We start from the raw sequence: 45,050 nt of genomic DNA on the forward strand, positions 1-45,050 counted from the left end.
GGTGCTGGAAGGCCCTTACGGCGACAAGACCGCGACCAACATCGGATCGCCGCTCGGCAATATCGGCATGTTCGTGCTGACGGACAAAGCGAAAAATCCGGAAGCCGCCATACGCTGGATGGATCATTTCTACAGCGATGAAGGGGTCAAAATGTTCTTCATGGGCTTCGAAGGCGTGACGTACAAAGTGAATGACAAGGGCGAATACGAGTATCTGGATGCGATCACGAACCATCCGGACGGCTTGAACCTGGATCAGGCGGTCAGCCAGTATCTTACCTGGCCGGGCGGATATTATCCGGGCATGGTGATGCAGAAGTACTTCAAGGGGGCGGAAGGGCTGCCTTCATCGGTCAAGAACGCCGAGGAGGCGGAGCCGCGCTCGATTCCGATGAGCGAGGTCTGGCCGGCCTTCAACTTCACGCCGGAGGAGCAGGATGAGCTGACGACCATTCAGACGGATATTCATACGTATGTTGATGAGATGCGCGACAAGTTCGCTTCGGGCGCGGTCGGATTCGACCAATGGGACAATTATGTGCAGCAGTTGGAGAAGATGAATCTGAAGCGTTACCTGGAGATTTACCAAGCGGCCTATGAGCGTTATCTGAAATCGAAATAAACGCCAGCAGCCCCGCGCCGAGCAGTCGGCCGCGGGGCTTGCTGGTCTGGCCGCGACTACAGCACAGGCAGAATCTCGTCCCAGACCGCATCGAGGATGCTCTGCATATCCCCTTCGTTGCTGTTGATGGCGATCCCCGCATCGCGGCCGGGGATCACGATGCAGAACTGCCCGTGCGCGCCGTCGGCCCGATAAGCGTCATGCGTGCACATCCAGAACTGGCAGCCATAGCCCTGGCTCCAGTCGATGCTGCCCTCATTGTCGATATGCTTGCGCGTGGCGAACGCGATCCATTCCGCGGGGATGAGCTGCTCGCCTTCCCAAGCGCCCCGCTGCAGCAGCAGTTGTCCGAAGCGGCTCAGCTCCTCGTTGCTGATGCGCAGCCCCGCGCATCCGAGCGTGACGCCGAGCGGGGACGTGTCCCATTCGACGCGTTCCATCCCGAGCGGCTCGAACAAGCGCGGAGTGAGATATTGATGGACCGTCTCGCCGACGGCGGCTTGCACCATCGCCGAAATCATGAAGGTGTCTCCGCTGCTGTAGGTGAACCGCTCGCCGGGAGGACGGTCCAGCTGCAGCGACATATAATATTTGGCCCAGTCCTTCTCCTGCAGCGACTTTCTCTCGTCGGCCCACAGCGGCGGAGCGTCATGGCCGGAGGCCATCCGCAGCAGATCGTACAAGCGGATGCGGCCGGGCTCAAGGGCGGGATCATTCGCGATTCCTTCCCGCACATGCTGCGGAAACACATCCCCCAGCGTCGTCTCCAATGTCAGCTTCCCTTCCTCGATTGCCAGTCCGGCCGCCATGCAGGTGAATGATTTGCTGATCGAATGCTGCACGCGGCGGATATCTTCGCCCGCATCCCATTGCGCCGCCAGGCGGCCGCCTTGCCGAACCCGCGCGGAGAGGACGTTTAATTTTTTCTCGGTTACCCGCTGCACAAAACCGGTTAATACATGAGACATCATCCAGTCCTTCTTTCCTTATGGATTTTGAAATGATGCAGAGAGGAACGCTGGCAGGAAGAACGGTATCTCCCTATGTATATCGCAATAGAAACGTTTCTGCGATAGAGCGCTAAGCTGTTATTTATCATATTACAATCGCTCTCATACCATGTCAACGGACAAGAAGCAAGCGCTTTCTTTTGTCCTGTTCAATCAATTTAAGGATATATATAGATAAAATGGGACAGAAGTGATTATGCTTCAACATTTCTCGAGCTTATTTTTCGAAAAATCATTGACAGGCTCAGGGTGCGAGATCTATGCTTTAGTCGAAACGATTCGAAAAACCGCTTTCACAGGAAAAAGGCGCTCCAAGGCAGCCTGGATTCCCAGGTGCGAGCCCGTTACGAAAGTGGCGAATCGGCGAAGCTATGATTTCAAACTTTTGAAAATGAAAGGGATTACATATGGCGCATGTAACGATAGACACCGGCTCAACGACATTGCGAATGACAACGAACATCCACGTCGTCTTTCCCCTGGAATCTCCTCATCCGTCAGGTAGCACGCAGTATCTGCTGCACGGGGCGGGGGACAATGCGAGCACGTGGCAGCGGCTGACGACGATCGAGCTGTATGCGGCCAAGTACGGCTGCACGGTCATCATGCCGGAGGCGAACCGCAGCTACTACACGGATATGGAGTACGGGTTGGATTATTTTTATTACATTACCGAGGAGCTGCCAGAGCTGTGTAAGCGCATGCTTCGCATGAATACCGATCCGGAGAGGACATTCGTAGCCGGATTGTCCATGGGCGGCTATGGCGCGTTGAAATGTGCGTTGACCTATCCCGAGCGGTACGCCAAGGCCGTATCCTTGTCCGGAGTGACCGATATGCAGAGGCGTCTTCAAGACCCGGAGATGCCCCCGGGCATGGTCAAGGAGATGCGGGCGGTGTTCGGCCCCGAGCTGAAAATTCGGCCGGAACAGGATCTGTACGCCTTGGCGGCGAGGAGAGCGGAGGAGAAGGGAGCGCTTCCGTCCATCTTGTGCTGCTGCGGCTCCAGCGACCCGTTCCTCGCGATGAACCGCGACTTTGCCGGTTATATGCAGGGCACTCCATTTGACTTCCGGTACGTGGAAGGACCGGGAACGCATGACTGGCTCTTCTGGGAAGAGCATTTGAAGACGGCATTTGACTTCCTGTTTGAGGACAAGAACAAGGGAGAGAGAGGAGATGCAATTTGAAAGCCACCGCTTTAGATCCAGACGGACCTGTGAAAGGACATGTGAAGTTCGGAAGCCTGCTTACGCAAATATGGAAGAACAGAATGGTATATACGCTCCTTCTTCCCGGATTGATATGGCTGCTGCTGTTCGCCTACTTGCCGATGGGCGGCCTCTCGCTCGCCTTCAAGGATTATAAGGCCAATCTCGGAATCTGGGGCAGCCCGTGGGCCGGATTCGAAAATTTCAAGTACGTGTTTCGCGATCCGGCGTTCATCGATGCGTTATGGAGAACGCTGTACATCAATATTATTAAGCTGGTCATTCAGTTCCCGTTCCCGATTCTGCTTGCTCTGATGCTGAACGAGCTGCGGATGCGGCGTACGAAAAAAATCTTCCAGACGGTCTTTACGTTCCCTCATTTCCTGTCCTGGATTATCGTATCCGGCGTCGTCATCAATGTGCTGGCGTATGACGGGCTCGTGAACAGCGCCCTGGCGCTGCTCGGCTTGCCGACGATCAACTTCCTCGGCTCGGAGGAGATGTTCGTTCCGATGCTGCTGCTCACGGACATTTGGAAGTCGACCGGATGGGGCGCGATCATCTATTTGGCGGCGATATCCGGGATCGACCAGGATCAATACGAGTCGGCCCAGATCGACGGCGCCTCGCGCATGCAGCAGATGTTCCGGATTACGCTGCCGAACATTTTGCCTACCGTTACCATCATGTTCATTTTGTCGGTGGGCGGCCTGATGTCGTCGGGCTTCGATCAGATTTTCAACCTGGCGAACGCGGCGACGAAGAACGTGTCGGAAGTATTGGATGTGTATATTTACCGCATTACGTTCCAGTCTTCGACGGACTTCTCGTTTTCCACCGCAGTCAGCCTGTTCCGTTCTCTCATTAATATGATTCTGCTGCTTCTGGCGGACAGGGTGGCCAAAATGCTGGGCGGAGACGGTCTGTTCCGATAAGAGAGGGGTGCAAGGGATGAGCAAGATAGCTGCCAAGAAGCAGCATAAGTTCCGCATAGGAAACATGACGGCGCTCGATTACGTGATTTTCTTCCTGCTGCTGATATTCGCCTTATTGATTTTGATTCCGTTTTGGAATGTGATAATGATTTCCTTCTCGACGCCGAAGGAATATGCCGATAATCCGATGATGATGTTCCCAAGAAATCCGACCTTGGCTTCCTACAAGGCTTTGTTCGAGGACGGAAGCATTTTGACGGGGTACTGGAATACGCTCAAGCTGCTTATCGTAGGCTTGCCGCTCAGCCTGTTCCTGACGAGCAGCATGGCCTACGCGCTCAGCAGAAGCAAGTTCCCGGGCAAGAAGATTATCTTCTTCCTTGTGCTGTTCACGATGATCTTCAACGGCGGCATCGTGCCGCTCTACCTGATTATGAAATCGCTCCATCTGACAGGCACGCTGTGGTCCGTCATCCTGGCCGGCAGCTTCAGCGCCTTCAACATGATATTGATGATGAACTACTTCCAGAGCCTTCCTGAATCGCTGATGGAATCGGCAAGGCTGGACGGAGCGGGCGAATGGAGAATCCTGTTCTCCGTCGTCCTGCCGCTGGCGGCGCCGATTATGGCGACCATTACGCTTTTCTATGGCGTCGCCTACTGGAACAGCTGGTACGACGCGATGATTTTCCTGCGCAAGGCGGATCAGCTCCCGCTGCAGAACGTATTGCGGACGATCATTGTCGAATCGCAAACCAACGCCTCGAACGCTTCCAGCGTCGATGCGGTCGGCAAGCAAGCTTTTTCAACGGGGATGAAAATGGCTGCGGTCTTCGTGACGATGGTGCCGATTATGTGCTTCTTCCCGATGCTGCAAAAGCATTTCGCAAAAGGGGTGTTAACAGGGGCTATCAAGACCTGATTAATACGCATAGAGGTCGTTCAAAAAGTCCGCTTTTGATCACGAAGCCGAACTGTTTGAACACTCATTAGTTAGATTTTTGCAATAAAAATCTAAAATCACGGGGGAGACATCCAATGAAAACGAAGAAAAAGCTGTCGGTAAAATCTGTTCTGGCCATCGCCTTATGCGCGGTCATGCTGATGGTGACTGCTTGCTCGAAGCAGGAAGCGCAAGGCGGCAATGAGAAGGATGGCGACGGAATCTGGCATCGTACAGACAAGACGTGGATAAGGCGATGAAGAAAAATCTGGGCGTGGAGAGCGACGATGTCGTTCACACCGCGATCGTGCTTGGCGACGACGGCAAGTACCGCAACCTGGAGCAAGTCAATTTCTGGTCCGCGCTTATTTTCTCGCCGAACATTAGCGAGGAGAAATTCGAGCGCATCATGGACCTGCTCGACTATTCGACGTCCAAAGAAGGACAAATGTTGCTCAACATGGGCTTCGAAGGCAAGGATTGGAAGTATGGTGACAATCAAGAACTCGTCAGCCTGCTGCCGGAAGGCACGTCTCTGGAAGACAAATATCCAAGCCGCTTCGAAGGGCTGTACCTTTTGGGCGACGACTTCAGCATGATCAACCCGGCGATCAAGAAGGAGTACCGCGACAGAGCGATCCTTCACTATCAGAACAAAGCCAAGCTCGGCAAAGAAGGCGGCAAGCTGGCCGAGTACGATTGGACGGTTCAACTGTATGATTCCAAAGCGAAAAATCAGGCGACCTTCAATTATGAGTCGGAATGCACGAACCTGATTCTGCAAAACGGAGATCTGGAAGCAAACTGGAAGAAATGGGTGGACAGCAAAATGCCGCTTGTCCAACCGGTTCTGGATGAACTGAACAAACAATAAGAAATACGCATGTAGCTGCAAGTGAAGTTGGCCTGAGGGGTTCGTCAGCGGTCCGAGTCGATGGAACCCGGTATGCAGGATAGTCCCATGCAACCGGGTTCTTCGCTTCACCGTCCAGCTCTTCTGAATGAGGAATGTGCATAACTGCCGCAGCGGAGGGCTTCCCTCCCTGCATGACCTGGGGATGCTGGGCACCGATGATGTGCTTCTATCATTCCGGTTATGCATGTTCCTGAGAAAGGAGAAGGAATCTGGCAGTTATTCAATTTTGTAAACCGATTACTCCCTGGAAGAATCTATGATCACGCCCTTATAAATGAAGCAATGGAGGAACGACTATGGACAATCCGCAATTAACCGCCCTGCTGCGGCAAATGACGTTAGAAGAGAAAGTCGCGCAATTGCTGCAGCTTACGGCTCATTTTCATGAAGGCGCAGCGAGTGAAGGACAAGTGACCGGTCCAATGGAAGAGATGGGGATCACGGAATCGATGGTGAACGCCAGCGGATCCGTGCTCGGACTGTCGGGCGCGCAAGCGGTCATTGACGTGCAGAGATCCTATTTAAGCAAAAGCCGGCTCGGCATTCCGCTGCTGTTCATGGCGGATGTCGTGCACGGGTTCAAGACGATATTTCCGATTCCGCTCGCGATCGGCTGCTCCTGGGATGTGGACCTGGCGGAGAAGAGCGCGGCGGTGGCCGCCAAAGAATCGGCGGCGGCGGGCATCCATGTCACCTTCGCGCCGATGGTGGATCTGGTGCGCGATCCGCGTTGGGGAAGAGTGATGGAGACGACCGGGGAAGATCCGTATCTGAACAGCCTCTTCGCGCGCGCATTCGTTCGCGGCTACCAGGGCGGCAATCTGAAGGAGGACACCGACCGTCTCGCGGCCTGCGTCAAGCATTTTGCCGCTTACGGCGCGCCGGAGGGCGGACGCGACTACAATACGGTCGACATGTTGGAGCGCCAGCTGCGCGAAACCTATTTGCCGGCATACAAGGCGGCGCTGGATGAGGGTTGCGCAATGGTGATGACCTCCTTCAATACGGTCGACGGCATTCCGGCCACCGGCAATGAGAAGCTGACGCGCGGCATCCTGCGCGAGGAATGGGGCTTCGATGGCGTCGTCATCTCCGACTGGGCGTCGATTCGGGAAATGACCGCCCACGGCGCGGCGGAGGATGATCGCGAAGCGGCATACCGGGCGATTCGCGCGGGCGTCGACATCGAGATGATGACCCCGTGCTATGTCCGGCATCTGCCGGAGCTCGTTCAGAGCGGACTGGTCGACGAAGCGCTCATTGACGAAGCCGTGCTGCGGATTTTGCGGTTGAAGGAGAAGCTGGGGCTGTTCGACAATCCGCTGCGCGGGGCGGATCCGGAGCGGGAACGCCAGGTGCTCTTCTGCGAGGAGCATCGACAGGTGTCCTACGAGCTGGCGGCCAAATCATGCGTGCTGCTCAAAAACGACGGCGTGCTTCCGCTGCGGCCGGGGGCCAAGGTGGCGCTTATCGGGCCGTTCGCCAACAGCGAAGATATTCTGGGCTGGTGGTCCTGCGTCGGCGTGAAGGAAGACGCCGTCAAGGTGGGCGACCCCCTGGCCGAGCGGATGCAGGACGGGCTGCTGGAGATCGCGCCCGGCTGCGGCATCGGCCGCATGACGCCGGAGCAATGCGAGGCGGCGCTGGCCGCGGCCCGGGGCGCCGATATCATCGTGCTGGCTCTCGGCGAGGAATCGGCGATGAGCGGGGAAGGCGGCTCCCGGACGGACATCCGCCTGCCGGAAGGGCAGCTTGAGCTGGTGAAGCGCGTGAAATCATTGGGCAAGCCGATGGCTGCGGTCCTGTTCAACGGCCGGCCGCTCGATCTGCATGGCGTATACGATGAAGCCGATGCGGTGCTGGAGGCCTGGTTCCCGGGCAGCGAGGGAGGCGCCGCGATTGCCGATATTCTGCTCGGACGCATCAATCCGTCCGGGCGGCTGACGATGTCGTTCCCGCAATCGGCAGGCCAGGTGCCGGTCTATTACAACCATTTCAATACCGGACGGCCTCTCGATCCGGCCAAGACGGAAGAACGCTACGTGTCGAAGTATATCGACTGCCCGAACGAGCCGCTGCTTCCGTTCGGCTTCGGCTTGTCCTATACGACATTCGAATACGGCGAGGTATCGCTGTCCGGCAGCGAGATGACGCCGGAGCAGCCGTTGATCGTCAGCGTCCGGGTGACGAACACGGGCACAAGAACCGGGGTGGAGACGGTGCAGCTCTATATCCGCGATGTCGCCGGCGATGTCGTTCGTCCGGTTCGCGAGCTGAAGGGCTATGCGCAGGTGGAGCTGGCGCCGGGAGAGAGCGAGACCGTGACGTTTACCGTGACCGAGGAGCAGCTGCGGTACCATCATTCCGATCTTCGTTACGCCAGCGACCCGGGAACGTTCCGCGTCTATGTCGGACCAAACAGCCGGGATACGGCGGAGCAAACGTTCAAGCTGGTCCGGTCGAACTGACGGAAGCTGCCGTCCGCTTTCCTTATTAATGAAGAAATTAGATATTTTTTTCGCAATAGAAGAAACGCAATTGATGATGCAAGAGCTGGGAGGAATGACACACACATGACAACGATAGCGACATCCATGACATCCAAGCTTGACGTTCAAGCCGGCGATCTGCGCTTTACCTTTTGGGAGAGCGGGGATCTGTACCAGGCCGTAAGCGGCCGGACGATGATCAATCAACTGATGACAAGCCCGCTGGACGGGTCCTTGAACAATCTGTATCTCCGGATTCATGGGGATTCCGGCATCCGGTCCTACCCGCTGCTCGGCGTTCATTCCGGGAGCGCGGTTCGCGCCGGTGAAGGCCGGCTCGTCTGGGAGGGCGCGGCCGAAAGCGTGGCGTATCGGGTGACGTTTGCGCCGGTGAAGCGGGGCGTCTGGTTCTGGGACGTCGAGGCGCGCGGCGACGGGATGGAGATCGACGTCATCTACGGCCAGGATATCGGCGTCGCCGATCCCGGCGCCGTGCTTAATAATGAAGCGTATCTGTCGCAGTATATCGACCACGCCGTATTTAAGGACGAGGCGAAGGGGTATGTCGTCTGTTCGCGCCAGAACCAGCCGCAGGGCGGGGCGTTCCCGTACGTTCAGCAGGGCGCACTGACCGGAGCGGCCGGATTTTCGACCGACGGGTTCCAATTTTTCGGCCGCTCCTACAAGGAGACGAATGTCCCGGCAGCCTTAAGCGAAGCCAAGCTGGCCAATAAAATCTATCAGTACGAATTCGCTTATACGGCGCTTCAATCGCAGCCGGTGGCGCTCAGCGGCGAAGCCCGCTTCGTATTCTACGGTCTCTTCAAGCCGGATCATGCGGCCGCCGTGACGGAGCTGGAATACGCCGATGAGGTGCAGGCGGCCTGGGAGGCGTATCTCGCCGCCGCAGGCACGGCCGCGCCGCTGCGCGAGCTGCCTCCGGTTCGCCTGAAGCCCTCGATTGGCGAACCGCTTCGCGCCCTCTCCCTGAAGGAGGAGGAAGTGAAGGCGCGATTCCCCCGCATTCGCCAGGAGGAGCGCGACGGGCAAGGGCGGCTGCTGGCCTTCTTCACGGACACATACGAGCTTGTCGTGCTGAAGGAGAAGGAACTGCTTGTCGAGCGCCCGCACGGGCATATTCTGATGAGCGGCCGCAGCGTGAAGCTGGGCGGCGACGTCCTGACGACCACTTCCTATATGTACGGGCTTTTCAATTCCCATGTGGTGGTCGGGAACACGAATTTCAACAAACTGATGAGCAACGCCCGCAATCCGCTCAATGTGCCGAAGACGGCGGGGCAGCGCATATACGTGGGAAAGAGAAGGCAAGTACCGGCTGCTGACGATGCCGTCGCTGTTCGAGCTCGGATTCAACTATGCGCGGTGGTATTACAAGACGGAGGACGACATGCTGATCATTACGAACGTCACGGCGGCGGATTCGCCGGAGGTGCGCCTGCATGTGCGTGCGGAGAGCGGCAAGCCGTACCGCTATCTGGTGACGAATCAGGTCACGATGCATGTCAATGAGTATGAACTGCCGGTGCGGATGACCAATGACCAGGGCACGATGATCTTCACCGCGGATCCCGCTTCGCTTAGCGCGGGCGTCTACCCGAAGCTGCAGTACCGCATGCGGGTGGAAGGCGCGGACGCCGCTGCCGGCGACGAGACGGCGCTGGCCGACGGCATCCGTCCCGGCGACGCTTCCCTCGTGACGCTGGAGCTGGGCGCGAGCCCGGAATGGACGTTGACGATTCAGGGGCGGCTGGACGGAGAGGAGCCTGCCCGGTCTTCGCGCGGCATGGGGGAAGAGATTGCGGACTATCGCGAATTTTTCAGAGAGACGATGAACGGCTTCCGGCTGTCGCGCGGCGGCGAGAGTGCGGATGATCTTTTCAAGGTGAACGCCCTCGCTTGGTGGTACACGCATAACATGCTTGTCCACTATGCGGTTCCGCATGGGCTGGAGCAGTATGGCGGGGCAGCCTGGGGAACCCGGGACGTGTGCCAGGGACCGGTCGAATATTTCATGGCGACGCAGAAATACGAGCAGGTCCGGGATATTTTGAAGATGGTCTATTCCCATCAATATGAAGACGACGGCAACTGGCCGCAATGGTTTATGTTCGACAAGTATTTCGCCATCCAGCAGGAGGAGAGCCACGGCGACATTATTGTCTGGCCGCTGAAAGTTTTGGGAGATTATTTGACGGCTACCCGGGATTACAGTATTTTGGAGGAAAAGGTTCCCTATACCATCAAGCGCCGGTTCGATTTCACCGAGCGGACGGCGACCATACTGGAGCATGCGGCGAAGGAAATCGATTATATCCGCACTCATTTCTTGCATGATACGTACCTGTCCTCGTACGGAGACGGGGACTGGGACGACACGCTCCAGCCGGCAAATGCGCAGCTGAAGAAGTATATGGTCAGCAGTTGGACCGTCGCGCTGACTTATCAGGCGCTGAACCAGCTCTCCCGCGCGCTGCTTCCGGCGGATCAAGCGCTTGCGGCCGAGCTGCGGGAGATGGCGTCCGGCATCGCGCGGGACTACCAACGCTATATGCTGGACACGAAGATCATTCCGGGCTTCCTCTATATGGAGGATCCGGAGCATGTGAAGCGGATGCTGCATCCGACGGATACGGATACGGGCATTCAATTCCGGCTGCTGCCGGTGACGCGCTCCATTATCGCGGAATTGGTCGAGCCGGAGCAGGCCGAGGCCAATTACCGACTGATTAAGGATAAGTTGTTCTTCCCGGACGGCGTCCGCCTGATGAACCGTCCGGCCCAATACGCCGGCGGCGTCAGCACGCATTTCAAGCGGGCGGAACAGGCGGCCAACTTCGGCCGCGAGGTCGGGCTTCAATATGTGCATGCGCATATCCGCTATGTGGAAGCGATGGCGAAGCTGGGACATGCGGACGATGTATGGAACGGACTGGAGATCATTAATCCGGTCGGCATTCATGAGGTCGTGCCGAACGCGGAGCTCCGCCAGAGCAATGCCTACTTCAGCAGCTCCGACGGCAAATTCAATACGAGGTACGAGGCTCAGGCCCGTATCGACGCGCTGCGCGAAGGGGAGATTCCAGTGAAGGGAGGCTGGAGAATCTACTCCAGCGGTCCGGGAATCTACATGAATCAGCTCATCTCCAACGCGCTTGGCATCCGGCAGGACAACGGCGATCTCGTGATCGATCCGGTGCTTCCGGCCGGGTTGGACGGGATGCGGTTCGACTTCCGCTTCGCCGGGGCGAAGGTAACCTTCATCTACCGCATTGCGGATGGAGCGGTCAGCCGCGTCGTGATGAACGGGAAGCCGCTGCATGCCGATCGCATATCCAATCCGTATCGCCAGGGCGGTCTGCGCGTGGCGAAGGATGTCTTGGAACGCGAGATGAAGCCGGAGGATCGGAACATAATCGAGATCTTTATGTAGTGGCGCTGCCGGATGTTACAATAGGGTTAACATTACCATTCATTATTAATGCATTGAAGGATTGGCGAACCAACGGAGGAGCGAGGACAAGTGGTTAGTATCAAGGATATCGCTAAAAAAGCCGGAGTTTCGATTTCAACGGTATCTTATGCTCTTAACGGCAGCAGCAAAGTGACGGACGAGACAAGCGCTAAAATTTTGGCGATTGCCAGAGAACTGAACTATGTGCCCAATGCTGCCGCAAGAACATTGAAGAAGAGGGAGTCCAAGATTGTAGGCGTGTTCTTGACGGACTTCAAGGGGGATGTATACGGAGAGCTTCTCGACGGAATGAAGGAAGTCTGCAATGCGCAGGGCTATGATCTGATCGTGTGCAGCGGCAAGCAGTCCCATCGCATGCTTCCCGAGCGGATGATCGACGGCGCCATTATTTTGGACCAGACATTCTCAAGCGAAGAACTGATTCAATACGCGGACCGCAATCACCGCATCGTCGTGCTGGATCGGGAGATGGATCATCCGAATATCAATCAGGTGCTGCTGGACAACAAGGCGGGAGCGACGTTGGCGACGGAATATTTGGTTGAGCGGGGTCACAAGAAAATTTATGTCGTGACGGGCCCCGAGGGCTCGTACGACTCCAATCAGCGGATGAAGGCCGTGAAGCTGGTCGCGAACCGGGCCGAGGATGTGGAATGGATCGAGATTCCGGGCAATTTCAAGAAAAGCGGCGGGGAGCGTGCCGCAGAGCAGATTATCGAGGAGTATACGGGGCCGGCAGCCGTCTTCTGCCTCAATGACGACATGGCGATCGGACTGTGCGACCGGTTGGCCGATACCGGATACCGGATTGGCGAGCATATCCATGTGATCGGCTTCGATAACATCGAGCTGACCCGCTACATGCAGCCGCGTCTCGCCACGATCGATTATTCCAAGCATAAATGGGGCGCGCTGGCCGCGGAGCAGCTCATCAAAATTATTTCCGGGGAAAAGGTCGAGCATGAACGGATTTACGTGACGCTCGTGGAAGGGGAGTCCGTCGGCAGGGGATGATGGGGCTCTGTGAGTGTCAAGTTTTAAACCAATTCAAGTAGGGAGAAACGAGGAAGCCCCTCGTGATAAGCTCTTGGCTTATCATGGGGTGCTTCTTTTTTATGTAGTCACTTTGGATCTTTTTAGCATGGGAAAAGTAAAAAAAGTAATTGGATAACTTTGTATTCCCTTATATTCTTTGTGCTGGTATTATTGTAAATGTAATGTTTTTTTTAATAAAAAAGGAAGAGGGTGTTTGATTTGAAGATTTTCAAGAAAACGTTGGCAGTATTGTTGTCGATGGCAATTATGCTTGCTTTTTTACCAACACCAACATTTGCAGACAATGTTGAGGAGAACTACAATACGATCCGGACAAACGTAGTTGACGAATTTCAATATTGTTGGAACGAAAATTTCTGCATTCTCTACTGCAACGGTTGAAAATGACGGAGTTAAAACCATTAAAATTCGTGAATCCACCCGTTATCAATTTTTTACTCAACAAGAACGTTTTAAAAGATTATTCAGAGATGCTCATAAGGAAAGCGTTATAGAAATTACGGAGGACGGTTAATATTATATTGACGGAGATCAACTGTCTGATGAAGAGCTGAATGCAGAAGTTAATTACGGATCAAATCATTACAGTTTTAGGACGGCCAGCCGGGTTGAATCAGGGGGGCGAGAAGACTTTACATACTACACGAATATGGGGATATCCCCTTACAATTACTTTAAGTGTCTTGCCCGCGAAACATCAAACAATATTTTTATGGACAGTCCTCGGGGCGGTAAGATTACAAAATGGTTATATACGGGTAGCGATTTGTCTGATTTCAAAATGTATGCCAATAATGTTGCTGCAGCGAGAAGTGCGATAGATATAGCTGCTTCTACTTTAGTTGCAGAGGGAGTTGTAACAGTGTTGAGTGGTGCTGCTATCCTTGGGTTAATTGGTTCAGTTCCTTTAGCATTAACCATTTATGAGAATTCGAATAACGGTAATGAAGCAATGCGAAATGCCTACAATCTTTTAGAAAGAGCCGATGGATACCAGCCATCCAGTTAAATACAATGAATAGATTTAAAGTTTTCAAATATTTGGCCGCATTCGGGGTTTTTCTCTGTGGAGTGGCAATACTTTTAAGTAAAGAGAACAAAGCGAAAGCGATGTATATGGGCATTATGCTGCTCATCTCGTCTTTCGGTGTCTTCAATGAGGCCATCGCGTTGCGCGTTAAGAAAGAGAATAAAGCACAGGAAGTGACTGAATATATCATTGGCTCGTTGGTTTTTATTCTTGCATGGCTCATTTTGCTCGGCCTCTTTCACGGGTTTTGATGGTGTCCCAGAGGCAGGTTGCGATTCCGTTCGCGGCCTGCTTTTTTCTTTTCTCCACCCCGGAGACGCGTTCTTTCGTTGAAGCCGCCGCTGGAAGAAGTGCATAAGCTGGCGAACATGCTGGGCACCGATCGCGACAAGGAATTGCGCGACTTGCTATATGATCTATTAGATCAGGATAAGCTGATCGGGTACGGCATCGCCTATCTGGAAGAGCTGCGCAGCCTGATTAACGAGCGGGTCATCGACGACGTGTTCCGCGTGCACGGGGCTGCTCCGGCGGAATTGGTGGCCAGCTCGCGTGATGTCTGCGACATGTTCCGGTTCAGCGACGCGGAGCCTTACGTGAAGGCGCTGGAGTAATTCCTGCTCAATCTGAGCCGCAATGTGTCCAAAGTGCGTCAGGCCCATTCGGAGCGGGAAGAGATGAAGAAAGCGAATCCGCTATATTCGGGAACACTACGGCAAGCCGCTGACGATGGCGAGGGTGTCGAATCATGTCTCGCTCAGCTATACGTATTTGAGTGAGGCGTTCAAGCGGTACACCGGTGACAGCTTCGTGAACGATGTTAAAAAGGTGCGGCTGGAGGAAGCGAAGCGGCTGCTGGCTGGACAACAAAATTGCGGACATCCGCCGCCGGGCCGGATACGAGCATCTCAAGCAATTTACCCGCGTTTTTAAGGAGTTGGAAGGAGTTACTTCGCTCGAAATCGCGCGAAATCGCGCGAAACAAAAAAGTTAGCGCTTTCGCGGCGGCATTGCGGATTGACTCGGCTTTTGTCGGTTCGTTATAATTATGAGCAATATGGTTTGGGAGGCACGGCAATGACACAGCCACATGAAATGATCGTCGTCCTTGATTTCGGAGGACAGTACAACCAGCTTATCGCGCGCCGTATTCGGGACTTGGGGGTATACAGCGAGCTCATTCCTTACAACACCCCCGTGGAAAAGATCAAGGAGCTGAACCCGAAAGGGATCGTGTTCTCCGGCGGCCCGGCCAGCGTATACGAGGAGAACTCGCCGCTGGTGGATGAGGGCGTCTATGAATTGGGCGTTCCGATTCTCGGCATTTGCTATGGAATGCAGATGATGTCCCATCAATTGAAAGGCAAGGTCGAACGCGCAGGCAAGCGCGAATACGGCAAGGCCGAAGTCGTCTTCCAGCCGGGATGCGGGCTTGTCGGCAACCTCGATCCGAACCAGACGGTATGGATGAGCCATACGGACCTGGTCGTCGAGCTGCCGGAAGGCTTCCGCGTCGATGCCGGCACGGAGCATGCGCCGATTGCGGCCATGAGCCACCCGGAGAAGCGCTTCTATGCGGTGCAGTTCCATCCGGAAGTGCGCCACTCGGTACATGGCAACCAGATGATCAAAAACTTCCTCTATGAGGTGTGCGGCTGTCACGGCGACTGGACGATGGAATCGTTCATCGAGGATAAGGTTCGCGAGATTCGCGAGACGGTCGGCGACAAGAAGGTGCTGTGCGCCTTGAGCGGCGGAGTCGATTCCTCGGTCGTGGCGGCTCTGATTCATCGCGCCATCGGCGATCAGCTGACATGCATGTTCATCGATCACGGCCTGCTCCGCAAGGATGAAGCCGAAGGCGTCATGGAGACGTTCGTCGGCAAGTTCGACATGCATGTGGTCAAGATCGACGCGCGCGAGCGCTTCTTGGGCAAGCTGGCCGGCGTGTCCGATCCGGAGCGGAAGCGGAAGATTATCGGGAATGAGTTCATCTATTGCTTCGATGAAGAGTCGGCGAAACTGGGCGAGTTCGATTTCCTGGCGCAGGGCACGCTGTATACCGATATCGTAGAGAGCGGAACGGCAACCGCGCAGACGATCAAGTCTCACCACAACGTGGGCGGCTTGCCGGAGGACATGAAGTTCAAGCTGATCGAGCCGCTGAACGCGCTGTTCAAGGACGAAGTGCGCAAGGTCGGCGAAGAGCTGGGCCTGCCGCGCGCCATCGTATGGCGCCAGCCGTTCCCGGGACCGGGGCTCGCGATTCGCGTGCTTGGGGAAGTGACGGAGGAGAAGCTGAAGATCGTTCGCGAATCGGATGCGATTCTGCGTGACGAGATTGCCAAGGCGGGACTCGACAACGAGATTTGGCAATATTTCACCGCGCTGCCGGACATGAAGAGCGTCGGCGTCATGGGTGACGCCCGCACGTATTCGTACACGGTCGGCATCCGTGCGGTCACGTCCATTGACGGCATGACCGCCGATTGGGCGCGCATTCCGTGGGATATTCTCGAGAAAATCTCGGTCCGCATCGTGAACGAGGTCGACAACGTCAACCGGATCGTCTACGACATTACGTCGAAGCCGCCGGCGACGATTGAATGGGAGTAAGAGGCAAGCAAGGCAGTGCCATACGCCTTCGTTCCATGTGGAACGAAGGCTTTTTTGCCATATCCGGGCGGACATTGGGTGCTTCCTGGTTCGAGAAGAATGCTTCAGAGGTTGGATCCGGGAAAGGGGCTTACCGCCGATTGGAGCATTTTCCTAAGACCGTGGAACCAGATTATTAGCGAAGAATTGAAGGAACTTGAGCCCAACGATATACTGTCTAGGATACATATGGATAACGAAAAGGGAATGCGGATAACGAATTGTCAAAGGAGGCCTCATGTCATGAAAAAGAAAGCAGTAGTCACGATTACGGCGGCAGCGATGGCATTCGGCATTGTCGCGGGCGTCAACGCCGCTCCGGTCTTGGAGAAGATTAGCGCGCAGCTGAACTGGTCCATCAAGTTCCAGGTGAACGGGAAGGAATGGAAGGCGCAGGACAGCGCCGGCAACAAGCTGGCGCCGATTACGTACAGCGGAACCACCTACCTGCCGGTGCGGGCGGTAGCCGATGCGCTGGGCACGGCCGTCGAGTATGACGCCAAGAACCAGACGATTTATTTGGGGGAAAAATCAAGTACGACACCGATTACTTCTGAAAAAATAAAGCTCAGCTACTCCTCGATGTCGACAAAAGACAAGCAATATACGGTTCAAGGGGGCGTCGATTACGGCTCGGGCGTCGTGCTCGATGATCTGAACTCGGCGGCGAAGTCGTTCGAGCTCCAGCCGCAGAATAAATATCAGAAGCTGGACTTGAAAGTATTCGTGCTTGATGTCGAAGGCGAAATCGACGTCAAAATATACGACGACAGCGATACGGTGCTCAAACATGTCAAGTTGTCGGGACAGGACAAAGTTCAGGATATCTCCGTGGATATCGGCGGAAGCAAGAGCATCCGGATCGAAGGCAAGACCCCGGTATTCGACAAAGGCAAAATTTTTGTAACTGGAACTTATCGGTAAGCTAATGAACGGACAACGCCCCGGATTTTTTGGCCAGGGGCGTGCTTTTAGCGGAAGCGAACGTTCTTGTCGCGGGGCGGCAAGGGCGTTTTTATTTACAGCCGTTTACATAAAACACGAACGAATTATAACTTTGGTATATTAATGTTCGGATTTGCCGTTGACAAAATTCGAGTGCAAGCTTTACAATGAGTACGTAACCTCATACGTGCTCTTTTTCGTATAATCCCGGGAATTGGCCCGGGAGTTTCTACGAGATCACCGTAAATGATCTGGCTACGAAGGATTTTGGCACCGGACTGCGCATGCGTCTGTCCGAACGATCTGCCCTGCCTTGCTGCAGCGCGCTTTCCCATTGACAAGGGATGGGGCGCAGCGCTCAGGCGAATGACGGGTGCAGTGTGCCGACCTTATAGCCGGAACTCGGGAGAATCTCCTGAGTTCTTTTTTTGTCCCTTGCGAGGGAAGGTGCTATTAGGTTACTCGGAACAGAGAGATTAATCAGTTCATGGGGAGGATGTAAACGCATGGATCGCTTCTTCAAAATTAAGGAGCAAGGGTCGACGGTAAGAACGGAAATAATGGCAGGGATTACGACCTTCATGACGATGGCATATATTTTGGCCGTCAATCCGAACATTTTGACCGCTTTCGGCAAGACGGGCATGGAATGGTATCCAGTCTTTCTCGCGACTGCGATTGCCGCTGGGATTTTTACGATTGCGATGGGAATTTTCGTCAATTTCCCGGTCGCGCTGGCGCCGGGGATGGGACTTAACGCATATTTCGCTACGGTCATCGTATCGACGGCCGGCTCGGACCACCCGATTACATGGCAGATGGCCTTGACCGCCGTCTTCATTTCCGGGATTGTGTTCTTCCTGCTGACGGTCACGCATATTCGGCAGAAGCTGCTGGAAGCCGTGCCTGACGCGTTGAAGCATGCGATTACCGTTGGTATCGGATTGTTCATTACGATTGTCGGCTTGAAGAACAGCGGCCTGCTGTCGGTATCCGTCGAAACGGTGAACGACGTGCCGAAGGGCGTATTTACGCCGCTGCAAGGCTTCGAGACCGTCTTCGGACTCGGAAGCTTCACCGACCCGAACGTGCTGCTCACGATTATCGGGCTGGCGCTCATTTCGGTATTGATGATTTTGAACGTGCCGGGCGCGATTTTGTTCGGCATCATCGGAACGGCCCTGATTGCCATTCCGATGGGATTGATTGATTTCAGCTCGCTGCAGGGCGCTCAATGGGTGCCTGACTTAACGCAAATGACGGTGTTCGAATTCGACTTCGCCGGCATTATGGGCGTCGGCATTGTGTCGATTATTTTGACCTTCACCTTCGTTGAATTGTTCGATACCTTCGGAACGCTGGTCGGCACGGCGAACCGCGCCGGCTTCATGAAGAACCGCGAAGAAGGCAACAAGCGCGTCGGCAAGGCCATGTTCGTCGATTCCATCGCGGTCGGCGGCGGCGCCGTCCTCGGCACTAGCACCGTGACGGCCTTCGTCGAGAGCTCGGCCGGGGTAGCGGCCGGCGGACGCACCGGGTTGACCTCGGTCACGACGGGCATCTGCTTCTTGCTCTCGCTGTTCCTGGCGCCGGCCATCGCCCTGATTCCGGGACCGGCTACGGCAGCGGCGCTGATTGTCGTCGGCGTCCTGATGATGCAAGCCGTGCGCGAGATCAACTTCAATGACCTGGTCATCGGCATTCCGGCGTTCATGACGATTACGTTCATGCCGTTCACGTACAGCATCGCGAACGGAATCTCCTTCGGCATTCTCGGCTACGTGCTGCTGGCCTTCGTCGCGAACGTATTCGGCAAAGGCGAGCAGAAATATAAAATTCATTGGCTGATGTGGATTTTGTTCGTCCTCGTCATACTCCGCTACGTGTTCATGGGCGGACATTAATAAGGCTTCGGCGCGCCGGCGGCATGAATTCGGCAGCGTCCGTGCAGCAGAAGTTATACCAGCCGTTCATCGGCTTCATCCAAGACTCGCATCCAGGAGGAACTGACTTCATGAAAAAACTCGCAACGACTCTCGCTATGATACTTGCCCTGGGCACGCTGCTCGCAGCCTGCTCCGGCAGCGACAATGCCGAAGGAGGCAAGGACAAGCCGACGGAATTGGTCATCTCGACATGGGGATTTGCCGAAGATGCAATGAAAAAGAACCTGTATGAGCCGTTCGAGAAGAAATACAATGTCAAGATCGTTACCGAGATTGGCAATAACACCGACCGCCTCAACAAGATCCGCCAAGGCAGCTCGAAGGTCGACTTGATCTACTTGTCCGATTATTATGCGCTGCAGGGCATCGAGGAAGGGCTGTTCGAGAAGATCGACCGCAAGAACATCCCGAATATCGAGAACCTGTACGATATCGCCAAGGCCCCGCTCGGCCAGGACTATGGCCCGGCGCATACGGTCGCGCAGCTTGGCCTCGCCTACAACGCGGATGAGGTGAAGGAGCCGGTGGATTCCTGGGAGGATTTGTGGAAGCCGGCTTTCCAGAACAAGCTCGCGCTGCCGAATATTACGATTACGACCGGCCCGATGCTGATCGACATGGCCGCCAAGCATGGAGGCAGCATGGATATGGGCACGGACGCCGCCTTCAAGGCATTGAAAGAGATCAATCCGGGCGTCGTGAAATATTACTCCAAGTCGGCCGATCTCGTGAACATGTTCGCGCAGGGCGAGGTCGTGATCGCGCCGATGCAGGACACGTTCTACGGCAGCGTGTCGGAGGCGGTGCCGTCGGCCAAGTTCGTGACGCCGAAGGAAGGCGCGTATGCGCTGCTCAACACGGTCAACGTCGTCAAAGGATCGAAAAACAAGGAATTGGCTGAGAAATTTATCGACTGGCATCTGAGCCAGGAGGTGCAGCAAGCCAACGCGCTCGATCGGGTCGATTCCCCGACCAACAAGCTCGTTACCTTGACGGAGGAGCAAGCCGCAGGCCTGACCTACGGCGCAGACGTCGTCGAGAACCTGAAGACATTGGATTTGCGCAAGGTGAATCAAGAGATGGCCGAATGGATCGACCGCTGGAACCGGGAGATCGAGTAGGCCGGGATGTATAGAAGGTAGGGAGGGCTGCTGGAATACGCACCCTCTTTTTTATGCCCCCTAGCGGATTACAAGCCAAGACAACAGGAGAACACGACCTATGAAAAAACGATTTTTGTGGCTGCTGCTGCTGCCGGGACTTCTGTTCCTTACGATTTTTATGATTATTCCGATCTTTCTGACGATCGGGTCCACCTTTTTCAATGAAGGACAGTTCACGATTCAAGGCTATGTCAAGCTGCTCGGTGATCCGTATATTTTGAAAATTTTGCTGACGACCCTGGAAGTCAGCCTCGTGACGACCGCCGCCTGCATCCTTATCGGATTCCCGACGGCCTATTACATTTCCAAAAAGAAGGCCCGGGTCAAAGGCATCCTGCTGGCCCTGGCGCTGTTCCCGATGCTGACGAGCGCGATTGTCCGTTCGTTCAGCTGGATGGTCATTCTCGGCAAAAACGGGCTCGTCAACAACCTGCTTACCGGCATCGGCCTTGTTGACGAGCCCTTGAAAATATTGTACACCCCGACGGCCATGATGATTGGCCTCATCCATCTGTTCCTGCCGCTCATGATCATCTCGCTCGTCGGGGTGATGGAGAACATCGACGGCGATCTGCTGCGCGCCTCCGAGAGTCTGGGCGCCTCGCGCTTCAAAGGCTTCATGAGCATCATCGTGCCGCTGTGCGTGCCCGGGCTTATCGTCGGCAGCATTCTTGTCTTCGTCGGCAGCCTGACGGCCTATACGACGCCGCAGCTGCTCGGCGGGAAGCAGCGCGTCATCGCCACGTTCCTCTATCAGAACGCGATGACGCTCAATGATTGGACGATGGCATCCATTATCGCCACAGTGATGATTGTCGTCACGTTCATCATCATCGGATTGATGAACCAACTGGCGCGCAAATTGAATCCGAAGGGGTAACGAACATGAAGGACACACATCGCGGACTCGCCCTGTTTACGGCTCTCGTCTTTGTCTTTTTGCTGGGGCCGCTGCTTATCATTATGGCTACGTCGTTCGGAGACAGCTCCGTGCTCAAATTTCCGCCGGAAGGCTTCTCCTTCCGCTGGTACCGCAATATTTTCGACGTCGAGATGTTCATGACGACGTTCAAGGTGACGATTGTCGTCGCGCTGGCGGGGAACCTGATCGCGCTTCTCATCGGCGTTCCCGCCGCTTATGCCCTCAGCCGCTTCCATTTCCGGGGCAAAGGGCTGCTCAATTCGATTTTCATCTCGCCCATCCTGATACCGGGCGTCGTGCTCGGCTTCACGATGCTGAAATATTTGGTCGTTCAGTTCCAATTGCCGATTTACACCAGCCTGTTAATCGGTCATATCGTACTGATGCTGCCGTTCATCATTCGCGTCATCGCATCGAGCTTGTCGAACTTCGACTATGCGGTCGAGGAAGCGTCCATGAGTCTGGGCGCCAGCCGCCTGAAGACCTTCTTCACGGTCGTGCTGCCGAATATCCGCTCGGGACTGATCGCGGGCGTGCTGCTCGCGTTCCTCGAATCGTTCAATAACGTCGACATCTCGGTCTTCATGACCGGACCGGGGGTCAGCACGCTGCCGATCCAGATGCTGACCTATGTCGAGAACTATTTCGACCCGACCATTGCCGCCATCTCGGTGCTGCTGATGGTGGTGACGGCCCTGCTGATGTTCTTGATCGAGCGCCTGATGGGACTCTCCTACTTCACGAAAAATAACTAGCATAAACGGAGGCCTGACGACCATGGAATACCTTTCCTTGCAAAATATAGCGGTAGCTTATGAAAAAAATACGATTTTAAAAGATTTCTCGCTCAATATTCAGGAAGGGGAGCTGATCTCCCTGCTCGGCCCTTCGGGCTGCGGCAAGACGACGACGCTCCGCCTCATCGCCGGCTTCCTGGAGGCGAAGGACGGCAAGTTCATGTTCAAGGGCAAGGATTACACCAAAAAGCCCGTGAACAAGCGGAACTTCGGCTTCGTCTTCCAGAGCTATGCCCTGTTCCCGCATATGACCGTGTTCGACAATGTCGCTTATGGCCTGCGCCTGCGGAAGGTCGACAAGGCGGAGATCGGGAAGCGCGTCCTCGCCATGCTGGAGATCGTCAATCTGAAGGGCTTCGAGAAGCGCTTCCCGGGCGAGCTCTCCGGCGGTCAGCGCCAGCGCGTCGCGATTGCCCGCGCGCTCGTCATCGAGCCGGATCTGCTGCTGTTCGATGAGCCGCTCAGCAACCTGGACGCCAATCTGCGCGTCAACATGCGCGTCGAGATCCGGCGCATTCAGAAGCAGCTTGGCATAACGACCGTCTATGTCTCGCATGATCAGGAGGAATGCTTCTCGATTTCGGACAAGGTGGCGATTATGAACAAAGGCATCATCGAACAGTTAGACGCGCCGGCGAACATCTACAAATACCCGGCTACCGAATTCGTCGCCCGCTTCATCGGGTTCAACAACTTCATCGCATTCGGAGCCATGAAGCAGGACGGCAACGCCATCACCCTCGAAGGGGAAGGAGATGTGCGGCTGCAGGTCATCCACCGCTCCGGCCATCCGATTACCGATGCGATGAAAGGCGCCATCCGGCCCGATGATCTGATCGTGCTGGCCGAAGGCGAGCTGAACGGCTTCGCCGACAGCGGAGCTGGCGGGCTGAATGGCGCCGCCGGCAAGGAAGCCGGAGTGATAGGAGGACTGACCTCCGAGGAGCTGGCTGCAGGCTGGAATACGATTCCCGGCCGCATCAAAATCAGCACCTTCCTGGGTCGAAGCTATCAATATGTCGTGGAGACGGCTCTTGGCGACTTCACCGTCAACCGGGAAATGGAACAGCCATTCGAACGCGGCATCGCGGTCAAGCTGGTGCTCCCGAAAGAAAAGGTGGTCCTGGTTCGCGCCGAAGCGTAAGCGCGCGAGGGAACATATGCGAACATCGTATTTGGACCTAAGCCTTGGCGATTCAGTAACGTGTTAGTGGCGTACTTATGCCTTATGTATACCGTTACCATGCTGTAAACAAGGTGAAATAACCGGATCAATGCTGAAGTCTATGGTGATTCTGTATGTTTCATTGCTGAAGTCTATGGTGACTCGGTATGTTTCATTGCTGAAGTCTATGGTGACTGAGTATGATTCATTGCTGAAGTCTATGCTGATTTAGTACGTTTCAGGTCCCTGTCGACTTCGGTGCTATGTCACTGCTGAGATCCGTGCCACATTCAGTACCATCCAGCGCGGAATGACAAATAGCGAATTTCGTACTATCCACGCCTTACCGAAGCACTGCTCAATCTTTACGGAATCAAAGCTGAGAATGCCGTCTGACTGGAGAACGACGAATGACGATAGAACGAGGACAACGAGGAGAGTGCAGCCATGAAGATCGATTTGTTGATAAAAGAAGTGCAAGTATTCAACGTATACCTGAAGCGGTTCGTGCCGGGCAATGTCGCCGTGCTTGACGGGCGCTGCCTGTATGTTGGCCAGCGCGGGGAAGAGACATTCGAGGCGGCGCAAACGGTGGAAGGCCGCGGCCGCTATCTGATTCCGGGCCTGGTCGATATCCATCTGCATATCGAGAGCACGATGGTGACGCCGCATACGTTTTCGCACGGAATTATTCGCAACGGCGTGACGACTATCGTCTCCGAGCCGCATGAGATGGCCAATGTATTCGGTCTTGAGGGCGTGCAGGAAATGATCCGGGCCAGCGAAGGCTGCGCCGCCGATATTTTGTACGCTATTCCGAGCTCGGTTCCGTCCACCCCGCTGGAGACGGCGGGCGGCGAGATCGATATCGAGCATATCGATGCGCTGCTGCAGGAAGAGAGCGTCGTCTGCCTCGGGGAGATCATGAACTCGGTCGACGTGCTGCGCGATCCGGACTGCAAGACGAACCGCATCCTCAATCATGTCCGCTCGCACTATCCGAAGCTGGTCATCGAGGGGCATACGCCGAAGAAGCTGGTCGATCTGGAACTGGCCCGCTTCATGTTCGCGAGCGTCGATTCCGACCATACGGAACAGGCGCCGGCCAGCATGCGCGACCGGTTGGCGAACGGCATGTTCCTCGAGATTCAGGAGAAATCGATGACGCCGGACATCATGAAGATTTTAATCGAGGAAGACGTGGCGGAGCTGTTCTGTTTCGTAACGGATGATGTCATGGCCGATTCCTTCATTCAGGACGGGCACCTGAACCATATCGTGCGCAAGGCGATCGCGATGGGGATGGCGCCGGAGCGGGCGATCTACGCGGCGACCTACACGCCGGCCCGGCGCATGCAGCTGCATGACCGCGGCGCCATCGCTCCGAACAAGACGGCGGACTTCGTCCTGCTCAGCAACCTGGAGCAATTCGCGATCGACGCCGTGTACAAGAACGGGCGGCTGGCATATGAGGCCGGAGCGCCTTACGAGCAAGCGGAAGCCGCTCGCCGCTTTCCGGCCCATTTCTATCGCAGCGTCCAGCTTGCCGAGATGACCGCAGCCGACTTCGAGGTCCGGATCGAAGCCGAGGACGGAACCCATTCGTGCCGCGTGATGGAAGTCGTGAACGGCACGACGAATACGAACGAGCTGCACAAGCCGGTCGAGGTAGCTGACGGCCATCTCCAATGGGAGGCCAGCCCGTACGGGCTCATCGCGACATTCGAGCGCTATGGCAAAAACGGCAACCGCGCATACGGCCTGATTACCGGCAATACCATTAAGCGCGGCGCCATCGCGACGACGTATTCGCATGACAACCACAACCTGCTCGTCGTCGGCCACTCCGCCGAGGATATGGCGCTTGCCGCCAACACGGTCATTGCCGATCAAGGCGGCTTCTGCGTCGTGGCGGACGGCAAGGTAATCGCTCATGTGCCGCTTCCGGTCGGCGGCATTCTGTCGGAGCAGCCGCTCGACCAATTCGGCCCGGCAGTGAAGCGGCTGCGCGAAGCGATGGAGTCCCTCGGGTACGAGCACTATAACCCGATTATGTCTCTCAGCACGCACTCGCTTCCGGTCAGCCCTTCGCTCAAAATCACCGATCTCGGACTGATTGACGTCGAAGCGGGCGCCGTCGTTCCGCTGCTGGTCGAAAAATAAGCCGCCGCCCTCAGTGGCGCCAACAGGTTGCGACATTGATCCAATCATCCATTCCCTTTGGCAGCTCACATCATCGGTTCGGGCAGATGGGTCACCTGGCCATCGTCTCGCAACCGGCCGTTACCTTTGTGCCTAGGCTGCTGGATTGGATCGGCTCACGCGCCGGCTGACATTTTTTATGTCGGCCGGCGTTTCTTGTTCGGGGTGGCGCCTTAAGTTGGCCGACGCTTTTTTGGTGACGCCGTTACGTCGAGCGGCGCTTGCTTCATGCCCGTCGGTGCTATATGTGCTTGTATTGCATTGTCTAAGTATTCACCATTATCATATGATGATTCCGCCCTCCTTCCCAAGTCCCACTCCTAGTTCCAGCCTTATGATCAGAATCCCACTCGCTCAGGGTTCCTTCCCATCCGTTCACAATACTCTCTCAAGTCACCATGCATCTCTTAAGCTTCTCTCATATACTTGTGCTGATTATCCCAGCCACTCAGGCTGCAAGAATGAGCATCTCGGCAAATTCCTACCGTTCAGGACTCATGCACAACCTTCCAAATGAATAATCCAACGCTCCATGTACTCCTTCGACCTTATGATGGTCCTCCCAATGGCTCAGGTGCTTCTACGATCCTATAGCAGACTCCCAGCGACTCAGGTGCTTCCTACGATCCTATGGCAGTCTCCCAGCGCCTCAGGTGCTTCTAACGATCCTCTGGCAGACTCCCAGCGACTCAGGTGCTTCCTACGATCCTATGGCAGTCTCCCAGCGCCTCAGGGGCTTCTAACGATCCTATGGCAGTCTCCCAGTGATTCAGGTGCTTCCTAGGATCCTATGGTAGTCACCTAACTCTTCAGGTTTTTCCTACAACTCTACGAAAATCTCCCAACGTCTCAGGATTTCCCTGCGATCCTGCGTCCTACTATGATTCATTTAACTATTCAGGTATTTCATGACCATACGATAAATGATTTGACGATTCAGGTATTCCCTACAATCTTGCGGCCTTACGATAAATCTCCCAACCCTTCAGGGAATTGAAGACATTAAGACAGACATTTCAGTCGTTCAGTGAGCGAGGGTCCACATCTTCCTTTTTGCTGGTGATATTATCCTCAAAAAATATGCATAATTCCATTAACACACTTGACTTGGAAACATATGTTTGGTATCTTCTATATAAGAACATACGTTTGTGGTTATGCAATATTAAAGGGGGGCGCTGTGGTGAAAGACTTGTTGGGTGTTAGCACTTTGGAGGAAGTGATGAATCGTTTTCCGACGGAGGCATCTTGTGTTCCTGTTCTGTTTTCGTTCAAATGGCCTCATGGCTTCCGCTGCCCGAATTGCCGACATCCCAAGGCTTACGTGATCCGAACACGGCGGCTTCCTCTGTATGAATGCGGCTCTTGCCGCCATCAGACGTCCTTGACTGCAGGAACGATTTTTGAAGGCAGCAGAACCTCTTTGCGGAAGTGGATTGTCGCAATTTGGCTCGTCTCTAATCCAAAGGAAGGCATTAATGCGGTCAGATTGCGTTCGATTATTGATGTCACTTACAAGACAGCATGGTCAATGCTGCATAAAATTCGTACCGCGATTAGCTGTGCCGATGAAGAGAAGCGGCTTGAAGAGCATGTGCATGGATTTATTGCCTTCAACGGTCCTAGATTATATCCAAGTGTCGATCTTGCGCCCCGGGAGCAACCGATTATCGTGGCGGCTTCACTGGCTCCAAATGGGGAGGGACTACACTACAAAATGAAGCAGGTGAACCGCCGGCACATGTCCGGCAAGCTGCTGCTTCCTTGCGGCCGCGATCGTTTTATCGAAGAACATATTTCCGCGCCGGAGTGGAACGTTTCTATTATCCGCCAACGATTTCGGGTCAAGCATAACAGCCCATTGTATGCCGTGTTTCGGCGAGCGCAGCGATGGTTATGCGATACGTTCCGTGGGATAAGCGGCAAGTATTTGCAGTATTATCTGGATGAATTTTGCTACAGGGAAAATTGCAGGGCAGGCGAAACGGCAGGATGGGAACCCTTGGCCACGATATGTTGTGCAGACAACGGGGCAAGACAGCGGTACTTATGGCGGACAACCTCCTCCCTGAGCTGTGGCCGCTACCTTGCGGCTGCCTGAATACATATGAGGGTTGATGTCGGCGGTCTATATTAGGTTTTCAAGTGAGGAGCAATTAGGTGCAGGTTTTTTCATGCCTTTTTTACGTGATCCGGATTTGCAATTTAATTTTTTCAAATATTAATCTGGAAACGAGGCATGACATCTCCTGTAGAGGATATCAGCTGTCCGTTCCTGAGCGACGGGGATATCGGTTATAAGAGATCAAAGGGGATGTCTTGCTGCCAAGTTAATAATAGCTAAGTATAGCTAATTAAACCTAGGTAATAGCTAAGTATAGATATACGTAATAGCTAAAGGAAATTAAAGGCAATAGATAGGTAGTAGCCTTTGGTTGTTACTTATCATAGTTCTAGGGGAAGTCATTTTTTCTCACGATGATTTGGAGATGTATCCTGACTCGTTGGGATACTGCCCATAAGAGTTGTACCCCCCTAATCACAATCGTGTATGAGAAGCGCGGGAATGCTGAGGGAGTTCGTGATGGTGCAACTCGGGGCTAAGCGGGATACGGGGAGAGCCGGACGGTGCTCCGGCCCTGCCTGTGTGTTTTTATTTGTCCTGTACCGAAGTAGTGGAGTGGCCCTCCACGAGCTGGGGTTGGAACATGATTTTTTGCTTCGGCATATCCGGGGTGTCGGATTGGCGCAGCAGCAGTTGAATCGTCTCCTTGGCCATCTCGGGAATCGGCTGCAGTATCGTCGTTAGTCGAGGGACGACGATTCGGGACAGAATCGTATCGTCGAAGCCGATAATAGATAGATCATTCGGAACGCGCAGCCCGAGCTGCTGGGCGGATTGCATGGAACCGACGGCGAGCAGGTCGTTGCAGGTGAACAATGCCGTGGGCCGGGCTCGGTTCCGAGCACGCGGGCGGCGCCCTTCAAGCCGTCCTCTAACGATGAATTCACCGTCACGATCCAATCCTCATTGACGGCAATGCCGGCGTCGATCATCGCCTGCTTCGCGCCGCGCACCCGGTACTCGCCGCTGGGGCTATCCTCCGTGACGATGCCGATCCGACGGTGCCCCAAGGCAGTAAGATGCTGGATCGCCACGTAGCCTCCTTTGTAATCATCCACGGTAATCGTATGCATGGATAAGGAAGGAATATCTTTGGAGAAGAGCACCACAGGGAAGCCCTCGGGAATGCTCTCCTGCAGCAGCGGCCACCGCGAAAATTCACAGGCGACGATAAGGCCGTCAATCTGTTTGCGCTGCAGCAGGGAAATATAGTTAAGGCCTTTGTCGTCCTTATTGTCGGTGCTGCACATCACGATGCTGTAGCCTTCCGTCTGGGCCTGATCTTCTAAATTGCGAGCGACCTCGGCAAAGAAGGGGTTGGCCAGATCCGAGATAAGCAGGCCGAAGGTCGATGTCTTCTTGCCCGTCAACGCCGACGCTACGACGCTCGGCTGGTACTGCAGCTCTTTCATAACATGGATGACCCGGTCCCGCGTCTTCCCGCTGATGTTGCCGGTTTGATTGACCACCTTGGATACCGTGGCGATGGAGACGCCGGCAGCTTTTGCGACATCATAAATCGTTGCTTTCATAAACGAACCTCTCTAACTGGCTTACCGCGTAAACCTATCATGCATGCTCCTAGCTATCTCAATTATAGACAACAAAAGGAGAATGGACTACATCTACAAACAACAAAAGGAGAATGGACTCATCCATTCTCCTCGATCTTGCCGAATCGTTTTGATGTGGAACGACGAAAAAAACTATTTGGCGAAAAGCCATTCGTGAGCCGGATCGTTATGGAATTTCCAGGTCCGCTTCGGGCCTGCCATGACGTTCAAATAATAGGAGTCATAGCCCGGAGGCGCGGAGACGGGATGATACCCTTCCGGAACCAGTACGACGTGCCGGTGAGGGACCGCCATGTTCTCATCGAGCGTGCGGTCGTCGTTGTAGACCCGCTGCATGACGAAGCCCTGTGCGGGGTTTACTTCGTGGTAGTAGGTCTCCTCCAAATACGACTCCCGCGGCAGAGCGTCCCGGTCATGCTTGTGCGGCGGGTAGCTCGACCAATGTCCCGCAGGCGTAAAAACCTCCACGACGAGCAGGCTGTCGGCCTCTTTCTGCTCCGGCAATATGTTATGGATATGCCGCTCCATGCTGCCTGAACCGCGCGTCTCTACGCCGACATCTTCAGGCGCGATGACGCGGGCAGAGTAAGTTCCCTTGCCCGGCGCCGAGCAGACGGCCAATTCCAGCGCCGTCTCTGCCTGTACGGAGTAGCGGTCATCGTTCGGCACATAGACGGAGAAGGGAGGGATGCGTTCGAAGACGCTCATTCGATGGCCAAGCGTGCCGAACGATTGCTTGGCGGTCTCGATCTTCGCCTTGCCGCTCAACAGTACAAGACAGACCTCCCGGTCGCTCGTATCCCGTTCCAAGACCTCGCCCGGTCGCAAGGAATAGACTTCGAAGCCGACATACTCCCAGCCGGCGCTTTGCGGCGTGACCGATAATATCTGGCCGTGTTCGTCTCTCGGTCCAGGTGCAACAATTAATTTCGACATGAAAGAATCTCTCCTCCCGAGCCAATAGTAAAAATTCTAAGGGCGGCTTGCTGGGACAGAAGCCCCTGGAGGCTGCTTATTCCGTACATACGGATCACAGCCCGAAGTTCCTGTCACGACTTGCTTTAATGCCCGAGTACAGATACGGATTCATGCTCCAGCTTGACGGGGCGTCCGCTGTGCAGCGACTCCTTCGCCGCGCGTGCGATTCGTTCCGCCTGAAGTCCGTCGTTCGCATCGCATGCGACGGGCCGATCATGAAGAACGGCCTGCACGAATTCTTTGACTTCTCGAATATAGGCTTGCGTATATCGTTCCAAAAAGAAATATAACGGTTTGTCCATATGCACACCGTCTGCCGAAGAGACGAGCGCGGTCGATGGGCGGTCATTATCCGTAGTGACACTGCCCGCCGATCCGAACGCTTCCAGACGCTGGTCATAACCGTAAACGGCCTTGCGGCTGTTCTCAATGACCCCCAGGGCGCCGTTCGCGAAGCGGAGACTGACGATGGCGGTATCGATATCTCCCAATTCCCCGATGCGCGGATCGATCAGATTTGCTCCTTGGGCGTACACTTCGATCACTTCGCTCTGCATAACGAAGCGTGCCATGTCGAAGTCGTGAATCGTCATGTCCATGAACAACCCGCCTGAGGTGGCAATATATTCGGGCGATGGCGGCTCCGGATCGCGGGACGTGATGCGCAGCAGATGCGGAGTCCCGATCTTGCCCTCCTGCACGATATCCCGCGCTTTTTGGAAGTTATGGTCAAAACGGCGATTGAACCCAACCTGCATCTTCACGCCTGCTGCTCTCACTGCGGCCACGGCCTGCTCCGTGGCGTTCACGGAGAAGCTGACCGGTTTTTCGCAGAAAATATGCTTGCCCGCCTGGGCGGCCTCTTCAATGATTGCGGCGTGCGTGCTCGTCGGCGAGCAGATGAACACGGCCTGAATGTCCGGATCATTCAGCAAATCGCGGTAATCGCTGGTCACTACCGGAATTCCAAGCCCGGAAGCCCATGCGTCCAAGCCTTCGACATATACGTCCGATATGGCGCGAACTTGCGCGTCGCGCATTTGTTGAATATGGCCGGCGTGCAGCTTGCCGATGCGCCCGGCCCCGATGATTCCCACTTGCAGCATAAATATCCCTGCTTTCTTGGTAGCATAAAATCTTAGGTAAAGCTAGGGAAAGCGCTTAACTCATAATCAACTATACGTCATAACTAAAGCGTTTTCAAGACAAAATCTTCGGGAGTACGGATAGAGTGCGTATGTACGGCTATAAAGCTATTCATTTTCAATATGAAAAAACAACTGATTGTGAAAAAAAGAACTTTGAATTTTCATGGAAAAGCGTTTACATTCCCGAAAAAGGAAGGATATAATACGCCGTAAGGTAAGCGCTTAACTCAAACTCGGGTATTACATCATCGCGTTGCTTCTGCCGGCCTGCCTTTGCTAGAAGCAACCGCAGGGAGGTGCTGACTGAAGCACGAGTTGCACTGATGTTTCCAGCGAATCGCCCGTTTGAATCTAATTGCTATCGGGAGATTGTGCATTGGTTTGAATAAGACGGAACGGATGAAGTGGAATTTTTATACGGGCCAAACGATAATTACTACACACTGGTAAGGACGGTGTTCGGGATGGAAACGATTCGCTTGACGACGGCCCAAGCGCTCGTCAGATTTCTCGATCGGCAGTATGTCGAGTTTGACGGAGTGGAGCAGCGTTTTGTCAAAGGGGTTTTTACGATATTCGGCCATGGCAATGTGCTTGGCTTAGGCCAGGCGCTGGAGGAAGACAGCGGCGGCCTGGAAGTGTATCAGGGGCGGAATGAGCAAGGGATGGCCCATGCCGCGGTGGCGTTCGCGAAGCAGATGCGGCGCAGGCAGATCTGCGCCTGCACGTCGTCGGTCGGGCCTGGCGCCGCCAATATGGTGACGGCCGCAGCCACCGCGACGGCCAATCAGATTCCGGTCTTGCTGCTGCCGGGGGACACGTTCGCCACGCGCCAGCCCGATCCGGTGCTGCAGCAGATTGAACAGCCGCATGACCTGACGGTATCGACGAATGACGCGTTCCGTCCGGTGAGCAAATATTGGGACCGCATCATGCGGCCGGAGCAGTTGATGACCGCGCTTCTTCATGCGATGCGCGTGCTGACGAATCCGGCCGATACGGGAGCGGTCACGATCGCGCTGCCGCAGGATGTGCAGGGGGAAGCGTATGATTACCCTGTTCTTCGCGAAGCGCGTGCACCGGATAGAACGCCGCCCGGCGGCGGAAGCGGCGCTTGAGGACGCGGTCCGGCTCATGATGAGCAAGCGCAAGCCGCTGATCATCTGCGGGGGCGGCGTTCGTTATTCCGAGGCCGGAGCGGAGCTGCAAGCCTTTGCGGAAGCTTTTCATATTCCGTTGGCGGAGACGCAGGCCGGCAAGAGCGCGGTGCCGGGTTCGCATCCGCTCAATCTCGGCGGCGTCGGGGTAACGGGCAACGGAGCGGCGAACGCGATCGCCAAGGAAGCCGATCTCATTATCGGCGTCGGCACGCGCTTCACCGACTTCACGACCGGCTCGAAGGAGCTGTTCAGCGGGTCTGGCACGGACATCCTGACGGTGAATGTGTCCGAGTTCCACGCGCTCAAGCTGGAGGCGACGCCGGTCGTGGCCGATGCGAAGGCGGCGCTCATCGCGCTGCGGCAGCGGCTGGAGGCGGCCGGGTACCGCTCGGGCTATACGGCCGAGATTGAAGCGGCGCGCGCCGCCTGGAGCAAGGAGTGGAAGCGCCTGGCCGGCATCCAGTACGCGCCCGGCGCGTTCACGCCCGAAGTCGCGGGGCATTTGGACGAGGCGCTGCCGGAATATGCCCAGGCGCTCGGCAGCTGCCTGACGCAGACCCGGGTGCTGGCGGCATTGAACCGGCTGCTCGGAGACGACGCCGTCGTCGTAGGCGCCTCGGGGAGCTTGCCTGGCGACCTGCAGCGGATGTGGGCGGCCGAAGCGCCCCATTCGTACCATATGGAATACGGATATTCCTGCATGGGCTATGAAATTTCGGGGGCGCTTGGCGTGAAGATGGCGGAGCCGGATCGCGAAGTGTATGCGTTCGCGGGGGATGGAAGCTACCTGATGCTTCACTCCGAGCTCGTCACGAGCATTCAGGAAGGACAAAAGATTAATGTGCTGCTGTTCGACAACAATGGCTTCGGCTGTATTAACAACCTGCAAATGGGCCACGGCATGGGCAGCTTCGGGACGGAATTCCGCGCCCGCAGTGCATCCACCGGCAAGCTGGACGGTCCGCTTGTCGGCATTGATTTCGCCCGCAGCGCCGCGGGCTACGGCGTGATAACCTATACGGCTCGCACGCTGGAGGAGCTGGAGCATGCCGTCGCGGACGCGAAGCGGCAGACGGTCTCCACGCTCATCGATATCAAAGTGCTGCCGAAGACGATGACGAACGGTTACGGCGCTTGGTGGAACGTCGGCGTCGCGGAAGTGTCCGGCAAGCCGGACATTGCGCGCGCGAGCGAGGAGCGGCGGCGGTTTTTGCAGCAAGCAAGACCTTATTGACACAAAGGCCACAGTGAAATATCGCGCCTCGGCGGAGCGGGCGTGCAGACGCGGCACCCGCCCGGCATTCTGCCGAGGACGCGATGACATCAGGGAGGAATGGACATGTTTGCAGCAGGAAGCGTAAAAATAGGGATTGCGCCCATCGGCTGGACGAATGACGATATGCCGGAGCTGGGCGGAGAGAATACGTTCGAGCAATGTGTAAGCGAGATGGCGCTCGCCGGATATGCGGGCACGGAGGTCGGCAATAAGTACCCGCGGGATATCGGCGCGCTGCAAAAAGCGCTCCGGCTGCGCAAGCTGGAGGTGGCCAGCGCCTGGTTCAGCGCTTTTCTTACCGTAAAGCCATTGGAAGAGACGACGGCGGCATTCGTGCAGCACCGCGACTTCCTGCATGCGATGGGGGCCAAGGTCATTGTCGTATCCGAGCAGGGGCACAGCGTTCAAGGCATGATGAATACCCCGCTGTTCGATCGCAAGCCGGTGTTCGGCGAGCAGGATTGGAAGCGCTTAACCGATGGTCTGCATGCGCTCGGCGAGCTCGCCAGGGAGAAGGATATGGATATTGTGTATCATCATCATATGGGCACGGGGGTGCAGACAACGGAGGAGATCGCTCGTCTCATGGAGGGAACGAATCCTGAACTGGTGTCTTTGCTCTATGATACCGGACATCTTGTGTTCTCGGGCGAAGAGCCGCTGATCATCTTGAACCGCTACATGGACCGGATTAAGCATGTTCATTTGAAGGATGTCCGGGCTGACGTGGCGCGCCGCGTGCGCGAGGAGGGGCTCAGCTTCCTGCAAGCGGTGAAGGAAGGCGTATTTACCGTTCCCGGAGACGGCTGCATCGATTTCGCGCCGCTATTCCGGGCTTTGTCCGCGGCCGGATACCGCGGCTGGATGCTCGTGGAAGCGGAGCAGGACCCTGCCAAAGCGAATCCGTTCGAGTACGCGTTGCTAGCGCGTGACTATATTTTGCGCCAAGCTGGCGTATAAGTGCGAGTTAAGACAGACGAAGGGGAGAAATGGATCTATGGGAGACAACAGAGTCGTATCGGTAGGACTCGTCGGCTTGGGGCGGCTCGGACGGCAGCATGCCGAGAATTTGGCGCATCGCATTCCGAACTGCAGATTGGCGGCGGTATGCAGCATCAAGGCCGAGGAGGTGGAGGAAGCGCAGGCGCAGCTTGGCGTTCCTTACGGTTATACCGATTATGAGGACATGCTGCGGAACGAGGAGCTGGACGCGATTTTCATCGCTTCGCCGTCCTCCTATCATGGCGATCAGATTGAAAAGGCGTTGGCCGCAGGCTTTCACGTTTTCAGCGAAAAACCGCTCGGGCTTTATATGGAAGAAGCGCTGCGCGTGCAAGAGGCGGTGCGCAGCCATCCGCAGCAGGTATTTATGCTTGGCTTTATGCGGAGATATGATCGTTCCTACGTCTATGCCAAGCGGAGAATCGAAGCGGGAGCAATCGGCGAGCCCGTGCTCATCCGCTGCTATGGGCTCGATCCGGCTCAAGCGATGCCCGGCTTTTTGCAATTCGCCAAGAGCAACTACAGCGGAGGCTTGTTTCTCGATATGGCCATACACGACCTGGATTTGGCGCGGTGGTATTTGGGCGTCGAAGCGGAGCGGGTATGGGCCATCGGCGGCTCTCACCGCTATACGGAGCTGGCCCAGCTGCAAGATGCGGAGACGGGGGCGGCCCTGGTCCAATTTGCCGGCAATAAAATGGGGGTATTCGTAGCCGGGCGCAATTGCGCGCATGGCTATCATATCGAGACGGAAATCATCGGAACACTCGGAACGCTGCGCATCGGCACGGTGCCTGAGAAAAACCAGGTGGCGATCATGGATGATCGCGGCGTGGTGCGCGAATGCGCGCAGGGCTTCCTGGAGCGGTTCGAGCAGGCTTACTTGGACGAGGCGATTGAATTTGTGCAGGCCATTGTTGAGGGGAGACAACCCGGAGTCAGAGTCGAAGACGGGGTGCTCTCGACCGCGCTTGGATATGCATGCAAGGAATCGTATGACACCGGCCGCTTGGTTGAGGTGGCTGGGCCCGCAGCCTTAAGCGGATCGCACGATACGAGGTAGCTTCACAGATCTCTCTACGCGTGGAGAAGGAGGGCATTCATGACCTACATTACTGTCATCACCTTTTTATTGTACACCGGTATTGTCGCCTGGTACTCCTGGTACAAAACGCGCAGCATCAACCTCAACAGCTCGGATGGATATTTTCTTGGCGGACGCAGCTTGACTGGCGTTGTAATCGCTTTCTCGTTATTGCTGACCAATTTGTCGACCGAGCAAATGGTTGGCCTGAACGGACAAAGCTATGCGACATCGATGGTCGTCATGGCCTGGGAAGTCACGTCGCCGATTGCGTTGATTTTTATGGCGTTTGTGTTTTTGCCCCGTTATTTGAAGACGGGGATTACGACCATCCCGGATTTTCTGGAGCAGCGCTACGATCTGCGGACGCGCCAGCTTATTTCCGTTCTCTTTTTGCTTGGCTACGCGGTGGCTTACCTGCCAACGGTCCTGTATTCCGGTGCGCTGGTGCTGGATACGATATTCAATATTTCCGACCTGTTCGGCTTAAGTGATTTCAGTATCATTTTGATCGTGTCGCTTGCCATTGGAATTACGGGGATCGCGTATGTCGTCCTCGGGGGACTGCGTGCCTGCGCGCTCTCGGATACGCTGAACGGCGTCGGGCTTATTGTCGGCGGGCTGCTGATTACGTTTCTTGGCCTGTTCGCCCTTGGAGGAGGCAGCCTGGTCGAAGGCGTGAGCACCTTGCTGCACAAAGAGCCGGAAAAATTGAACTCGATAGGAGACAGTTCCTCTCCCGTGCCGTGGGTGACCATTTTCGCAGGGCTGCTGTTCAACAATCTGTTCTATTGGTGTACGAATCAAGCCATCGTCCAGCGCACGCTCGGCGCGAAAAACTTGAAGGAAGGACAGAAGGGCGTGCTATATGCCGGGATGTTCAAAATCTTCGGCGCCTTCTACCTCGTGCTGCCGGGCATTATCGCGTATCATCTGTTCAACAATTCGTTAAGCAATGCCGATATGGCTTATCCGTCGCTAGTCATCGAAGTGCTGCCGACGCTGCTGTCCGGATTTTTCGCCGCCGTTCTGTTCGGCGCGATCTTAAGCTCCTTTAACGGGGCTTTGAACAGCTCGCTGACCTTGTTTACGCTCGATATTTATAAGCCGATATTCAAGCCGGATGCGACCGAGCAACAATTGGTGAAGGCAGGCAGAAGGTTTGCCATCGCGCTTGGCCTCGTTGCCGTTATCGTAGCGCCATTTATTTTGTATGCGCCTTCAGGATTGTATTACTACTTGCAGGAGATGTTCGGATTTTACAATATCCCGATCATCGCCGCGGTCGTTGTCGGTTTTTTCAGCAAAAAAGTTCCCGCCAGCGCGCCGAAGATTGCGTTAGCGGTACACATTGTTCTGTACACCTTGTCCAAGTTTTTTATGGGCACGATTAACTTCCTGTACATTCTAAGCGTATTATTCCCGGTATGTGTTCTCGTCATGCTTCTTATCGGAAAATGGAAGCCGCGCGAGCAGGATTTCGAGCTGTTCAAATCGGGCAAAGTCGATCTGACGCCATGGAAATATGCGAAGGCCTTTACCATTGTCATGCTGGTGTTCATGGTGGCCGTCTATGTTTTATTCTCTCCATGGGGCATCGCGGCATAATTATCGGCAAGCTCTGTTCTTAAGTTCAAACCAATTCCTCAGCAACAATTTAGTGGCTGCCGAACGCTTCGGCAGCTTTTTTTCTTGGCCCTCGGCATGATTCTTCCTTCAGAGAGCGAAGTATGGTATAGTGTAACTCAGAGGTAAGCGATTACATTTGCGGATTTGTGTTATCGGTATCCCCCCCATGAGTTGGGTTGTTTCTGGGAAAGTATCATAATTAATGAAGAGGTGGATGCGATGAAAGCAGGTCTCAGCACGTACAGTCTGCTGCAAGCGATCAGAGCGGGCGAGATGACGGTATTGGATGTTATCGACTGGATTGCCGACAACGGCGGGGAGCATATGGAGATCGTTCCTTACGGCTTCACGTTGGTCGACAACCTGGAATTGGCGGATGCCGTCCGCGACAAGGCGAAGGAGCGGGGCATTGCTCTCTCGAACTATTCGATGCCGGCCAATTTCGTTCAGCAGACGGAGGAAGCATTCGAGGCAGAAGTCGAACGCGTCAAGCAGCATGTCGATCTGCTGCATCGGATGGGGATCAAGCATATGCGTCATGATGTCACGGCTTTCACTCTGCCGAAGGAGCAGATGACGATCGAATGGTTCGAGGCGAATCTGCATTTGATGGTGGAAGGAAGCCGCCGGATCGCGGATTATGCGGCACAGTTCGGCATTACGACGACCTTGGAAAACCACGGCTTCTCTGCTCAAGCAAGCGACCGCGTGCAGCGTGTATTGTTATCGGTAAACCGACCGAATTTCAAAACGACGCTCGATGTGGGTAACTTCCTGTGCGTCGATGAGAATCCGCTTGTCGGCGTGAAGAAAAACTTGCCGTATGCTTCGCTCGTCCATGTGAAGGATTTTTATGTGCGTCCGTTCTATGAGGATCCGGGCGAGGGAGACTGGTTCCGTACGGCCAACGACAATTATTTGCGCGGAGCGATTCTGGGCCAGGGCGACTTGCCGATGCGGGAGATCATCAAGCTTATCAAGCAATCCGGCTACGACGGGTACATTACGCTGGAGTTCGAGGGCATGGAAGATTGCCGGGTCGGCTCTTCGATCGGGTTGAGAAATTTGAAGCGTTTCTGGGATGAAGCCTAAGCGTTCGTACGGGCAGGCTGCGCGACGGCGATCGCGAGGCGCTTCGTCCGCTTATGGATGCGAACGGTGACGACGTCATCCGGACGGCGGGTTTGCTGCTTGGCGATCGGCATGGCGCCGAGGATATCAGCCAGGATGTGTTCTGGACGTGTTCCGCCGCGTTCATCAGAAGTCGGATAACGGCAGCCTGCGGGCATGGATCATGAAGTTTACGGTGAATCTGTGCCGGGCCCAGATACGGAAGGCGTCATGGAAGCGGCTGTTCTTCAGGGAGCAGCCGGGGCGGAACGAGATCTCTCCATCGGAACCACGGAAGGGGTGGCACAGAAAGATACGGCCGTAGCGGAAGACAGATTGGTCGACGTGGGCGGCATTTATATTATTCGGGCTTCGCTGCTGGAGAAGTCCAGCGGTATGATGTCAAGTCCCTGATTGATGAGAATTGGAAAATTTCCTTGGCGTGCAGCAGGATCAATCCCAAAAAAGGCATCACCAAACTAGACCCAGTCGAAAATTAAGTAAAATACCATAATTTAACTGGGAATTAGAGAAGAAAATTCATGAGCCAAGGCATTATTGCTCTGTCGGCTTCACCTTCCTTCTGGGCGTATAGAGTTGGTCGTTGCGTAGCAGCACATCGACCAGACGCACAAGTTTTCTTGCCGTTAAGACGAGGGCACGTTTGTGTTGATGCTTAGGGACTTCATTGAATTTCTTCCGGTAGTACTCCCCGAATTCCGGGTCGCGGTTTTTTACCGAGTTGGCAGCTTCAACAAGGTAGTAGCGAAGGAATCGGTTGCCGGAACGAATGCGCTTTGTATCTTCCGCCTCGAAGGAGCCGGATTGGTGCTTGCGCCACGTCAGACCCGCATACTTGGCCAAGGCGGCTTGATCCGTGAAGCGGTCGATGTCGCCGATCTCGGCCAGGATGCCTGCGGCATAGACCCGATCAATGCCCGGAATGGAACGGAGGCACTGGCTGCTGGAAATGCCGTCTAAAATGCGCTCAATCGCCTTGTCGAGCTCTTTAAGCTGACTCTGGATGCTCCGGATCGACTGAATTGAGGTGCCCAGCACCAAATCAATGGAATCCTCGACAACCTTCGAGAGACGGTACGAGGCCCGAGCCGCCTTTTGAATACAGCGGGCGACGTGTTCGGGATCGGGGAAACGATTTCTCCCCTTGTCCTTGAGATAGTCAGCCAAACGGGCGACATCCATATTCGCCATCTCATCCAGACTATACTTTTCCGAGAGCATTTCCATGATGGCATGGCCGAACACGGAACTGTCCACCTCCGCGCGAAAAGCATTGCACTTGTAGAACAGATTTTGCAAAAAGTATTGCTTCTCGCGGGTAAGGTTGTGTACGAGATGGAATCGCATGCGAGTGAGCCGCTGCAAGGCGATGTACTGTTCCTGCATCACGATAGTCGTCGTGAGTCTGCCAAAACGCAGGCGGTCTGCAATGATCCAGGCATCGATGCGATCGGTTTTGTCCAGGTCGGCATAAGCGTCTTTGAATTTGTTAATCAGCTTCGGATTAATGGTGAACACCTTGGCATTCAATTGTTGAAGGGCCTCATCCTCATGCAAGTACATGGCTGGATGCCAACTGTAGACGGATGTGGCTTCAAGCCCGATATGAACCTCAGAGCAGGCTGTCTTGACCGCAGCAGAAATGATGCGATCCCGCAAGTAAGAAGCGCCGTGCAGATTGTTGGTGGTCTTGAAGGTCTCCAGGGTGTCGCCATCCGATTTCATCAAACAGGCTTCCAGTTCTTCGGAACTGACGTCAATACCGACAAAAAGCTTCAAGAGAATTCCTCCTTTCTATAAGGGATTCAGGGAACGGACTCTCCGGACTGTCTCCGGCGCACTCGCCGATCAATCACCCTCGCATATGAGAACACGCTTCGGTTCACGAGCTGCCCCGACGCTGCTACAGTCGGGCATGAGTTGCCGAAGGGAACAGCCAGCGGGTAAGAAGTGCAAGCGAGTACCGGAGAAACAGACTTAAAAAGTAGATTGGACTACAGGAGGGAGACGAATTTCCCCGAATGGAACCCTAAGTTCCATTGTCCAGAGACATTCCGGAAAGTCCAGTCCCCATATTAATTTTCAATGTGCAAGCTGGAAATTTTGAAGGCATTCTATGTTTCTATAAAGGACTGGAAAAAGACTCAAAACTGCCTTCAGGAAATACTATACGAGGAGGGGGGAGATTGATCCGGTTAAAAGTGCGGCATCTCGTCATCCTATTGGCCGTGCTGGCCGCTTTGTCGGGGATTGTCCTGGTCGTCCCAATGATAGCGGCGCACCCCATGGTTTTTGGGTAACGCTTCTTGGGCGTGAGGACGATACGGCGAATGAAAGGTATTTTTGCGCTTATGGGCAGGTATCTTCCGGCATCCGAGAACATGCTGTATATCGGCAAGAAGCATTCCTCCTTCTCGACAGAAGGTTCGGAAGACACGGAGCTAAGCCTATGCTGAGCCGGCACCGTTATGAGAGGTCAACAGGCGCCCAGCCTATTATGTGGTGAATTAGATCGAGCCGGCTTCAGTATCGCAACGGCAAATCCCGGGGAACTGCGACTCATGTGCTTCCGGGAAAGCATGCAGGGACCGGAATCACGTCTCGCCTGTCGGAGCTTAGAGAGAATGCTGCCGCGGGGGGGAATAAATTGGTCGCCCGATGAGGGCGTCTGGAGGGCAGCTAAGCATCGAGCCGTAACGGTGAACGCTTCCTGCTGATTCCGATTCTTGATGAATGATCCTACATTATGAAATAGAAGCGGTGAAGCAGGCCAAGTCACTGCTTAGTCAAGATCGTGTGAGAGCCAGATAAATTTCCTTATAGTCGTATTTTATAGATGTTATTCGATTTCCTTGTTCGTTGCTTGTTATCGTTATACCTCTACTTAGTTGAGATTGGAGCGTTTCATACATAGATTAAAAGCCTTGCATTTCGTCTTTATCGGAGACGTCATGCGAGGCTTTTTATATTACGGGAGTGTTCAAGTATTACTTCCTCAAGATTGCTCGCGCAAGTTACGAATAGCTTGGCTTGTATCTGCCAAATATCGAATCGTCTCGTGTTGGGTGGAGGCGTAAGCAAAGAATAGTGTGTCTACTGCAAGCAGTTGTGCAAGGCGTGAACTGGTCGCAGCACTGCGAAACACTGCTTCCGGCGCATGAGCTACACTTAGCATGTAGGCGACATTATTACTTAGTTCATGTTCACCATATCGGGATATGCCGACCGTAACCAAGTCATATTCATTTGCGAGCTTGACGGATTGGATGACCTCTTTCGTCTTCCCACTGTAAGATACGCCGATGAAGACGGAGCCAGAAGGGGCATTGGCAATATTAACGGCCAGCACATGCTGATCGTGAAAGGCAAAGGCTGTTTTCCCTAGACGCATCCACTTCTGTGCAATGTCTTCTGCTACAACCAAGGATGCCCCAATTCCGTACGTATAAATTGCAGGAGCTTTCGCCATTGCTGCGGCAATTTGATTCACTATTTCACTATCCAGCGCTTCAGCGGTATCTTGAAGAGCCTGAATGCTGTTGGACACGGTCTTTTTAATAATGGAATCGGTCGTATCACTTGGATCGAAATCATAATAAGTAGGGCGCTCATGTTTGGCCATATCAAGAGAGAGACGAACCTTTAGCTGTGGGAAGCCCCCAACCTGCAAAGAACTGCAAAATCGAACGACAGAAGCGCCACTGGTCTCCGCCTTTTCGGCAAGATCGTGTATGCTAATATTCGCAACCTCTTCCGGGTGCTCTAATATGTAGCGAGCTACTTTTTGCTCAGACTGTGACAGACTATCGTACAAAGCTTGAATTTGCGTCAAGATACTTCCCGTCATAACAAAAGCCCCCTGAATGTATTTCAGATTATGAAGAAAATAGGACATCTATGGAGATCATGCTCCAAGATGCCCTATATGATCCGAGCGTTAATCGGTATCTTTATTATGCTCTAATAGAAGTTCTTTTGTAAAGCCGAAGAAGTAGGTCAGCAGGAAGCCTCCAATATAGGAAGCGACAAGACCAAGCAAGTAACCGACGATTGAAGCGCCGATGCCAAGTGGGCCCGTTACAAGCGGTACAAGAACTAAGCCAGAAGGTCCAATAGCCATGGAGCCGATAAAGTTGGCTGACATCGCATACAATCCAAGCACTGCACCACCGAAGCCACCGCCGATACAAGCTGTGATAAACGGACGACCTAATGGCAAGGATACACCGTAGATCAAAGGCTCACCAATCCCTAAGAAGCCGACGGGCAGAACCCCTTTAATCAAATTGCGCATGCTTTTGTTATGATTCAATTTCATATAGATTGCAATGGCTGCACCGACTTGACCAGCACCGGCCATAGCCAGGATAGGAAGAAGCGCGGTGAAACCGAATTGCGTAATCAATTCCGCATGAATTGGAATCAAGGCCTGATGCAATCCAAACATAACGAGCGGCAGGAAGGATGCTGCGAGTACAAAACCGGACAATGGTCCGCCATGCGCAAGGAGCCATGTTGTTGCCGTTCCGATACCCTGTGAAATGACACCAGCTAGCGGCATGAATGCAAAGATCGTGATTAAACCGACGACTAGCAAGGCAATTGTTGGCGTTACGATAATATCAATAGCAGTTGGGACATGCTTGCGCACCCATTTTTCCATATAAGAGATCAAGATTGCAGCAAAGATTGCCCCGATAATACCGCCTTGACCCGGACTTAACGTAATTTCCCCAATTAGAGGATAGGTATACGAAATATTTGCAACGCTTGGTGCGATAATAATCGCGGAGACCGCACCACCTAATGAAGGAGTACCTCCGAATTCCTTAGCAGCATTTACACCGGCGAATACGGTTAGGTATAGGAAAAAGGCGGAACCGATTACACTGACAATTGGCTGTAACGTTACCATCCATTCTGGTGAGAAGCCGGTTTGCATCAGGTTTGCCAAAAGACCTGCGATACCATTAATAAGACCGGCACCGACGAGAGCTGGAATCAGGGGAATGAAGATATTTCCGATCTTTCGCAGGAAGTTTTTAAATGGAGTATTGTTTTTCTTTTTAAGCTCAGTCTTAATATCCTGACCTTTTGCTTGGGAATTGATTGGCTTAGGAGCTATTGTTTCCGAACCTTCGCCTGATTCAATAAGGGAAGTGAGCTCGTCTGCTACTTTCTTTACGGTTCCTGGACCAAGGACGATTTGATATGTCTCATCGTCAACGACACCCATTACACCTTTGGTGCTTTTGATTCGTGCTTCATCAATGATGCTTCGATCCACGAGGTTAATCCGAAGGCGAGTAATACAATTCGTAAAGCTATTAATGTTTGAAGCCCCGCCAACAGCATCGAGAATCTCTTTTGCAAGTGCACGATGTTGATTCATGGTGTTTCCCTCCTAAGTTTAAAAGTAGTGTCGTGGGGTAATCGAGCCGTGCTTATCCTGCGATTTCTGCAAGGATAACTTGTAAATCATTTTGCCTGATTGATGTTCAAAGATATGGATAGCGCATCCATTTATTTGATGGCTTGACGAATGAATCCTCGAGCCTGCTCCAGTTTCTGAAGTGTTTCTTCATACGTTAGCCCTGTCAAAATCATAACGATGGCAGCCTTTGGTTTATTGTCTGCTAGTTCAAGATACTTCTCTGCCGTTTCGTAATCACAGGATGTTGCTTCCATGACGATTCGCTTTGCACGTTCAACAAGCTTTTCATTTGTGAGCTGTACATCTACCATGAGATTGCCGTACACTTTGCCTACTTGAATCATGGCTGCAGTAGAGAGCATGTTGCATACGAGCTTCTGGGACGTACCGGACTTTAGGCGGGTTGAGCCTGTTAATACTTCCGGTCCATTCATGATCTCAATGGCAATCTGAGCAGCCTTGCCGACTTCGGAATTCTTGTTGCAGGCAATAGCAACCGTATTTGCCCCGATTTGATTTGCGTACTCCAGTCCTGCAATGACATATGGCGTACGGCCGCTGGCTGCGATACCGACTAAAGTGTCCTTTTCCGTAAGGTGAATGTTCTTCAGATCCTCGATGCCAAGCTCTCGGCTGTCTTCTGCACCTTCAACCGCTTTAATGAAAGCTTTCTCGCCGCCTGCGATTAATCCGACAACCTGCTCAGGCAATGTTCCGAAGGTCGGGGGGCATTCTACAGCGTCGAGTAGACCGATTCGACCGCTTGTACCAGCACCCATGTATATTAGGCGACCGTTTTGTCGAAGGGAATCGGCAATCTTGGCAACAGCTTGGGCAATTTGAGGGATCTCCTCACGAACAGCATGCGCCACTTTAGCATCTTCCTCATTCATAATGCGAAGGAATTCTTCAATAGACAGCTCGTCTAAATTCATTGTGCGCTCGTTACGAGCTTCTGTAGTTAAATGTTCAAGCATCATATTCTCCCCTTTTACCTATCTGTGAAAAC

At 54.4% G+C, this 45,050-nt stretch carries 38 protein-coding genes, 2 pseudogenes and 1 riboswitch (1 of these 41 running past the window's edge); of the genes and pseudogenes, 31 read left to right on the forward strand and 9 right to left on the reverse strand.

The window, feature by feature from the left end; translation table 11 throughout:
- Positions 1-622, forward strand: partial view of an extracellular solute-binding protein gene (locus OCY70_RS26620; RefSeq protein WP_213427379.1) — the end only. 1,010 nt of this gene lie to the left of the window's left edge; only the last 622 of its 1,632 coding nucleotides appear in the window; its start codon lies off the left edge, out of view; it ends in the stop codon at positions 620-622.
- Between the two features lie 56 nt (positions 623-678).
- On the opposite strand, the gene OCY70_RS26625 is transcribed toward OCY70_RS26620, so the two are convergent.
- Positions 679-1,590 carry a serine hydrolase domain-containing protein gene (locus OCY70_RS26625; RefSeq protein ID WP_213427378.1) on the reverse strand — a complete coding sequence of 304 codons (912 nt, stop codon included), beginning with the start codon at positions 1,588-1,590 and terminating at the stop codon, positions 679-681.
- 449 nt (positions 1,591-2,039) lie between these two features.
- On the opposite strand from OCY70_RS26625, the gene OCY70_RS26630 reads away from it, so the two are divergent.
- The 22 genes and pseudogenes from OCY70_RS26630 (at position 2,040) to OCY70_RS26740 (ending at position 27,601) form a co-directional block, all read left to right on the forward strand.
- Positions 2,040-2,822, forward strand: coding sequence for an alpha/beta hydrolase (locus OCY70_RS26630; protein WP_213427377.1), 783 nt, complete (start codon positions 2,040-2,042; stop codon positions 2,820-2,822).
- Positions 2,819-3,778: an ABC transporter permease gene (locus OCY70_RS26635; protein ID WP_213427376.1), complete on the forward strand. Its 960-nt coding sequence runs from the start codon at positions 2,819-2,821 to the stop codon at positions 3,776-3,778. Before OCY70_RS26630 ends, OCY70_RS26635 begins: the two co-directional genes overlap by 4 nt.
- A 16-nt stretch (positions 3,779-3,794) precedes the next feature.
- The gene (locus OCY70_RS26640; RefSeq protein ID WP_213427375.1) at positions 3,795-4,700 is read left to right on the forward strand and encodes a carbohydrate ABC transporter permease; all 906 of its coding nucleotides are present in this window, start codon (positions 3,795-3,797) and stop codon (positions 4,698-4,700) included.
- 116 nt (positions 4,701-4,816) lie between these two features.
- A complete protein-coding gene (locus OCY70_RS26645; protein WP_213427374.1) occupies positions 4,817-4,981 on the forward strand; it encodes a hypothetical protein in 165 nt (54 codons plus the stop codon).
- Complete coding sequence (locus OCY70_RS26650; RefSeq protein ID WP_249724788.1) at positions 4,978-5,595, forward strand: hypothetical protein; 618 nt, start codon at positions 4,978-4,980, stop codon at positions 5,593-5,595. Before OCY70_RS26645 ends, OCY70_RS26650 begins: the two co-directional genes overlap by 4 nt.
- A 338-nt stretch (positions 5,596-5,933) precedes the next feature.
- A complete protein-coding gene (gene bglX, locus OCY70_RS26655; protein ID WP_213427373.1) occupies positions 5,934-8,105 on the forward strand; it encodes a beta-glucosidase BglX in 2,172 nt (723 codons plus the stop codon).
- Between the two features lie 105 nt (positions 8,106-8,210).
- Positions 8,211-11,577 (forward strand): annotated as a pseudogene (locus tag OCY70_RS26660) (GH36-type glycosyl hydrolase domain-containing protein).
- Between the two features lie 90 nt (positions 11,578-11,667).
- Positions 11,668-12,633, forward strand: coding sequence for a LacI family DNA-binding transcriptional regulator (locus tag OCY70_RS26665; protein ID WP_213427372.1), 966 nt, complete (start codon positions 11,668-11,670; stop codon positions 12,631-12,633).
- Between the two features lie 364 nt (positions 12,634-12,997).
- Complete coding sequence (locus OCY70_RS26670) at positions 12,998-13,189, forward strand: hypothetical protein (RefSeq protein WP_213427371.1); 192 nt, start codon at positions 12,998-13,000, stop codon at positions 13,187-13,189.
- Positions 13,190-13,441: 252 nt separating this feature from the next.
- Positions 13,442-13,684, forward strand: a complete 243-nt coding sequence (locus OCY70_RS26675; RefSeq protein WP_213427370.1) for a hypothetical protein — start codon at positions 13,442-13,444, stop codon at positions 13,682-13,684.
- A gap of 5 nt (positions 13,685-13,689) precedes the next feature.
- The gene (locus tag OCY70_RS26680; RefSeq protein ID WP_213427369.1) at positions 13,690-13,956 is read left to right on the forward strand and encodes a hypothetical protein; all 267 of its coding nucleotides are present in this window, start codon (positions 13,690-13,692) and stop codon (positions 13,954-13,956) included.
- A gap of 78 nt (positions 13,957-14,034) precedes the next feature.
- The gene (locus tag OCY70_RS26685; protein ID WP_213427368.1) at positions 14,035-14,319 is read left to right on the forward strand and encodes a hypothetical protein; all 285 of its coding nucleotides are present in this window, start codon (positions 14,035-14,037) and stop codon (positions 14,317-14,319) included.
- A gap of 85 nt (positions 14,320-14,404) precedes the next feature.
- Complete coding sequence (locus OCY70_RS26690; protein WP_261945251.1) at positions 14,405-14,638, forward strand: helix-turn-helix domain-containing protein; 234 nt, start codon at positions 14,405-14,407, stop codon at positions 14,636-14,638.
- Positions 14,639-14,782: 144 nt separating this feature from the next.
- On the forward strand, positions 14,783-16,321 hold the full coding sequence (gene guaA, locus OCY70_RS26695; protein ID WP_213427366.1) for a glutamine-hydrolyzing GMP synthase: 1,539 nt from the start codon (positions 14,783-14,785) through the stop codon (positions 16,319-16,321).
- 282 nt (positions 16,322-16,603) lie between these two features.
- A complete protein-coding gene (locus tag OCY70_RS26700) occupies positions 16,604-17,284 on the forward strand; it encodes a stalk domain-containing protein (protein ID WP_213427365.1) in 681 nt (226 codons plus the stop codon).
- A 198-nt stretch (positions 17,285-17,482) separates the two neighbouring features.
- A riboswitch (purine riboswitch) is annotated at positions 17,483-17,583 on the forward strand.
- Positions 17,584-17,811: 228 nt separating this feature from the next.
- Positions 17,812-19,209, forward strand: a complete 1,398-nt coding sequence (locus OCY70_RS26705) for an NCS2 family permease (RefSeq protein ID WP_213427364.1) — start codon at positions 17,812-17,814, stop codon at positions 19,207-19,209.
- A 110-nt stretch (positions 19,210-19,319) separates the two neighbouring features.
- Positions 19,320-20,372 (forward strand): ABC transporter substrate-binding protein, encoded by a 1,053-nt coding sequence (locus OCY70_RS26710; protein WP_213427363.1) that lies wholly within the window; start codon positions 19,320-19,322, stop codon positions 20,370-20,372.
- Positions 20,373-20,472: 100 nt separating this feature from the next.
- Entirely contained in the window at positions 20,473-21,294 is an 822-nt protein-coding gene (locus OCY70_RS26715) for an ABC transporter permease (protein ID WP_213427362.1), read from the forward strand.
- Positions 21,295-21,299: 5 nt separating this feature from the next.
- Complete coding sequence (locus tag OCY70_RS26720; protein WP_213427361.1) at positions 21,300-22,091, forward strand: ABC transporter permease; 792 nt, start codon at positions 21,300-21,302, stop codon at positions 22,089-22,091.
- 22 nt (positions 22,092-22,113) lie between these two features.
- Entirely contained in the window at positions 22,114-23,277 is a 1,164-nt protein-coding gene (locus OCY70_RS26725; protein ID WP_213427360.1) for an ABC transporter ATP-binding protein, read from the forward strand.
- A gap of 468 nt (positions 23,278-23,745) precedes the next feature.
- Positions 23,746-25,461 carry an adenine deaminase gene (locus OCY70_RS26730; RefSeq protein WP_213427359.1) on the forward strand — a complete coding sequence of 572 codons (1,716 nt, stop codon included), beginning with the start codon at positions 23,746-23,748 and terminating at the stop codon, positions 25,459-25,461.
- 1,222 nt (positions 25,462-26,683) lie between these two features.
- Positions 26,684-27,601, forward strand: a complete 918-nt coding sequence (locus OCY70_RS26740; protein WP_407873289.1) for a transposase — start codon at positions 26,684-26,686, stop codon at positions 27,599-27,601.
- Between the two features lie 552 nt (positions 27,602-28,153).
- On the opposite strand, the gene OCY70_RS26745 is transcribed toward OCY70_RS26740, so the two are convergent.
- From OCY70_RS26745 to iolG, 4 genes are all read right to left on the reverse strand, one after another.
- Positions 28,154-28,423: a substrate-binding domain-containing protein gene (locus tag OCY70_RS26745; RefSeq protein WP_249724802.1), complete on the reverse strand. Its 270-nt coding sequence runs from the start codon at positions 28,421-28,423 to the stop codon at positions 28,154-28,156.
- Positions 28,306-29,157: a LacI family DNA-binding transcriptional regulator gene (locus tag OCY70_RS26750; RefSeq protein ID WP_249724785.1), complete on the reverse strand. Its 852-nt coding sequence runs from the start codon at positions 29,155-29,157 to the stop codon at positions 28,306-28,308. The genes OCY70_RS26745 and OCY70_RS26750 overlap by 118 nt, the downstream gene beginning before the upstream one ends.
- A gap of 174 nt (positions 29,158-29,331) precedes the next feature.
- Positions 29,332-30,135, reverse strand: a complete 804-nt coding sequence (iolB, locus tag OCY70_RS26755) for a 5-deoxy-glucuronate isomerase (RefSeq protein ID WP_213427358.1) — start codon at positions 30,133-30,135, stop codon at positions 29,332-29,334.
- A gap of 125 nt (positions 30,136-30,260) precedes the next feature.
- Entirely contained in the window at positions 30,261-31,289 is a 1,029-nt protein-coding gene (gene iolG / locus OCY70_RS26760; protein WP_213427395.1) for an inositol 2-dehydrogenase, read from the reverse strand.
- A 500-nt stretch (positions 31,290-31,789) separates the two neighbouring features.
- Here iolG and iolD point away from each other — a divergent pair.
- From iolD to OCY70_RS26795, 7 genes and pseudogenes are all read left to right on the forward strand, one after another.
- Positions 31,790-33,719, forward strand: a pseudogene (iolD, locus tag OCY70_RS26765) (3D-(3,5/4)-trihydroxycyclohexane-1,2-dione acylhydrolase (decyclizing)).
- A gap of 105 nt (positions 33,720-33,824) precedes the next feature.
- Complete coding sequence (gene iolE / locus OCY70_RS26770; protein ID WP_261945213.1) at positions 33,825-34,721, forward strand: myo-inosose-2 dehydratase; 897 nt, start codon at positions 33,825-33,827, stop codon at positions 34,719-34,721.
- A 37-nt stretch (positions 34,722-34,758) separates the two neighbouring features.
- Positions 34,759-35,826, forward strand: coding sequence for a Gfo/Idh/MocA family oxidoreductase (locus OCY70_RS26775; RefSeq protein WP_213427356.1), 1,068 nt, complete (start codon positions 34,759-34,761; stop codon positions 35,824-35,826).
- A gap of 39 nt (positions 35,827-35,865) precedes the next feature.
- Positions 35,866-37,455, forward strand: a complete 1,590-nt coding sequence (locus tag OCY70_RS26780; protein WP_213427355.1) for a solute:sodium symporter family transporter — start codon at positions 35,866-35,868, stop codon at positions 37,453-37,455.
- A 240-nt stretch (positions 37,456-37,695) separates the two neighbouring features.
- Positions 37,696-38,568: a sugar phosphate isomerase/epimerase family protein gene (locus OCY70_RS26785; RefSeq protein WP_213427354.1), complete on the forward strand. Its 873-nt coding sequence runs from the start codon at positions 37,696-37,698 to the stop codon at positions 38,566-38,568.
- 53 nt (positions 38,569-38,621) lie between these two features.
- A complete protein-coding gene (locus tag OCY70_RS26790; protein ID WP_213427353.1) occupies positions 38,622-38,774 on the forward strand; it encodes a hypothetical protein in 153 nt (50 codons plus the stop codon).
- Complete coding sequence (locus OCY70_RS26795; RefSeq protein ID WP_213427352.1) at positions 38,764-39,000, forward strand: hypothetical protein; 237 nt, start codon at positions 38,764-38,766, stop codon at positions 38,998-39,000. The genes OCY70_RS26790 and OCY70_RS26795 overlap by 11 nt, the downstream gene beginning before the upstream one ends.
- Before the next feature lie 141 nt (positions 39,001-39,141).
- Here the strand turns inward: OCY70_RS26795 and OCY70_RS26800 are convergent, their stop codons facing one another.
- On the reverse strand, positions 39,142-40,386 hold the full coding sequence (locus OCY70_RS26800; protein ID WP_261944499.1) for an IS110 family transposase: 1,245 nt from the start codon (positions 40,384-40,386) through the stop codon (positions 39,142-39,144).
- Positions 40,387-40,937: 551 nt separating this feature from the next.
- Here OCY70_RS26800 and OCY70_RS26805 point away from each other — a divergent pair.
- Positions 40,938-41,063: a hypothetical protein gene (locus tag OCY70_RS26805; protein WP_261945214.1), complete on the forward strand. Its 126-nt coding sequence runs from the start codon at positions 40,938-40,940 to the stop codon at positions 41,061-41,063.
- 539 nt (positions 41,064-41,602) lie between these two features.
- On the opposite strand, the gene OCY70_RS26810 is transcribed toward OCY70_RS26805, so the two are convergent.
- The 3 genes from OCY70_RS26810 to murQ form a co-directional block, all read right to left on the reverse strand.
- Positions 41,603-42,454, reverse strand: a complete 852-nt coding sequence (locus OCY70_RS26810; RefSeq protein ID WP_213431281.1) for a MurR/RpiR family transcriptional regulator — start codon at positions 42,452-42,454, stop codon at positions 41,603-41,605.
- Positions 42,455-42,544: 90 nt separating this feature from the next.
- Entirely contained in the window at positions 42,545-43,999 is a 1,455-nt protein-coding gene (locus OCY70_RS26815) for a PTS transporter subunit EIIC (RefSeq protein WP_213431280.1), read from the reverse strand.
- Between the two features lie 131 nt (positions 44,000-44,130).
- The gene (gene murQ / locus OCY70_RS26820) at positions 44,131-45,018 is read right to left on the reverse strand and encodes an N-acetylmuramic acid 6-phosphate etherase (RefSeq protein ID WP_213431279.1); all 888 of its coding nucleotides are present in this window, start codon (positions 45,016-45,018) and stop codon (positions 44,131-44,133) included.
- Positions 45,019-45,050 lie beyond the last annotated feature (32 nt).

The sequence above is a fragment of the Paenibacillus melissococcoides genome (genome assembly GCA_944800085.1).
GTDB lineage: Bacteria > Bacillota > Bacilli > Paenibacillales > Paenibacillaceae > Paenibacillus_B > Paenibacillus_B melissococcoides.

What these genes read in the sequence shown, in the direction of transcription:
- OCY70_RS26625 (WP_213427378.1), bottom strand. Translation starts at nt 1,590, where the DNA reads ATGTCTCATGTATTAACCGGTTTTGTGCAGCGGGTAACCGAGAAAAAA.
- OCY70_RS26630 (WP_213427377.1), top strand. Translation starts at nt 2,040, where the DNA reads ATGGCGCATGTAACGATAGACACCGGCTCAACGACATTGCGAATGACA.
- OCY70_RS26640 (WP_213427375.1), top strand. Translation starts at nt 3,795, where the DNA reads ATGAGCAAGATAGCTGCCAAGAAGCAGCATAAGTTCCGCATAGGAAAC.
- OCY70_RS26645 (WP_213427374.1), top strand. Translation starts at nt 4,817, where the DNA reads ATGAAAACGAAGAAAAAGCTGTCGGTAAAATCTGTTCTGGCCATCGCC.
- OCY70_RS26650 (WP_249724788.1), top strand. Translation starts at nt 4,978, where the DNA reads ATGAAGAAAAATCTGGGCGTGGAGAGCGACGATGTCGTTCACACCGCG.
- bglX (WP_213427373.1), top strand. Translation starts at nt 5,934, where the DNA reads ATGGACAATCCGCAATTAACCGCCCTGCTGCGGCAAATGACGTTAGAA.
- OCY70_RS26680 (WP_213427369.1), top strand. Translation starts at nt 13,690, where the DNA reads ATGAATAGATTTAAAGTTTTCAAATATTTGGCCGCATTCGGGGTTTTT.
- guaA (WP_213427366.1), top strand. Translation starts at nt 14,783, where the DNA reads ATGACACAGCCACATGAAATGATCGTCGTCCTTGATTTCGGAGGACAG.
- OCY70_RS26700 (WP_213427365.1), top strand. Translation starts at nt 16,604, where the DNA reads ATGAAAAAGAAAGCAGTAGTCACGATTACGGCGGCAGCGATGGCATTC.
- OCY70_RS26705 (WP_213427364.1), top strand. Translation starts at nt 17,812, where the DNA reads ATGGATCGCTTCTTCAAAATTAAGGAGCAAGGGTCGACGGTAAGAACG.
- OCY70_RS26710 (WP_213427363.1), top strand. Translation starts at nt 19,320, where the DNA reads ATGAAAAAACTCGCAACGACTCTCGCTATGATACTTGCCCTGGGCACG.
- OCY70_RS26715 (WP_213427362.1), top strand. Translation starts at nt 20,473, where the DNA reads ATGAAAAAACGATTTTTGTGGCTGCTGCTGCTGCCGGGACTTCTGTTC.
- OCY70_RS26720 (WP_213427361.1), top strand. Translation starts at nt 21,300, where the DNA reads ATGAAGGACACACATCGCGGACTCGCCCTGTTTACGGCTCTCGTCTTT.
- OCY70_RS26725 (WP_213427360.1), top strand. Translation starts at nt 22,114, where the DNA reads ATGGAATACCTTTCCTTGCAAAATATAGCGGTAGCTTATGAAAAAAAT.
- OCY70_RS26730 (WP_213427359.1), top strand. Translation starts at nt 23,746, where the DNA reads ATGAAGATCGATTTGTTGATAAAAGAAGTGCAAGTATTCAACGTATAC.
- OCY70_RS26750 (WP_249724785.1), bottom strand. Translation starts at nt 29,157, where the DNA reads ATGAAAGCAACGATTTATGATGTCGCAAAAGCTGCCGGCGTCTCCATC.
- iolB (WP_213427358.1), bottom strand. Translation starts at nt 30,135, where the DNA reads ATGTCGAAATTAATTGTTGCACCTGGACCGAGAGACGAACACGGCCAG.
- iolE (WP_261945213.1), top strand. Translation starts at nt 33,825, where the DNA reads ATGTTTGCAGCAGGAAGCGTAAAAATAGGGATTGCGCCCATCGGCTGG.
- OCY70_RS26775 (WP_213427356.1), top strand. Translation starts at nt 34,759, where the DNA reads ATGGGAGACAACAGAGTCGTATCGGTAGGACTCGTCGGCTTGGGGCGG.
- OCY70_RS26780 (WP_213427355.1), top strand. Translation starts at nt 35,866, where the DNA reads ATGACCTACATTACTGTCATCACCTTTTTATTGTACACCGGTATTGTC.
- OCY70_RS26785 (WP_213427354.1), top strand. Translation starts at nt 37,696, where the DNA reads ATGAAAGCAGGTCTCAGCACGTACAGTCTGCTGCAAGCGATCAGAGCG.
- OCY70_RS26790 (WP_213427353.1), top strand. Translation starts at nt 38,622, where the DNA reads ATGGATGCGAACGGTGACGACGTCATCCGGACGGCGGGTTTGCTGCTT.
- OCY70_RS26795 (WP_213427352.1), top strand. Translation starts at nt 38,764, where the DNA reads ATGGATCATGAAGTTTACGGTGAATCTGTGCCGGGCCCAGATACGGAA.
- OCY70_RS26805 (WP_261945214.1), top strand. Translation starts at nt 40,938, where the DNA reads ATGAAAGGTATTTTTGCGCTTATGGGCAGGTATCTTCCGGCATCCGAG.
- OCY70_RS26810 (WP_213431281.1), bottom strand. Translation starts at nt 42,454, where the DNA reads ATGACGGGAAGTATCTTGACGCAAATTCAAGCTTTGTACGATAGTCTG.
- OCY70_RS26815 (WP_213431280.1), bottom strand. Translation starts at nt 43,999, where the DNA reads ATGAATCAACATCGTGCACTTGCAAAAGAGATTCTCGATGCTGTTGGC.
- murQ (WP_213431279.1), bottom strand. Translation starts at nt 45,018, where the DNA reads ATGCTTGAACATTTAACTACAGAAGCTCGTAACGAGCGCACAATGAAT.